Here is a 54,258-nt window from a genome sequence, read left to right on the forward strand (position 1 = left end):
CGCTGACGTGCCTTTCAGGCACGCTGCGCTCCTTACGCCTAGCATCCGGTACAAATCTGGGCCTCCAAATTGATCATTAATTCCTTAACAGACCCTTAGCGCGCGCTTTGGACCAGTTCCGGAATACCGGCTTTTACCGGAATTTGATCGGAGGGAGCGACAAAGCAATTGCGGCAGCGGGCTTCGTATTTTTCCGCGGCTCCCACAACAACGCGCCCGTTGCCGCCGCCGTCCAAGCGCTGCGAATAATGCGCCTTGTCGCTGCCGCACACGCTGCAGATAGCCAGGTTTTTGGTGACGACTTCGGCTCGGGCCAACAGTTGAGCGATGACTTCAAAGGGCATGCCCCGGTAATCCGTGTCCAAACCCGCCACAACCACGCGAATGCCCCGTTCCGCCATTAATTCACAGGTGTCGATGAGGCCTATGTCGAAGAATTGGGCTTCATCGATGCCCACGACCTGGGTGTCCGGGGTCAGCCGCTCCAGGATTTGCGACGAGGAGCGGGCCGGGATGCCTTCGAATTCAAAACCGTCATGGCTGACGATTTGATCGTTTTTATACCGGTCATCCAAATGGGATTTGAAGGCTTGGACTTTTTTTCTGGCCAAGACGCACAGGCGCAAGCGCCGGATCAGCTCCGAGGTCTTGCCGGAGAACATGCTGCCGGTCACGACCTCGACGGCGCCTTTTTTGTTCATATTGAGGGGGGTTTCCGCGACATTTCTGGTTCATTCTACCACAGCCCCGGCTTGCGTAAATTGCACGTTGGAACAGCTAAAATATGGGCAAGCCCTGTGGGGGCTTCATGTATCTGGACCATTAACAAAAATCAAGGAGGACCCTGGACTTATGCCCGCAACCCTTGAACAAAAGGACGTTCATTCTTTGACGAATCCCTGGCAGCAGGCTCTTTTTCAGTTGGATCAAGTCGCCAAAAAAATACGGCTCGAGCAATGGATTTACGAGCGTTTGGCGCATTGCAAGCGCGTGCTTATCGTTTCCATTCCGGTCAAGATGGACGACGGCTCGATTAAGACGTTCGAGGGGTACCGTGTGCATCATAATTTGGACCGGGGCCCGGCCAAGGGCGGCATCCGCTACCATCCCGACGTTAGTTTGGACGAGGTCAAGGCCTTGTCCTTTTGGATGACCATGAAATGCGCGGTGATGAATTTGCCGTTCGGCGGGGCCAAGGGCGGCGTGATCTGCGAGCCGAAGAAATTTTCCTTGGGGGAGCTCGAGCGTTTGACGCGGCGCTTCACCAGCGAGATCGGCTTGTTGTTGGGCCCGGACAAGGATATCCCGGCGCCGGACGTGAACACGGACTCGCAAATCATGGCTTGGATTATGGACACCTACTCCATGAACGTAGGCCATACCGCGCCAGGGGTGGTGACGGGCAAGCCTATTGAAATCGGGGGGTCGGAGGGCCGCCGCGAAGCCACGGGCCGCGGCGTGGTCGTGGTGACCATCGAGGCGGCGAAGACGCTGGGCCTCGACATTAAAAAAATGCGCGTGGCCGTGCAGGGTTTCGGCAATGTTGGCACGAACGCGGCGCGCATTTTCCACAATATGGGCGTCAAGGTCGTGGCTGTGTCGGATAAAGACGGCGGCGTTTACGATCCCAATGGTTTGGATATCGAGGATTTGCGCATCCATAAAAAAGACGCCATTTCCGTTGGCACTTACCCCAAAGCCAAAAAAATCAGCAATGCCGAGTTGTTGGCTTGCGATTGCGATGTGTTGGCGCCTTGCGCTTTGGAAGGCGCCATTACCGGGGAAAATGCCGCTCAAATCAAAGCCAAAATCGTGGTTGAGGGCGCCAACGGCCCGACCACGCCGGAGGCGGATCAGATTTTGAAAGCGAAAGGCGTGACCGTGATCCCGGACATTTTGGCCAACGCTGGCGGCGTCACCGTGTCTTATTTTGAGTGGGTCCAGGATATTCAATCGCTGTTCTGGAAAGCGGAAAACGTCAACGCCCGCCTGACGGAAGTGATGAAGCAGGGTTTTGACGAGGTCTACCGGATCGTTAAGCGGGAGAAAGTCGATTTGCGCATGGCCGCCTACATTTTGGCCGTGGAGCGGGTCGCCCAGGCTTTGCGTATCCGGGGCATTTATCCGTAAGCTGAGCGGACCCTGCGCGCCGGCGCCGGCCGGCGTTGATGCGTTGAGCCCATGAAACCCAGGGTTCTGATCACCCAAAAAATATTTCCTGAAATCAAACAACGCCTAAGCCGCTCTTGTTCCGTCAAGGAAATCCCGGTTACGCTGCCCGTTGGATCGAGGCGTTTGACGCGCGAAGGCCGCAACTGCGAGGGGTTGCTGTCGTTTTTGACCGATGGCATTGATGCGGCATTGCTCAAAAAATTGCCGCGGCTTAGAATCATCGCCAATTTCGCGGTGGGCTACAACAATATCGATATCGCCGCTGCGACCGAGTGCGGCATTATGGTGACGAATACCCCCTCCGTGCTCACGGAAGCGACGGCGGATTTGACCTGGGGGTTGATGTTGTCCGTTGTCCGGCATTTGCCTCAGGCGGATCGTTTTATGCGCGAGGGGCGCTTTAAGGGCTGGCAGCCGGATCTTTTTTTGGGGCGGGATTTATCGGGGAAAACATTAGGCATTATCGGTTTGGGCCGCATCGGCCGGGCCGTGGCCCGGCGCGCCTTGGCTTCGGGCATGCGCATCGCGTATACCGCCAGAAAGCGCGACGATGAAGCGGAAATGGAACTGGGCGCCGCAGCCATGAGTTTGGAGGATTTGCTTAAAACCAGCGATGTGGTCACGATTCACGCGCCGTTGAGCCCGTCCACCGGGCATTTAATCGGGCGGCGGGAATTAAATTTGATGAAGCCCGGTTCTTATTTGATTAATACGGCGCGGGGTCCGATTATCGATGAGAAAGCCTTGGTCGCCGTTCTTAAATCTCGGCGTTTGGCCGGCGCCGCATTGGATGTTTATGAAGACGAACCGCGTTTGGCGCCCGGCTTGGCCAAACTGCCCAATGTCGTGTTAAGCCCGCATTTAGGCAGCGCCACCGTTGAGACGAGACTGAAAATGGCCGAGGCTGCGGCCGGTAATTTGTTGGATTTTTTTGCGCGGCGAACTCCGCCAAATTGCGTCAACCCAGAAATTTTAAAAAACCCCGGCAAGTCCTAGCGGTTTATGCTGCTGTTTTCTTGGCTTGTTTTTTGGGCATCGTTTGGTTTTTCCGAAGAATGTCTGAAAGGCGCGATCCACGTTCATTCCTATCGTTCCCATGACAGCAAAGGCTCCTTTAAGGAGATCGGCCAGGCGCTGCGGACGCAGAATTTTGACTTTGTCATTTTAACGGATCATCAGCCGCCGCCCAAAGGCGTACGTCCGCGTTTGAAAATCAAAGGCGTTCCGGTTCTGCCGGTTGAGGAGAATTTGTTGTGGATTGAGGGAGCTGAAGTCACGATCAAGAAAAAACATCAGGTGCTGGTTTTGGGTTCCCCGGCAGGCAAGGTTTTGTGGCTGCGGGGCCATGAAATGGAAGGGTTGCTGGAGGCCAAAGCAGCGGGGGCTTTTTTGTTTTTGGGGCATACCGCCTATTCGCCCAAATTTCCGTACCCGGATATGCTGGACGGCGTCGAGATTTACAATCCGCACATGGATATTTGGCGGGCTTGGAGGCATTGGCCGCGCTGGCTGCATTTGCTTTTGTCCCACAAGGATGATTTGCGCAAACTTTGGTTGAGTTTTTTGAGGCATCATAAAACGGAGATCAAAATTTGGCATCGCCTGGTCGCCGGTCGGCCCTTGGGTATTATGGGCGGCAATGACGCGCATCAAAACGTCCGGGTGATGGGACGGCTCATTGATCCGTACGACGCCTCCTTCGAGTTTTTGGCCACCTATGTTTGGGCCGAGGGCAAAAGCGAAGAGGCGATCTTAAAAGCCTTAGCCGGGGGCAGAAGCTATGTCGGCTTTCCCGTCATCGAGGACGCGCGAGGCTTTCGTTTTGAGATTTCTTCGCGCACGTTGAGCGCGACGCTTCCTCAAGGAGCGGTCGGCAATATCAAGATTTTTAAGGATAATAAGAAGCTGGGCGAAACAACCGGCGAGAGCCTGTCGTGGCCGGTTGAGGCCCCGGGCTTGTACCGCGTCGAAGCCTGGCGTACGGTGCGTAAGAAAAAAAGGCCATGGATTTATTCCAATATCATTCGGGTCAAGGAAAGCGATCTAAGCGCAACGGCGCCCTGACAAGCGCCGTTTTTCTTTTTTTAGCCCTCGTCCTGCAAAACCCCGTATTTGCCGGCTGGCGCGGCGCCGCCGGAAAAGCGGATATTACCCCGGATTTGTCCCGGCCCGTGTATTTGGCCGGTTACGGCGCGCAAGGCCGCCCGGCTCGCGGCGTGCGCGATCCTTTGTACGCGCGCGCCGCGGCTTTAAGCGACGGCAATAAAACCGTTGTTTTGGTCGGCTTGGATTTCATCGGATTCGCCAGGCCGCAGGTGGAGAAAATTCGCTCCGCCTTTCCCGACGCGTATATTCTTGTCGCTTCCGTGCATACGCATTCCGGCCCGGATACATTGGGCTTGTGGGGGCCTGAACCCGGCATTGGCGGCGTTGATCCCGTTTATATAGAGGACACCGTCACCAAGGTCCAGGCGTTGATCGCGGATTTGCTGAAACGCCTTGAGCCCGTGTCGTTGACCGCAGCCGCGCGCAAAGTGCCGGTGGCCGGGCTGGTTCGAGACCTTCGCGATCCTATGGTGATTGACGATGAGATGGGGGTTTTGGTCATGAAAAGCCGTTCCTCCGGCCGCCGGGTGGCGTCGATTGTTTCCTGGTCTTGCCATCCGGAAGTTCTGGGCCGCGATAATTTTGAAATCACCGGCGATTTCGCGTCTTACCTCACCCGCGAATTGGAGTTGCTAACCGGCGGAACCGCGGTTTTTTTCGCGGGCTCCATCGGCGGATTGATGAGCCCGGACGCCCGAGCCCCGACGTTCGGCGAGGCCGAGCGTATCGGCAAGGAACTTGCCCATCACGCGGTTGACGCCGCGGCCGATGCCCAGCCCGTCGGCCAAGACGCGGCGCTGGCCGTTTCTTCAACAACGGTTCTTCTACCCATCGAAAATATTCTTTATCTGGCTTTCCTGGAGAATGTGCGTCAGGGCCGGCCGATTGTGGATGCCCAGGGCCGGCCATGGAAGGACCGTTACTGGAAACATTGGGGGCGGCACATGAGGCTGTTTTTTTCTTGGCTCGACGCGCGTGTTTTCGGGCGTGTTTTTCCTTATCTTGAAACAGAAGCGGCGTTGGTTCGTTTGGGCGGCGCCGCCAGCTTGCTTGCCGTGCCGGGCGAGATTTTTCCGGAGTTGGTTTTAGGTGGTTATGGCGGCGAGTTTAAATTTCATTACCCGCTGACCAAGCCCGATAACCCCAGGCCGCCTGATGTCAACCGCGCGCCCAAGGGGCCTTATCTTAAGGAGAAAATGCCGGGCCGCGTGCGCATGATTATCGGATTAGCCAATGATGAAATCGGTTATATTGTTCCGGAATACGATTTTCGGATCAATGCCATGAGCCCGGCCATGCACCCCAGGCCCAAGGGGCATCATTACGAGGAGACTAATTCTCTGGGCCGCCGCGCGACCCCGCTGCTGCTTCAGGCCATCGAGCGTTTGATCAACCCGACGACGCCGCAAGGGCAATCCCCAATTGACCCGCCCAATAAAGCGAAAGAGTGACCAGTTCGGCGCGCGGGTAATTGTTTTTGAATTTAGCCCAGGCCAAGTTTGCGTCAGACAAATAAAAGAGCAAAGCTCCGGCCGCCCCGCATAAGGCGGCTTGTTTAGGCAGCGGCCCGGGCACAAGACCAAGGGCAAGGGTCACCATGGTGGTGATGGCCGCGGCATAAACAACAACGGGAATTTTTAATCCGCCCAAGCCCGGCCATAAAATCCTGACGAACAGCAAAGCCGTCAATCCCAAGAAAAGCGATCCCGGCATCATGAAGGAAGCCCATCGCGCTTGGCCCAGGAAGGCGACGATATAGCAGAGGTGGGCCAGCAGAAACAGGGAGAGGCCGATTAAAAAAGGCTTATCCTTGTCGCTCAATAAGGCGATATCGCCGCCTAATGAAAAAAGCAAACCGGCGGCGATCATGCCGTTAAAAAATCCTTCAGGCGGGAAACCGGCGACCCCGATCAACGCCAGCGTGGTCAGCGGTTTGGCTAAGGCCAACAGGCCGGGCCGGCGTTTCTCAACGGCATAAAAAGAAGTCAGGGCCGACCCCATAAAAACAGCGAGGCAGAAGATGTTCATGGCCGTGGGGCGCGTTTGATTCCCGTTGGGCAGACGTTCATTAACGGGCAGGATGCGCACAGAGGATTGGTTCTGATGCAATGTTGTTTGGCCAGTTCAACCAACAGGGCGTGGTATTCCTGTAATAAGCGGGCGTCGGCCGGTAATCGTCGTTCGAAAAAAACGCGGATCTCTTCGTAGGTTTTGTTTTTAAAGGGCCATCCGAGGCGTTCCCCGATGCGCCGTGTGTACGCATCCACGACGAAAACCGGGCGGCCCAGGGCATAGAGCATAATGGAATCCGCGGTTTCCGGCCCAATGCCCCATAAAGCCAGCAGCCGGCTGCGCAGCCAATCCATGGGCTTATTTTTTAATGATGTCAGGTCATCGCCGGTTTCTTGGCCGACGAAGCGGGCCAGAATTTTGAGTTTGCGGGTTTTTTGAGTGAAATACCCGCTTGAGCGGATGAGGGCCGCGAGCTCCGCGCCGCGGGCGGCGCGAATTTTTTGAGGGCTGACGAAGTTGCGTCTGTTCATGGCGTCTAAGACTTTTTCGACATTGGACCAGGCCGTATTCTGGGTCAAAATCGCCCCAACCGCGATTTCAAACGCTTGTTTAGGGTTGATGCCGGGGAAGCGTCCGGGATGATATCGGGGGGCCGTCGAGTTGTTCGGCGTCACCGGCCACCAGCCTTGCGGCCCAAAACGTCGCAGCAACATAGTGTAGATTCGGCGGGGGCGGATGGGTTCAGCCAAACAGCGCAACGCTTGTTGTTCGGTGGGCCTTGGCGCGCCGGATGTAATTTTTGGCGCCGTTGCGGATGGCTGTTTTTTCTTTAGGGCCTGTTTTGCGGAGGATTTTTGCCGGGACGCCTAAAATCAGGCTTCGAGGCGCGATGTTCGCGCCGTCTAAAATCAAAGCGCCCGCGCCGATCAGGGACCAGGATCCGATGCGCGCAGCCATGACAATGGCGCCCATGCCCACCAGCACATGGTCCGCGATACGGCTGCCGTGAATCAGCGCCCGGTGCCCGACCGTAATATGTTTGCCCAGGATCGAAGGCGCGCCCGGATCGCAATGAATGACGGTGCCGTCTTGAACATTGGTTCCTTCCCCGATAATAATGCGATCCGTATCCGCCCTCAATACGCAGCCGGGCCAAATCGAGGCGCGGGCTTTGATTTGGACATCGCCGATGATTTCAGCCGAGGGATGAATGAAGGCGCTGGGATGAACGCTGGGTTTTTTGCCGTTGAAGCTACGCAGCACAGAGCGTTTGCTGTTGGGAATCCGAAGCTTGAGATTTTAAATCCGATATTTTTTTCAGGGTGGACCATTTATGTCGGACATGCGGGGCGATGGCTTCCCAGCCGCCGTTGACATTGGCGATGAACGCCCTGGTTTTTGGGTCCGAAGGGTAGCCGCTGCCGAAATCGCCCAGGGTTTGGCGCAGCCGCGCGATTTCCCGGTCCCGGGTCACCTTGGCCACGATTGAGGCGGCCATGCAAGCCACATACGTCGCGTCCGCCTTGTTTTCGAGAATGATATGCGGGCTTGGGGCTTCTTCGGTCCAGCCGACCACGAAGCGTAAATGACACAGCAGCTTGGGGATGCCTTCCGGCGGCACGGGCGCGTCCCAAATCAGGATTTGAGGCTTAAAGCGCTGGGTTAAGTCGCGCACGCCTAAAAGCTCCAGGCGGTTGATATTTTCCCGGTCGATATCTTTGGGCGTAAAGACGACGCTTTGATAAGAGAATCCGTTCATGGCTTCGTAAATGCGTTCCCGCTCACCGGGCGAAAGCTTTTTGGAGTCATCGACGCCCAATGCTTTGAGGCGTTCCAATTCCTCGCGATCCCTTAAAAAGAACCCGGATAAAACCATGGGCCCCATCAGCGAACCCCGTCCTGCTTCATCAACGCCTAGGGTGAATTTTGCCGGCTGCATGGAAGCTGCTTTTTATCAAATTTTTCTTTATGATAAATCCATGCGCGCAGCGATTGTCGGCGCTTCGGGGTTGTTGGGCCGCGCTTTGCTTGACGTTGCCGGGCAGGCAGGTTTAGATTGGGAAATCGCCGCCTTTTCCAGAAAACAGCCCGGGGCAATGCTTCCGGGTGTTGTTTGGAAACCGCTCGATATCGGAGATTGCGATTTGGTCCGCGCCGCCATCACCCGTCAAAATCCCGACGTGGTGATTCATTTGGCCGCTTTAAGAAGCCCGGATGAATGCGAGAAGAATCCCGAAGAAGCTTATCGCGTCAATTATTTAGGAACGAGGAACGTGGCGTTAGCCTGCGACCGTTTTGATACCGAGCTTTGTTTCGTTTCCAGCGATCAGGTCTTTTACGGTTTGGATGCGCGCTGCGTTCACGGCGAGGACGACCCGCCTAAAGCCGCCAATGTTTATGGAGAAACGAAAATTTTAGCCGAACGTTATATCCAGGCTCATTTGCGCCGTTATTTTATTGTGCGCACCGGGAAAATGTTCGGCGGCCCCAACGACACCTTCAGTTTCATTAACAACGCCTTTGCGGCTCTGCGCGCCGGCTCATCCATGCGCTGCGCCGTTGATTGGGCCGCGCATGCGACGCATGCGGCCTTCGTAGCCCAGGCCATCATCAAGCTCTTGAACCGTAAGACGTACGGAATTTATCATGCGGTGAGCCCGGGCGTTCCCAATTATCTTGAAATCGCCCAATATTTGGCGGACACCATCGGCGCTCCCCGGCATTTAGCCGCGCCCTCGACCAGACAGGAATTGAATTTGTCCGCCGGACGCCCCGAGCGCCTGGAGCTTTCGGATCGCCTGTGGCGCCATGATTTCGGCGGCCCGCTGCCGGATTGGAAAGAAGGGATGCGGCTTTTTTTCCGGGAACGCCTGGCTCAGGCACCCAAGCGGTAACGCTTGGCATTGCTGATCGAGATAACCTCAAAAATCATATTTTTGGCGCCGAGGCGTTTTTTAAATCCTTCCAGCGCGTTTAGGTAATGGCGGCCTTGAAGGCGATGCTCTTGGGCGGACGCGGCTTCTGTTTTGTAATCCGCCACAACAATAAGGCCCGGGGCTTCTTCGTAAATCAAATCCACGCGGCCGACAATCAAAGAGTCGCCGGCAGCATAGGCGACGGGCAGCTCGCGCGCGAGAAGCCGCCGGCCTGATATCTCACGCCATAAGTCCGATTGAAGAAATACGCCGAGGGCCGCAAGCGCTTCTTCTTCGGTGCCCTTTGCCCAGTTTTTTTCGTTTTTTTTCAAATCGGACGCGGCTTGGGTGAACAAACGGTTCAGTTCTTGTTGATCAGCCGGGCCCCAAGGCAGGCGTTCCAGAACCGAATGGATCAGTTGTCCAATGAGGCGCGGGTCGCCTTTGCCCGCGCGTTTTCCGGCCGGATGCTCCTGGTCCGATAATTGTTCTTTTTCCGAAGCGTAAAGCAAGGCGGGCCTGATTTGAGCCGGAACGGCTTCAATGGGATCGCTCTGGCCGGCGGCGATCGGAGGGGCCGGCGGCATTTCGGGAGCGGACTGCTCCCGGGCGCTGCAGAGAGGGCAGTCCCACTCTTGAGCCAGGGTTTTGGCTTTGGTTAAAGGGGTTAAAACTGCGCCCACCGACCGGGAGCGCGTTCTATCGGCGGCGGGCGGCTCAAACACAACAAGCATTTCCTCGCTTCTGGTCAGCGCCACATAAAGAATCCGGGCTTCTTCGGCCAATTCTTTTTGGCGCCGGGCTTCTTTGAGTTCTTTAAATAACGCCGGATCCGATCCCAAAAAATTGTCCTTAGCCGCGCTGTTAAACGCGATGGCGGCGCGGCCGGTGGCCGGGTCCCAAAAAAGTTTTTTGCCTTGAACCTTGAGCTTCCAGTCCGCTAAACCCGCCACCACAACGCAGGGAAATTGAAGTCCTTTGGCCTTGTGAATGGTGGCGATGCGTACGGCATCGCCTTCCCAGGAGGCTTCTTTTCTGTCTTCTTCCTCCTCTTCAAGGCGGGGCTCCAGCCGCGAGCGCAGCGTTTTCAGGAAGGCGGCCGAATCGCCGCCGGAACTCCAGGCCAGAACTTCGGCGATTTCCCAAGCGCGGGTTTCCTCCGGTCCCAGGGCGCGCGCTTGGGCCGATAATCCGAAGCATTGCTTTAAGCCGGTGACGATCAGCCCGGGAGCAGCCGTTTCAAAAAGGCGTTCCCTTAAGCCGGCCACGGGACGGACGATGTCTTGTTCGATGTCGGCGTCGCGCCGGCGCGTGTACTGGAAATAGAAACGCGCATTGGAGTCATCGGGGTTGCCGTAAAGCGTCATCAGCCAAAACAAATCCCGCACCGTCAGAGACATGCGCAGCGCGGCCGTTTCCGAACCTTCGAGAACGGCCGGGACGCCCGCTTTTTTGAGCTCGTCAAAATACACCCAGGCATTGCTCATTTTCCTCAGCAGGATCGCAAAATTTTTCCAAGGCCAGACGCGTTCGCGAGCCAGCCCGGCAATGGCGGCGGCCACATGCCGGGCTTCCCGGCGGCGTTCATCATGATTGTCTCCGGACGATTGGGCGGGCATTTGATGCCAATAGATGACGTCCGCGTTGAAGGATTTTTTTCCGGCCGCGCCCATGGGCTCATAGCCTTCCAAGGCGCCGTGAAAAACTTCGTTGACGAAGCGCAGGATGCCCGGGCCGCTTCTTTTATTGCCGGCCAGCGTGTATTCTTTGACATTCATGCGTTCTTTGGCGCCGAAGATCAGTTCCGGCCGCGCGCCCCGGAAAGCGTAAATCGATTGGAACGGGTCGCCGACCATGAATAAGCGGCCTCCGGGCGCTTCCTTAACGCCGGGGGCCATGCCCGCCAGGCGCGCGATGATCCTTAATTGGACCGGGTCCGTGTCTTGAAGTTCATCGAGGAGGATATACCCGATGCCGGCCTGCACATCCGCGATCATATCCGCCGGGCCTTCGTTTAAAAACCGGTCGAGCCAATACAGGATTAAGTCATAGTCAAGATAACCCTCTTCCTTGCTTTGTTCCAGCGCCCGCTTCACTTTGGCGAGCATGTTCGGCCAGGCCTCTTGAAGCGTTCGGGCGAACGCATGATCGGCGCTGAAGCTCAGCGTTTCGCCCGGCCGTCCCCCCAGCCCTTTTTTAGTTTCCTCCAGCGTTTCCAACAGCAAGGCTTCCAGTTGCGCATAAGAGACGCCGCTTAAGGCGGCGGCTTGATGCACGATTTCATCCCCGGAGAGTTCCCCCAGCAATTCTTTAAGGCCGGCCCCGCTGGCGTCAAAGCGCGTCAACAGGCCGCCCAGGGCTTCCAAGGGGTGATTGTCCAGTATTTTTTTGGCGAAGGAATGGATGGTGCCGATTTCCAGTCCTTGGCGCGCGCTGACGTCCAGGAGCTGCCCGGCTTTTTTGTTGAGATGGCTCCAGAACCGTTCGCCTTTGGGAAAATGGCGCTGGGCTTTAAGCCCATGCTCGATTTCTGCCCAGGGGATGCTGCCGTCGAATGACAGGCTGTCCGGGCTCAAAGCCGTGGCCACGGCTTTTAAGAAATGCAGAACGCGGCTTTTAAGCTCCTGAGCCGCTTTCTCCGTGAATGTGATGGCCACCACGCGGCCGGGTCCTTCCTGGCGCAGCAAGGCCACCAGGCATTTGGCGGCCAAGAGCCTGGTTTTGCCCGAACCGGCGCAGGCGCGAACCATGATATTGTTGGAAAAATCCGCCAGGATTTCAGCCAGGGCCCGCGATTCCAAGTCCGGCTCTTGAAAAAGGCTTTTATTCATCATCGTCGTTTTCAAGCGCAAACGAAGCGCTTAAGGGTTGAGTCAGCTCTTCATGGATGCGCCGCGCCGCGGGCACATCTTTTAAGCACAAGGATTGGTGCGGGCAATAAGAGCAACGCTCTGCGAATTTTTCATGCGGCCAAAAGGGAAATAGGACGGTTTCGGCATCCGCCGCGACTCCGGCCTCGAAAAGATTCAGCCACCGGCTCAGCCGCTCGCGTTGCGGCGCCAAGTTTTCTGCGGTTTTCCAGCCGAACACAAGCGGCGCTTTATTGGCGGCGACTTCCCAATAGGCGTTGATCAACAGCACCTGGCCCGAGGACGGGTTTTTTTCCTGGGCGTGGAGCAGGTAAAAAAGAATTTGAAGGCCGTAGCGCGGCCCTTCCGGGGAGCCGGGGGACATGAGTTTTTCAAGCATGCCCAAGGCTTTGGTCCTCGCGCCCGTTGTATCGCCGAACGCGGAGCGCCGTTTGAGCTTGATTTCGACGAACGTGTCTTCCCCCAGCGCCAGGTCCGCCCGGCATTCGAAGCTCATGACGCGGCCGTTGCCGCCGGTCAGCGCCAGGGTTTTTTCGCGCTCCAGCGTTTTCGCGGGCATGGCCGGCGCCAGCTTCGCCCATTCAGCGTTTAATAATTCTAAAAGGGATTCGATCCGGTTCATTTTATAGCGTTCGGCCGGCGCCAATTGACTGCGGTCGATCGCGCCGAACGCGCGGCCCAGCTCTTCATTCCACAGCAGTTTCCAAGGCGCTTTTTTTGGGCCGCCGAAGGCGTTGTAGAGCGTCCGGGCAAAGGCCTCCCCCAAAAAAACGGCCGGAAAAAATTCCGCCCGCGGCGGCGGAGGGAGGCCGGGGAGGCGTTTAATCTGTTTGAAAGCAAAGGCTTGCGGGCAGGAGAGAAAGTCGGATAAGGCCGTGGGGCTTAGGCGTTTGCGTTTCGACAGCCAATCATTCCAGTCGTTTTTATCCAGACGCACGACAGCGGCGGCTGAGGGCTCGGGGATGGTCGCGGTTTGTTGCCGGGCGGAGCCGTTGCCTGGCGCGGTCGGCAATTTTTTCGGCCCCGGTTCGCCGGGCGGGGCCTGGAGATCAAGATAAGGGGAAGGCAGGGCGGGTTTGCCGTCGGTCATCACCTGAGGGTAGGTGATGACGCAGGCCCGCCCGGCCGACGATTGAAGAAGCTTGAAAATCAGCGCGTCTTCCGCGGTTTCCAGAACGGATTCTTTGAGCCGGCGGGCTTTGAAGCGCCGGTCGCGCTTTGTTTCTTTTAAGCCGAAACCGAGTTCATTTAAGCGCCGGCGCAGGATATCGGGGAGAAAGGGGTTGTCGCGGGGGTCCATGGGGTAGGCCCCGTCGACCGCGCCCAAAATAATCACATTGGGCCAGCAGCCGCCCCTGGCCTGGTTGGCGCTTAATAACCAGACCCCGTTGGCTCGCTCCGGCGTGCGCGCGGAATCGAGGATCACGCCGGCCATGGCTTCTTCCATCAGCTCAACGGCAATCGCGCGCGCATTCAAGAGGGTGGCGGGAAACGCCTCAAGAATTTCGCGGAATTTTTCCAAAGCTTGCTTGAGCGCCGGAGCAGCCGGTTTGACCGCTATTTTATCCAGCCACGCAGCCAGCGCCGCGGGCGTCGCCTGGCGGCTGAGATCGGCCCCCTCCCATAATAATTCGAACCATCGGAGCGTCTCTTGGGCGACTTTGCCTTTGAGTGTTTTTGGGCAGTCCGGTTCCCATTCCACGAGTTGTTCAACGGCGCCCGCAGCTGTTTTTTGCGCGATGAGCAGGCTGCGCTGAGCCGGCGATAATGAGAGCAGTCTGGCGAGCGCCGCCGCGGTATGGGGCCGGAGTTCGGGGGCGATACCGTTCATGGGCCGCTCCAGTATGTCGAGCGCGCGGGAAGCGCCGGGCCTTTCCCAGAAACGAAGCGCGGCTTTTAACACCGCGCCCAGGGGTTTTTGAGCCAAGGTCTCGCGCGGATCTTCGGGCGCCACAAAAGGGATTCCTTCTTCCAACAGAATTTTTTCAAGGATCGGAAAATAAGCGGCGGTGTCCCGGTAAATCACGGCGCAGGAGGCCAGCGCATGTCCCTCTTGAACCCAGCCTTTGATCAGCCGGGCCGCGGTTAGCGCTTCCTCTTGGGGCGAAGCGCAGCGGAGAATGTCCGCATGGCCGGCGGCGTCGCGCGGCCGGGTGTTTTCGGCCGCTTTAAATCCCCACCCGATGAACTCGTCAGCCATCGGCTGTGTGAAGGCATCTTGCGGCAGAAAAACGGTCACGGCGCATAAGCCGCCCGCGGCTTTGAGAAAAAGTTTTTGAACGCCCGTGAATTCATAAAAGCCCCAAATGAACAGAGCGCCCGGCGCGTCGCCCCGGCCGCCGGCCGCGTTTTCACTGATGGCCATTGCCGCTTCAAGCATCATTTGCGGTCCGTCGGTCCAGCCGTTCTCGTTGAGCGTTTGGGTGTAGTCATGATAAAGGCCGAACACATCGCGGCCGCGCGCCCCGGCCCTGGGCGGCAGGTTTTCGTAGGGTTCATTCGTCAGCAGCCACTCGGCTTCTTCAGGCGTCACCCCGGCATCCCTTAATTCGCGGACGACGGAATACAAGGCCGCGCAGGTCGGGTAGGGGTCGCGTTTGGGGTAATGAAACGCGGGCCGCTCTTGGATCAGCTTCCAGCAGCAAGCCAGGTAGCGCTTGTCTTCGGTGACATCAGGCGCGTCGCGCTTAAGCCAGCGGAAACTCTCGATGGCCAGTTGATGGATGGTGATGACATCAACGCCGGCCAAATCATTGTCCAACTGCCGCGCCAGCTCTTTTAAAAGCCAATGCCGCGCGATTTGCGAGGGGACAGCCACGACCAAGCGGTCATTCGCTTGAGCTTCGGTCCGGGCCGCGGCGATGGAGCGCGCCAATTGAGCCGACAAGGCGGCCCAGGAACCGTCGAGAATAAGATGGCAAGGTCGCATGAGAAGAGTGCCGTATCATCATAGAAATTTGGCGGAGGCATGCCTTGCGGGAAGCTTTTTTTGGGGGTAGGCTTTTCATAGGTTCGGACATTCCGGTTCGGATATCGATCCCAAAAAGGAGGCGCGGCATGCGAATCGGCGTCGGTTTTTCCCAGCACAGCGATCCTGCCGCTCTCGCGGCCGAGGCCGGCGATTTGGCCATGGGCAACGCAGGCGCGGTGCGCGCTGATTTTGCGCTGGTCTTTACCACGGCGCATCCCATCGCCGAGTACATGCCTTTGTTGGAAACCGTGCGCAAGGTCACCGGCGCCAAAGAAATTGCGGGCGCCTCAGCCAGCGGCATTGTGGTTCCGGAGGGAGAGTTCGAGGATGGGTCCGGCGCCGCCATCGTTGTTTTTGATTTCGAAGGCGGCGCCGGGCTGATACGCAGCGCTCTTTGGCGCGCCGGATCCAAGCCCTCCTTGCCCGTGCTGGATAAAAAACAAGAACCCGGATCATTGATGGTTTTGGCCGACCCCGCGGCCTTCGATGCCCAGACGTTCAAGGGCTTGGCTCAAGACGGGCGCATTGCCATGTTCGGCGCCGGCGCCAGCGGATTCCTCAAGCAGACCGGCGGCGCCCCTGTTTTGCATCAGGACCAAGGCTACCGCAACGCCGCTGTTTTGATCGGATTTTCCCGGTCCATGGCGCTTTCCTTGAACGTGGCCTATGGCTGCCGCGCCCTTTCATCGCCGTTTCAGGTGACCAAGGTCCGCAATAATTTGGTGTTGGAACTTGCCGGCCGTCCGGCCGCCAAAATTCTCGAAGAAGAGTTGACGCAGACCATCCGGCGCCTGCACCCCAATAAGCATTGGGACAAGCCGCTGCCTTTATTGGCCGGCATTCTGCTTGCGGATTCCGACAACCGGCATCCGCCGCATCCGTCGGAATTCGTGGTGAGGCCCATCTTGGGCGTCGATCCCAATACGGGCGGATTGCTGTTTGAGGAAAAATTGCAGGTCGGGCGCCAGATTACCTTCGTTCTTCGCGAGAAGGAATGGGCGCACCGGGAAATGCTCCACGGCATCGAGTCCCTGGCTTCGCAGCTTCAGGGCCGCCGTCCGAAATTCGGATTTTATTTCAATTGCGCGGGCCGGGGCCGCGATCTCTTCGGAGAGGATGACCACGATTTAAAATTGATCACCGAGCGTTTGGGCGCTTTTCCTTTAGTGGGCATGTTTTCTTCGTTTGAGCTGGTCCCCCAGGGGCCCTCGCTCTCCGTGCACGGGTTCACCGGCATTTTGGCCGTTTTCATTTGACGCCCTTTTCCTAAAATACAGTCTCTCTCAACGCTTTCCCTGTCGTCGATTCTGGAGAGGTGCGTGAGCGGTTTAAACGGCACGCCTGGAAAGCGTGTAGGCTCGAAAGGGCCTCGAGGGTTCGAATCCCTCCCTCTCCGTTGTTATTTAAATCCCTGCGCCGTGACTTCTATGCACATCCGTGTGAAAATCCCCAGAACGCGTATCGTGTGTTTATCCATTTTGACGTCGTAAATCCCGGTTAAATCCGGGTAACGGCTGCGCAGTTTGCCCATCATCTTGACGAAGCTCGAATCTCCGTAAACGCTTGAGATCGATGATGAGCGCGAGGAGGCATAAGGAATCCCCAACGGGATCGAGAGTCCGAATTGGCAGCTTTTTTCTTTGATTTCGCCGATTGGCTCGGCGTCGTGAGGCAAACCGCGATGGGTCAGGGTTGCGTAATTTAAAGGCCCTTTGCTGTCGTAAAAAAGAACAAATAAGCCGCTGGGCCTGAGAATGCCGGGTTTGACCTCATGGGGCAAGCGCTCGGCGTCGGCCAATCCCGTCCAGGCCAAAAGAAAAAAAATGGCGAAGGGTCTCAAGTTCCTTTGGCTTTGCCGACTCTGGCCGTGATCACGGTGCAGGTGCGCGTGTAAAGCCCCAGGAGATAAGCCCTTACTCTGAGGTCCGCGCGCACATCATAGAGAATGGCATTCGTATGCCCGGCCAGGGCTTTTTTGGCGGCGGCCGCGTAACCGGCGTCGCCCCAGGCCACCAGATAAAGAGCCGATTGATTGCAGGCTTCTCCCGTGACCGTTTCATCCGTTTCACTGGCCGCGACATCAGCCGGCGTCGCCGTGTTGTAGCCGTAAGGCGCGCGCACATTGGAATAAATCAAGCCGCAGCCGGTCATGGCGGCGGCCGCCAGCGCGAGGAAACCGGAACGAACAAACAAAAGGGATATTTTTTTGTTCATGGCGTTATTATGCTTTTCTTGGCCGGAGGATGGCGGGGCTATTTTTTGTTCAAGTAGCGGATGAGTTCGACGGCGCCGATGCCGACCAAGGCCCCGGCCCCGCCTAAAATCATCAACGGGGGAGCGACTTCGCCGAAGCGGGCGCCCTTTTCCAGCGCCGCGCCGATGACGCCGGCGCCGACGGAGCTGACGGCCGTTGTCGTCAGCGCGCTCCAGCCCGGCCCGATTTTATCCCGCAACACGCCGTGAATCCCGGCTCCGGCTAAGCCGCCCAAAGCGCCGGCGCGGCCGCCGACTGCGGTTAATCGGATGGCGGGCCCCATATCAACCCCGCGAGAAAGGCGATAAAGAGGGTAGCCTACGGCAAAACCTCCGCTGACGGCGCCTGCCGTGACCTCGCCCGCTCGCTGCCATCCTGAGATACGGACAGGCTCTGTTTTGTTTCGTCGGCAAGGGCAAGCGGACCCGTCGTTCGTTCGTTCAAGATTTTTCCATTCAGCGGCCAAACCGTCGTTCGAAGAGATATTGACCTGGGCGTTGGCCGGACGCATACTTAAAAAGCCGATCATGGAAACGATGCAAACGCCGATGAGCATAAATCAATTAAAGCAGCCGTTGGGTTTTTTCCCCAGAGCCTTTTGGGTATTTTTCCTGGGTCTTTGGGCGCAGGCAAAAAGCGGGACTTTCACCGGAGCGCCGGAGCGCGATCCGGCAAAGGCATCTTTTCATAAAGAATAAATTCGCCTTAGAATAAAGCAAGGGGATTTTTTCGCCTGCGCATATTTTCATCGCTCCAACGCCACCATTGAAAGAGTTCGGGGTTCGGATTTTTGGCTGAGGCGTAATACACCGCGCAGCGCAAAACATAAAGCATGCACCGGTCCACGATTTGCCGTTTTTGCCGGCAGTGACGTTCATAAAGGCGCTGCGGATTTTGCCCGCGCAAATCCCCGGTCTTTTTTATGCCGAGTTTCCAGAGGTCTTCGGCTACGGATTTGCCCACGCCGGGAATTTCTTGCAGGGCTTCCAAGACTCCGGTTTTATTCATACGGCCACCCCCCTTGCTTTTGAGCCTTATTGCTGGTATTTCTAAATTATGGATAAAAGAAGAGCCGCCTGGTGTTTGGCCGTCGTTTTTTTGATTCGTGGCGCGGTTTGGGCAGGGTGCAACGAGATCAGCATCGACGATGAGAACCCGTCGGAAGTCACAAAAGCGGAACTGATTGAAATGGCTGAGCTGGCCAAGGATTTTTGTCATACCGCGGCGCCTCATATGGGCAGCGCGGATGAAAACACAATGCAAAATTGCGTAAAGATTTTAGGGGACGATTGGTCCACGGCGGAGAAGCTCCGTTGCCGGATTGAGCGCAATGACGAGGACGATCCTCATGACGACGAATACGCCGGCCTCCTAGTGTGCCTGTCCAAGAAAGCCCCCTTTGAACCGGCTTCCGTCTGGAGCGAAGGAATGATCGGCTTCGAGAATATGAAAAAGACGCTTTGTCAGTTTCGCTCTAAAAATAGGAGAGAAAAGATCAATTCCGCCACCTTGGTCCACCGCGCCCGAATTTATTTGCCCGAGGCTTTCTTGGGGCTTAAGGATACTTACCAGGCCCTTCTTGCGGCGGAGTCCAAGGCCAAAAGCGATTGAGTTATTTGTTGATGTAGTATTCCGGCGGGAGGTCTTCGATGAAATGCGGCGGCGGGCCGATGTAGCGTTGCCGCAAGAAGGCCAACTCTTCTTCATCCAAAGAAATATCGCTTTGGTGGTAGACGACGTTTTCAAAGGTTTCTTCCATGATCCAAACAATGTCCTCCGGCCGGCAGCGCCGGCGGATGGGGCAACGCCGCTGTTTGTTGGCGGCATAGGCCTTGGAGTTGCGCATCAAATCATAAAGCCGCTCGTATTTGATTCCGGCGCAGATTTCATCGGCGCTTGATTCGCTCCCCAGGGCGCTCATGCATTGCGAATAGAAGAGCCGCCCGAGGCTTTCATCGCCGCCTGCGCAGAGCCGCTCGATGCCGAACACCGCATCGTTTTCTGTTTGTCCGCCCATGAAATTGTGCATGAGTTCACTCGGCACGCCAGCGAGATGCAGAAATTCATGAATAATTGTTTCTCCGACTTTTGTTTTGTGGCAGCCGCGCCGGTCGTTCCCGTAGGCCGCCGGAAAAAGCGTAATTAAGGTGTCGTCGGTTTCGCGCCCTGCCTCGCCGCAAGTGGAAGCGCGATCCTCGCCGGATGGCCGGCAGGCGACGATGATGGTTTTATCCATATGCCGTCTGATTTGATCGTTGAATTGAAGCGAAGGGTAGGTCAGGTGGCAGGCCTGAAGAAGGGCCGCGGCCTGGGGCAAGCGCTCCACGATCGAAGGACCCAGCGTTTCACCCGACGGCATACGCTCGGTCCAGCAGTTGGGTTCGATTTCAAAGCGCATCTTCAACATCTCGACCGTCGTCCGTCCGTCCGTCCGGTTCGCCGGGTTCGCGCGCATGAACGGAAAATGTCAAACAAAGGATCAGCGCCATAAGCAAAACGCGCATATTTAAATGTAGCAGAGATACGCCTCGGCCGCACCCTTAGGGACCCTTAGGCGAAGGCCGCTTTGACGACGATGTTTCGCCTGGGGCAGACGATATAGATGCCGCGCAGTTTTTCAAAGGGCATTTCCTGGAATCGTCGTTCCATCAAACGCGCGATGCGCTTGGGGGTGACCATATACCAGTCCAGGAGCAGCATAAGCCCCGGCGTCTGGCATTTGTGAATTTTGCCCCGGATCACCTTTTTGGCCATTTCGATCAAGGCGTCCGGCCCCCCGCCGCCGACGGCCAGTCCGAATTTGGCGAACTCTTCCTCGGCGCGCGGGTCGTATTTCGTCACTTGGAAACTGATGGCTTGGCCGGTTTTCTTGTTGAGCGCGATCACGTCGACGTCGTCGTCCTCGCGGCTGTTTTTGGCCACCGCCCAATCCCCTGTTTTTTCTCCTAAATTGCGCAAAAACCGCCAAACGCAGAAAAGTTCTTCGCTGCCTTTGTTTTGATCCTTGGCCTTCGGCCGCCGCCGCCAAAGAACGCGGCCGTTTTTCTGATAGCGTTTCAACCGGGCTTTGAACCATTTACGGAATCCACCGTTGGCTGCGTAGCCGATTTCCGCCAAGCCCTCCCCGTCCGCCGCCGGAGCGAGCAGGTTGTCGAGAAAATCAATGATGCGCCGGCATTCCTGAACCAGGGTTAATTTTTCCTGCTTAATCGCCAAGCGGAAGCCTTTTTTTGCTTCGTGAAGCTCGTTTTTGATGAACGCGCGCGACAGACCCATGCGTCCGGCGACCTCCTTATTCTTTTTAAGTATAGTTCCTTGGCGGTTGTCTGCAACGGTTGATTTTACGGAGGATGATGTGAAGAAATTATTTTGGGCATTCGTCGTTTTGATTTCAGGATTGTCTTGGGTTCAGGCGAAAGAGCGAGCGGGCGCTCCGGCGCTGATGGGCGAATTCAAGCCTGCGGTCGGAACCTGGGGCGAATACGAATATTCGGTGGCCAAGGACGGCAAAAAACAGGAGGAGAAGGGGCGTTGGCGTTTGGCCGTGGTCGGCAAGCAGGGGGGTGATTATTGGATCGAGAATAAATTCACCGCGGTGTCGCCCAAACCCAAGAAAGGCGAGAACATGGGCATCATGAAAATGCTGGTCGGCAAGAACGCGGATCAGCCCAAAAAAGTTTTGATGAAATCCCCGGACGGCCGGGTTATGGATATGACCGCCATGATGAAAATGAACAAGCGCGAAGCGCCTCAAAGCGCCATGAAAAAGGCCGGCAAGGAAAAGGTAAGCGTTCCGGCCGGGACGTTCACCGCCGATAAATATACTTATGAATCCGAAGGATCGACCGGCGAGGTTTGGGTCAAGGCGGGCATCGGCCCCAACGGTGTCATCAAACAGACTTCACGCTCCGGAAAATCGGAAACCATGTCCGTTCTCCTGGCTTACGGCAAGGATGCCAAGCCGGAAGTCATGGAAACTGAAGCCGCAAATCCCATGGCCGGTATGCCTCAAATGCCGGAAGGGATGCCCGATATCGGTGAGCTGATGAAAAAAATGGGCGGCAAGAAATCTCCTGACGGCGAATAGGAGGCTCACATGAAACGGAATTTTTTAGGCGTTATTTGGGCGCTGATGATTATTGCTCCGCTGCCTATTGTTGCGGCTCAGGAGGCGCCGGGGGACTCTCCCTGGACGATTCAATTCGAGCTCAAAAAGATGGGGTTGGGTTTTGATTTTATGGGCCAAACTCAAGGGGAACAGAAAACCCGCCGCTTGTCGCCTTCGTTGAAGCTGGAGGACATTTTATCGAGGGATTCCAAGGACAATGAATTGAGCCTGGGCGCCGGCCTTTACTACCGGTACGAGAAGGCGACCGTCAGCGGCCGGGAACAGACGGCTGATGTCTGGGGTTTGAATTTGGCGGAGATTACCTTCAAGAAAATCAGGGGCCGCGGCTTCGGTAGATTAAACCCATATTTGGGGTTTAATCTGGAGCGGACTCAATTGACCATTGCGAGCGCCGAGGTTGAGAGCAAGCCGGACTCTTTTTGGTCCGGGGTCGGCGAAATCGGCGCCAAATATAAGGTTGATCGCCGCTGGCATTTGAAAGCCGGCTGGAAGAGCAATTTTAGGGAAGGCCTAAAACGCTATTCTTATCTTTCCATCGGCTTAATGTATTCTTTTTTGGATGCGACCAAGAAATCAGGCGGTAAGGAGGTTCAATGAGCGAAGCGCGCGAATCCGAATTCAAAGGCAACCCCATGATCGTTTTAGCCAATGGGCCGGATGACAAGTACCCGTTTCAATTCGGCTTGAGGAAAGCCAAGATGATTCTCGACCATGTCGAGGACATCAAAAAATTCGTAGAGAAGCACGCGGGGGACTCCAAGAGCCCTAAGGGTTCCAAGGGCACAGGCGGTGAATCTCTTTCCGACGTCGAGCTTTAAGTTTCGTTCCCGTCGTTTCCCTTGAGCCCGCAGGCGTTTTTGCCTGCCCGCGGGCTGTTGCGCCTGCTAAAATTAAGCCGCACTCCTTATATTAGAGACATGATTTGAGCTCCACCGAATATCGTCGTCCGGATTTGCGCAATATCGCCATTATTGCGCACGTTGACCACGGCAAGACAACGCTGGTGGACGCGATTTTTAAGCAAACAGGCACCTTCACCGTTAAAGCGGACGAGGCGCAGGAGATGGTGATGGATTCCAATGAGCTTGAGCGCGAGCGCGGGATTACGATTTTAGCCAAGAACACCTCCGTCCCCTATAAAGGGGTCACCATCAACATCGCGGACACGCCCGGGCACGCTGATTTCGGCTCGGAAGTGGAGCGCATTTTGAAGATGGTGGACGGGGTTTTGCTTTTGGTTGATGCGGTGGAAGGGCCCATGCCGCAGACGCGTTTTGTTCTGCGCAAAGCCTTATCGTTGGGCCTTCGCCCGATTGTCGTCATCAATAAAATGGACCGGCCCAACACCCGCCCTCAGGAAGCTCTCGAGAGAGTGTTCGGCCTGTTTATCGATTTGGGAGCCTCCGATCCGCAGATGGAATTTCCCGTTCTTTACGCGGCCGGGCGCGAAGGTTGGGCCAGTTTGACGCCTGAGCGCGGCGCGGATTTGACCCCGTTGTTTGAGACGATTCTTGAGGCGGTGCCGGGCCCTTTGGTCAATGAGGGAAAGCCCCTGCAAATGCTGGTCACCATGCTCGATTACGATAATTATCTGGGCAAAATCGGCATCGGAAGAATTCTCAACGGCCGGACGGCCAAATCTCAGATCGCGGCCTTGATCAAACCCAACGGCGATATTATTCGCTCTAAAATTACGATGCTTAAAAAATTTACGGGTTTGGCCAAGCAGGAGATCGAGGAGGCCAGGGCCGGCGATATCGTGGCGGTTGCGGGTTTTGAAACGATCAATGTGGGCGATACAGTGGCTTCGGCGGAGAGCCCCCAGGCCCTGCCGCCTTTGGAAATCGACGAGCCGACGTTATCCATGGAGTTTATGGTTAACAGCAGCCCCTTTGCCGGGCGCGAAGGAAAATTCGTCAACGCCAGGCACTTGCGCGAGCGGTTGCTTAAAGAGCAGCAGACCAATGTGGGATTAAAAATCGAAATCATGCCAGGAGAGGGCCAATTCAAGGTATCCGGGCGCGGAGAATTGCATTTGTCGATCCTCATCGAGACCATGCGTCGCGAGGGCTACGAGCTTTCGGTCTCGCGCCCGGAAGTGATTTTTAAAGAGGCGGACGGGAAAATGTTGGAGCCGATGGAGCATTTGGTGATCGACGCCGCCGGAGCGCATCAGGGAGCGATTTTGGAAAGCCTGGGCCGCCGCGAAGCCCGTTTCGTCAATATGACGCCGGAAGGCTCGTCGCGGACGCGTTTTGAATACACCATCGCCTCGCGCGCCTTAATGGGGTTTAAAACCGAGTTAATGACCATTACCAAGGGCGAGGGCATGATGCATCACAGTTTCCACGGCTACGGACCCAAGGGCAGCGATCCGGCCAAGCGCAGCAACGGGGTTTTAATCGCCATGGAACAGGGCGTGTCCACGGGCTACGCGCTCGACAGCCTGCAGGTGCGCAACACGCTGTTTATCGGCGCGGGCGTGGAGGTTTACGAAGGCATGATCGTGGGCATCAACAGCCGCGACAATGATTTGGTGGTCAATCCCTGCAAAGGAAAGGCGCTCTCGAATATGCGCACCAAGGCCACCGATGACGCGATTGTTTTGACCCCGCCGCTGGCGTTTACGCTGGAGCAGTCGTTGGAATTTATCGATGATACCGAGCTCGTTGAGGTCACGCCCAAGAATATACGCCTGCGTAAAAAAACATTGAACGCCAGCCAACGCAAGCGCCAGCAAAAAGAAGATTAGGATTTGTCCGTCAGCGTTTGATAAACGTTCCTCGATCTAATTCTTCGAAAGCTGTTTTGAGCTCATCCTGAGTGTTCATCACCACGGGCCCGTACCAGGCAATGGGTTCTTTAATGGGTTGTCCGGAAACAAGGAGAAAGCGCGCGGAGCGTTTTGAGCTCGCCGCTAAAATTATGTCCCCGGGCCCGAAAAGAGCCAGGGTGTCTTCGGGGAATGCTTTGGCTTGGGCCGCGTCAATGGGCCCTTCGGGCATTAGGCCTGGGCCCGGATCAAAATAAGCTTCTCCCTCGACGACATAAGCGAACGCCGTGCGCCCGGCTTTCACCGGATGCGTAAACGTTCTGTCCGCGGGCAGGGTCACATCCAAAAATTCGGGATCGATGGCTAATCCTTGCACCGGGCCGCGCGCCCCGGCCGCCTCCCCGCAAATGACCCGCACCATAGCCCCTTCCGGGGTTTTAACCGCCGGAATTTTTCCTTCTTTGATTTCCTGATAGCGTGCCGGCGTCATTTTGTTTTTAGCCGGCAGATTAGCCCAAAGCTGAAACCCCCACATCTGCCCCCGGCGGTCCCCTCTGGGCATTTCCTGATGCAGAATGCCGCCGCCTGCGGTCATCCATTGAACATCGCCCGAGGAAATCACCCCGCCGTTGCCCAAGCTGTCTTGATGCTCGATATCACCATCGAGCACATAAGTGATGGTTTCAATGCCCCGGTGCGGGTGCCACGGGAAACCGTTTTTGTAATCGTCGGGATTTTCGGATTTAAAAGCGTCCAACAGCAGGAAAGGATCGAACTGTCCGGCCTCATGAAACCCGAACGCCCGGCGCAAGTGAACGCCCGCCCCTTCGACCGTGGGCCTGCTTTTCCATGATTTTTGAACGCGGCGGATATTCATCGTCCATAATTAGTTTAAATGTTTTGGACCTTGATGAAAAACGTGGAATTGCAGAAACAAATTTTAGTGGACAGCCATGTCAGCATTCATGCGCTGGAAGAAAGAGACGCGGCGAATTTATTCCGTTTGACGGAGCGCAATCGAGCGCGCCTGAAGCAATGGCTGCCTTGGCTTGATGACACCCGCACGCAAGCGGACACGTTGCGCTTCATCCAAGGAGCGGAAAAAGCCTTTGAATCAAAAACGGGCCTTCACGCGAAAATTCTTTTGCGCGGGCAAATCGCCGGCACCATCGGCCTGCACTACATCGACTGGGTGAATGCCAGAACAAGCATCGGGTATTGGCTGGGCGCGGAATTCGAGGGCCGGGGCATTATGGCGCGTTCTTGCCGGGCCTTGATTGATTACTTGTTTAAAGAATTAAAAATGAACCGCGTGGAAATTTTAATCGCTCCCGGCAACAAAAAAAGCCAAGCCATCCCCAGAAAACTCGGCTTTACTGAGGAGGGAACGCTCAGACAGTACGCCCGGATGTACACTCAATTCGCGGACCATATCGTCTATTCCGTGCTCGCCAAAGAGTGGGATCGGTAGACGCTCCGGAGACTAGGGGTTTTCTTTGGAGGCGGAGATTTCCAATTCGCCGTTTTCTGCCGGGTGGGTGCTAATGACGATGGGCCGGCAACAGACTTGGCAATCTTCAACGTAAGATTGGCCTTCCATGGAGGGATCGATCGCGGTTTCTATTTTTTCCCAACAGTAGGGGCAGGTCAGCTCCGTTTTTTTCAGGCTCATGAGAAACCTTGATGCGCAGCGAGGCGCTATTCGCTTTTTTCGATTTCTTTAACGGCTTTTTTGTACGTTTCCGCCATTAAATCCGCGTTTTTTTCGCCCGCTTCCTCAAGCTCTTTCGCAATCATGTCGCAAATCTGCCGTCTCAATTTTTTTGTTTCCTTGAGCTTTTTGGCGGCTTCTTTCAGCTGTTTTTTTCGCTCCGCGATTTCTTTTTTATTTTTTTTGGACTCTACGGAGAGGTCTTTAATGATTTTTTCGATCTGTTCGACTTCTCCCGAGATCGTTGCCTCTTGAGACAAAAGCGGCGCTAAGCGGCTGTTGGAGCGCTCCAACAGCGTTTTAGTTTCTCTGCCTTTACGGAAAAAGAATTGGGCCACATCGCTGATGGGCATGGCGCAGCCCATGACCTTTCCGGCTTTCGGCGGTTCCGTCGCCGCCGGAGGGCTGACGGTTGTTTCGGTGGAGACCTCCATCGGGGCGGAGCTCGCTGCCGGTTCGGTGGAAGCGGAGACTCCGGTTGAAGCAGTTTCGGCTGCCGGCGCCGGGGTTGCGGACTCGATGGGGGCGGCCGCCGGAGTTTGTTGAGGGGCGGTTCCGGGTTGTTGTTCGGACGCAGGGACGGGCGCGGATTCAACAGGCGTTTGCGGGGAGGTCGTAACAGCCTCTGCGGCGTCGGTTTTTTCCGGAGTTTTTTCTTCCGCAGGTTTTTTAGCGGCCGCGGCCGGCGCCGCTTTTTTCCCTTTTTTCGGCGCGGCTTGGGCCTCGGTTCCCAGGGCGGTTAAAATCAGAACAAAGAGCGTGAAGCGTTTGATTGTTGTCATTGATAATCCCCCATCTTGTTGAAAGCGGTTCAGATTATAGCGCGGGTTTGCCTCAGCGCCTCAAAGAGCGTGATTCCGGCTGCAGTGGAAAGGTTCAGCGAGCGGACCTCCGGACCGATGGGAATCCGGTACATGTGTTCGCCGAAGCGCCGGTGAATGTCCTTGGGCAGGCCTTTTGTTTCGCTGCCGAAAATCAAATAAGACCCCGCCGCGTAAGGCGCCTCCCAAAAAAGTTTTTTGGCCTTGGTTGAGAAAAAGAGCAGCGATGCATTTTCGCCCGCTGCATCCAGGAATTGCTCAAAATCATCATAAAGTTGAAGTTTTAGTCTGGGCCAATAATCCAGCCCCGCGCGGCGCACTTCCTTGTCCTTTAGGCTGAAACCCAATGGCCCAACCAGATGCAACGTGCTCCCCGTGGCCACGCAGGAACGCCCAATATTGCCCGTGTTCCAATGAATTTCCGGCTCGACCAGGACGATGTTCAACGGCATTTTTCCATTTTAAAATTATCCGGCCGCCGGGGCGCGCCATGCTCATGCGCGGGGATCAGCGCGGCGCCCCCGGTATCGGCCGGTGCTTTTAATTGAACGGTTATTTGGCTTCGACGGCTTGGGTTTGTGCTGCGTGATGATTCGCCGAGCATTTGCCGGCTTGATAAAGGCCGAACCCTGCGCCCGCGAGCAGCAGGCCCGCTAAGAGCCCGCACAGGAATTTGCCTTTGCGTCCGCCGCCGCAACAACTGCCGCAGCCGCTGGTTTCTGAGGAGCAGCAGCTCCCGCATGATTCTTCCGATTCCTTCTTTTTTTGTTCTTCCGACATGGAACCTCCTGTTAATTTAGTTTTCCGATTCTTCCGGGACAATGGAAAGCTCTCCGGGTTGGCCCCGGCGTAAAACTTCGATGCCGAAGCGGCTGCCGATGCGCTCATCGGTCAACAGTTTGTGCAGATCGTCGATCCCGTCGATTTTTTCCCCGTCAAAGGCCGTGATCACGTCGCCTTCCTGGATACCCGCGCGTTGGGCCGGGCTGTCGTCTTCGACGCCGATCACCAAAATGCCTTTGAGTTCGGCCAGATGCAGGGAGCGGGCGAATTGTCGCGGGATTAAGCGCGCATCCTGTCCGGCTACGCCGATATAACCCCGTCTGATTTTTCCGTCTTTGATCAGGCGTCCGGCCACGTATTTGGCCGTGTTGATGGGGATGGCAAAGCAAATGCCTTGGGCCGGAAGAATAATCGCGGTGTTGACGCCCACGACCTCGGCCCGGGAATTAACCAGCGGGCCTCCGGAATTTCCGGGATTGAGCGCGGCGTCGGTTTGGATGACGTTGTCGATTAATCGGCCGGAGACCGAGCGCAAGGAGCGCCCCAAAGCGCTGACCACCCCGGCGGTGACCGTGCATTGGAAACCGAAGGGATTGCCGACGGCAAGGACCACATGCCCCGGTTTCAAGGATTCGGAGTCGCCCAGCCTGGCCGCGGTTAACCCTTGGGCCGCGATGCGGATTACGGCCAAGTCCGTGGCGCGGTCATGGCCCACGATTTCCGCCGGGAAATTGCGCCCATCGGCCAGCGTGACCTCGATGCGGGCGGCGCCGTCGATGACGTGGTTGTTGGTGATGATATAGCCGTTGGAGGTGAAGATGAACCCCGATCCCGCGCCATGGCTGCGCGGATCGGAGCCCCGGCGGATTTCGATATTAACCACCGTCGGGCTGATGGTTTGCGCGGCCTGGGAAACCGTGCGCGAGTAGGCATCGAGAAGCCCTTCTTCTTGATCGACGCGATCGTGCGCCGGCATGTTCATGACATTCTCCTTATTTTGACCAATCAGTTGGTAAATATAATTCATAAATTTTTTTAGCCGGTCAGGCTTTATACCCCCTTAAATAGAGAACGACGAATTTTTTGGAATTGTGCAGCGGCGCCACGTCGCGGCTGGCCTTGCAGCAAAGCATGGCCCCTTCGAAGGAGTGGATGATGGCTTGAGCCGAGACTTTGGGCTCGAAATCTTTACGGAAGTAGCCCCGGTTTTTCCAGGACTCCAGGAATTCGGCCAGCGTGTTCGTCCAGCCGCCGAAGCACTCCAGGATTTTGCGCCTCAGTTTTTCGCTTTGATTGGAAATTTCCTGGGCCAAATTGCCGATGAAACATCCGCGTTTGCATCCTTCTTTCTTCATGGATGAGGCCGCGTCGTCGAACATGGCTTCCACCGCTTCGATGGGATCGCGCTCCGGGCTGAAATAGGAGAGATAGGCTTCCTCCTGGCAGCTGGCCCCCTGGCACACGGCCGCCAGGCCCAAATCTTCTTTACTCGGGTAATAGTGGAACAAATTGGCTTTTTTGACCCCGGCCTTGGTCGCGATATCGTCCACGCTCACGCCTTTGAACCCAAATTGGTGGAACAAGGATACGGCCGTGTCGATGATTTTTTGACGCATCTGAGTATTGGGCCTGCGGCTCATTGCATTTTCCTGGGCCTATTAATTATACCAACCACTTGGTAAGTATAATATCCGAAATCATTTTTGTCAATAGGGCGCCGCCATTGTTCTTGCCATTTGAGTAAAATCCTTTTTCTTATGACGCTTGGTGCTAAGACTAAGAAAGAAAAACCGGACGATGCGCCGCGCGTTGCCGCGGCGCCGAAAAAAGCGGGGTTGACCGCCGATGAGATGGGGCTGCAACAGCGGGAAATTTCCGTTTCCGAGTTCTTCACCAAAAACCGCCATCTTCTAGGCTTCGACAATCCGAGAAAAGCGCTTTTGACCACGGTGAAAGAGGCGGTGGACAATGCGTTGGACGCCTCAGAGGAAGCCGGGATTCTTCCGGAAATCACGGTGAAAGTGGAAATGGCCCATGCCGGGCCCACCCCGCCCCCGGTGTCCCAGGCCACGCGCTTTCGCGCGACCGTCATCGATTATGGACCGGGCATTGTGCGCCAGCAAGTGCCGCGCATTTTCGCCAAGCTGCTGTACGGCTCCAAATTCCATCGCCTGAAGATGAGCCGCGGCCAACAGGGCATCGGCATTTCCGCGGCCGGCATGTATGGGCAGTTGACCACCGGCAAGCCGGTCAAAATCATTTCCCGCACATCGGAGAAAACCCCGGCCCATTATTTTGAGGTTCAAATCGATACCAAGAAAAACGAGCCCATTATCTTGGAGAAAAAAGAAATCGATTGGGAGAATCATCGCGGCACCCAGGTGACGATCGAGCTCGAAGGCCGGTATCAGAAAGGCCGGGCTTCGGTGGACGAATACATGGAGTTGACCTCGATCAGCAACCCCCACGCCAAGCTGACGTATATCACCCCGGAAGGCGAAACAAAGATTTTCGAGCGCACGATCGGCGAGTTGCCGGAGACGCCGCGCACCATTAAGCCGCATCCCTACGGCATCGAGCTGGGCATGCTCTTGAAAATGCTCCATGACACCAAATCTCATTGGCTGTCCGGTTTTTTAAGCGCGGATTTTTCCCGCGTGTCTTCGGCTGTGGCGGATCAAATCTGCAAAACAGCGGGCTTAAACCCCAGGATGAAGCCGCGCATGGTGGCGCGCCAAGACGCGGAGGCTCTGCATAAAGCGATTCAGGCGACTAAAATCATGGCGCCCCCTACCAATTGCCTTTCCCCGATCGGCGAAAAAGCGATTCTCTCCGGGCTGTATAAACAAATCAAAGGTTCATTTTACACGGCCGTGTCTCGACCCCCGGCTGTTTATCGCGGCAACCCTTTTATCATCGAGGCGGGGCTGGCTTATGGCTTGGGCCCCGGCCAGGCTGCGCCGGCTCAGCCGCAGGCGCCGTTGGCGGAAGGCGAGTCCCATGAAAGCGATGACAGCGAACTGGCCCGCGTGATCCGTTTTGCCAATCGCGTGCCTTTGGTTTACCAGCAATCCGCCTGTTCCACATTCAAAGCTGTTTTGGAAACCAATTGGAAAAATTATGGCGTGGCTCAATCACGCGGCGCTCCCCCGTCCGGGCCCATGGTTGTTTTCGTGCATATGGCCTCGGTGTGGGTGCCCTTCACCAGCGAATCCAAAGAAGCAATCGCGGATTACGACGAGATCCGCAAAGAAATCACGCTCGCTTTGCGTGAATGCGGGCGAAGGCTGGGTATTTATTTAAAGCGTCGCGAGCGCGCTAAAATCGAACACCGGCGCAGGAATATTTTCGAGCTGTACATCGAAGAGGTGGTGCAAGCCTGCAAGCGTTTGAAAGGCGGGAAGCTCGCGGACGCCAAACTTAAAAATCAACTTTTGGAAATCGCCAAAAAACGTACCGGCGGTGAGAAAACGGACGAGCTATTGGATCAAAAAACCGGGCCCGAAGGCCTGCCGAATTCCATCATCGTGACCGAAGAAGGGGTTGAAGGCGAGGTGGCCGCAACGCCGGTTTTAACAACTGAGCCGGTTCCGGCCCAGGCTCCAACCACGGAACCTGAACAAGAGCCCAAGCAAGCCCGGCCTAAGGCCAAAAAAGCTGCGCCGGCTACGGCCAAGAAGAAAAAGAGAGGCAAAAAATAATGGCCAAAAAAACCGGAGCCATCGAAAAAAGATTGGTGGGGTTGGCTGATACCGTGATCGAGGCGGCCCAGAAAAAGAAAGACCCGGCCATCGAAATTCCGGTGCGCGCCCTTTCCAATGTCAAATTCAATGAGAAGAAAGGCATTATTGAAATGGGCAAAAACACCCAGGAGCGCACGTTCTTCAACGTGGGCATGGCTAAAAAATTCATGCAGACCATGCTGGTGGGCGACGCCTTGGCCGAGCTCCAGCGCGCGGATTTGACCACCAGCTTAAGGGAAATTTATTACCGCACTAAGCACACCATCGCGGATTCTAACGAGAACACCTTCGACACGCAGGATGAGTCGGACCCCATTATCGAGGATTTGGAAGTCGGGCTGGCCGCTTTAAGAGAAGAGCTGCACGTGCGCGCGGAAAACGGCGGCACCGTGATCGGCCCTTTGGTGTTGGAGGACGACGGGGACAGGGTCGACTGCTCGCGCCTGGGCAAAGGCGGCTATTCCGTGCCCTCGATCGTCGAGGATCCTTATGTCAAAATTAAAAAATGCACGGCGGATTTCCTTCTGCTGGTGGAAAAAGGCACCCAGTGGAACCGCTTGGCCGAGGACAAGTTTTGGAAAAAATACAATTGCGTGCTGTTGACCGGAAACGGGCAGCCGCCGCGCGGCGTGCGCCGCTTGGCCCGGCGCCTGCATGAAGAGAAGAAGCTGCCCGTTTATGTGTTGGTCGACAACGACCCCTGGGGCTATTACATTTATTCCGTCGTTAAGCAGGGCTCCATCAACCTGGCCTTCGAAAGCCAGCGCATGGCCATCCCTACCGCCAAATTCGTGGGCCTCTCCAGCGCGGATCCGGAGCACTACGGGCTTCCAAGGAACGTGGGCATCAAGTTAAACGACAAGGACATCACCCGCGCCAAAGAATTGATGAATTACCCCTGGTTCCAGGATAAAAAGTGGCAGGCTGAGATTAAACGCATGTTGGCCTCCGGCCTCAAATATGAGCTCGATGCCCTGGCCAATAAAGATTTCCAATACCTGACTAAAAAATACCTTCCCAAAAAACTCGCCGACAAAGACTGGATCGATTAAAGTCGTTTAAGGCAAATGGGGAAAATTTTAGAGCGCCAGGGCTACCATTTATTGGGGTATCTCCTGTTGGGGAGCATCCTTTACTGGGCTGTTTTGCAGAACCCCGAATCCCACGGCCGGGCCTTGAGCCTGTCCACTTCCGGCTTGGCCGCTTTATCCTGGATTTTGGCCGGTATTTTTCAATTCGGCAGCGCCATTATTTGGCGTCTGGAGCTTCACCGCGGCTACGTCCATCGGACCATGGGCGGCACGGGGTTTCCGTTGTTTCGCTTCTTCTTCGCCGTTATCATCATCACGCGCATGCTGCTCGTGATCCCTATCTCAAAGACTTCGGCGGGGACGTTGCCCATTCCCCCGGCTTTGTTTTGGATTCTTATCCTTGCTCCTCTGCCGTTGATCATTTGGGCCTGCGTTTCCGTTTTGCTTTATTTTGGGTTTATCCGCGCCACGGGCGCCGATCACTTCGACCCCGCCTATAAGAAACGGGGCTTGGAGACCAGAGGAATTTTTAAATACATCAGAAACCCCATGTACGCGGTGATTCTTCTGCTGCTTTATCATCCCGGTTTGTATTTTCAAAGTTTCCTGGGCTTGGTCGCTGCGGCCTGTCACCACGCTTTTGTCTGGTGCCATTATTTTTGCACGGAAAAACCGGACATGAAGAAGATTTACGGAGACAAATTTTAGCCGGCATTCCTAAAAAATGAGTTGAACAAGACTGGATTTTTAATGAATTATATGGTATATATCTATATATACCATGATAATTTTCAAAGTCGCGGACATTTTTGAGAAAAAAAGCTTGGACTATGCCATTGTTGGAGGATTTGCCGTGGCCCTTCACGGCGCCGTTCGGGGAACCGTGGATTTGGATCTGGTTTTAAAACTTTCCCGGGAAAGTTTTATCTTGGCTGAGGAAGCGCTTAACAGCATCGGCCTTGTTTCGCGCCTGCCCGTTAAGGCCGGACAGGTTTTTGATTTCAGGCAGGAATATATTCAAAACAAAAACCTGATTGCCTGGAGTTTCCACAACCCGGATCATCCCGTAGAAATCGTGGATATTATCCTGACGCATGATTTGGCCAAGCTCAAGACCAAAAAAATCAAAACCGGGGGTCGCAGCCTTCCGGTTATTGCCATCGAAGATTTGATCGCCATGAAGGAGCTCTCCGGCAGACCCCAAGACAAATCCGATGCCGAGGCCTTAAGGAAGCTCAACCATGAATAAGGCGGTTCAGTATTTCAGCGATGAGTATTTGGAGCAATGCCGCAAGCTCACGCCTGAGCAAATCCTGGAGTTCCTTGAAGATTTCCGCGCTTTGAACGCGCCCGGCGCCAAAAGCAAAAGCCGCTTAATCAGCATGAAAGTCCCGGAGAATCTTTTAAGCGCCTTCAAGACCAAATCCGCTTTAGCCGGCATTCCCTATCAAGCGCAAATCAAACGCTTGATGCGCCGGTGGGCTCTGGGCGAGCCCTAAAAACCGCCGATGCTTTCTTTTTTTTTCTGGGCTCTTTTTCTATCTGTATTAACTCCTTGGGTTTCCGCGCCCTTCGCTTTATTTTTAGGCATTTGTTTCGCGCTTATTTTTAACCGGCGGCATTCTGCTTCGCTAAAGAGCGCAACGAAAATTTTGCTTCAAGCCAGCGTCGTGGGCCTGGGATTCGGCATGAATTTGGGGCGGCTCATCGAAGCGGGAGTAAGCGGATTTGTTTATACGGCAGGGGGTCTGGTTTTTGCCATGGCCGCCGGCCTTTTTCTGGGACGACGGCTCGGCGTGCCGGGCAAAACCGCGTATTTGATTTCTTCGGGAACCGCGATTTGCGGAGGCAGCGCCATCGCGGCCGTGGGGCCCATCATTGGCGCGGATTCCGAGGAAATGTCGGTTTCCCTAGGCACGGTTTTTATCCTCAATTCCGCGGCGCTTTTTATTTTCCCCCTGGTCGGCGCCGCCTTAAATTTAACGCAGGAGCAATTCGGGCTCTGGGCGGCTTTGGCTATTCACGACACCAGTTCCGTTGTCGGCGCCGTCTCCAAATACGGGGCCGGGGCCTTGGCTGTGGGAACTACGGTTAAATTAGCGCGCGCTTTGTGGATTGTGCCCATGTCTTTGGCCACCGCGGCTTTTTACCGTTCCAAAGCCGTGATTGTCTGGCCCTGGTTTATTCTGTTTTTCGTGATCGCGGCCGTGTTGAACACCTATTTCCCATTGCCGGGCGGCGTTTACGCCGGTATCGCTTTGACCGGGAAAGCCGGGCTTAAAGGCACGCTGTTTTTAATCGGCAGCGGGATGTCCCTGTCCGCCGTCAAAAAAGTGGGCCCACGTCCTTTTCTTCATAGTCTTATCTTATGGGCCGTTGTTTCTTTAATATCGTTGGCGTTGATTATGGGCGGGTCGATCTGAGCAAGTTGATATATTTGTTGCTATGGCAGCGGGCGGATATTTTTTTATGAATTTTGAAGCGCAGGGAATTTGCGTCCATGACTGAACGGCCCGGACATGCTCACGAGGACGGCCCTCTTGAGCACTCCCATCACCCCGATGCGATCCGCGCCCGGTTGTCGGACGGACCACGGCGCAGTTATTTAAAAGATTTCGTCTTCGGGGCTATCGACGGCGCCGTCACCACGTTCGCCGTGGTGGCCGGTGTGCAGGGCGCCGGGTTGTCGGACCGAGTGGTGCTGATTTTAGGCATCGCTAATTTGGCCGCGGACGGATTCAGCATGGCGGTCGGCAATTTTTTGGGCTGCCGTTCCGAACTCCAGCAAATCGAACGCGCGCGGCGGATGGAAGAACGCCATGTCGAAAGGGACCCGGCGGGCGAGCGCGAGGAGATCCGGCAGATTTACGCGGTCAAGGGTTTTGATGGGGACATCCTCGACCGGATCGTGACGCATATCACTGGGACCAAAAAACTTTGGGTTGACACCATGCTGCGCGAGGAATTGGGTTTAGACATTGCGCCGCGCAACCCGGTGCGCGCCGGGGGCTCCACGTTCCTGGCTTTCGTGGGCGTGGGTCTGATCCCTCTCCTTGCGTTTATTGCCCGCTACCTCTGGCCGGATTTGGCGGACAACGCTTTCGCTTGGAGCGCATCGCTCACGGCCGCGGCTTTTTTTTGGGTCGGCGCCCTTAAGGGCCGGATTGTCGACCAATCCTGGTGGGTTTCCGGTTTGGAAACCCTTTTGGTCGGCAGCTTGGCGGCCACGGTCGCTTATTTGGCCGGGTTTTTTCTGCGCGGCTTGGCGTAAGTTGGGCTAAGAACTGTTGCGAAAAATCCTGACCGGCAGACTCAGATGCGTGCATTCGAAAAAATGGCGGGATACCCCCAAATCTTACCCGGAAATACCCTTGACAATACAACTAATTAGTTGTATTAATATACAGGAGACCTGTGTACGAGCTAATTTTTTACACAACGGCTGACGACCAGTCTCCCGTAGACGAATTTTTGGACTCCCTGGTCCGAAAGCCAAGGGCAAAAATTTTCAAATTTATGGAATATCTAAAAGTTCAAGGTCCCGATCTCCCTAGGCCTTATGCCGACACTCTGCGGGGTAAGGTGCGGGAGCTTAGGGTGCCCTATGGCAAATTGCATTACAGGCTTTTGTATTTCTTTCAAGGAAAACGAATCGTATTAACCTCTGGATTCTTAAAGAAGACTTCGGGGGTGCCGGAAGAGGAAATTGTTCGATCCGAAAGGCGGATGGCCGACTGGCTAAGCCGCCATCCGGAAGGAGGCGCGTAAGAATGGCACATAAAATTCGTCGTTTTGAGGATAGGCTCCGAGAGGAGCTAAAAGACCCGGAATTCAAAAAACATTACGAGGCCTATGATCTGCCGGTGCGCCTGGCCATGCAGATTGCCCAAATCAGGCAGCGCAAAAAGATGACCCAAGCCCAATTAGCCAAAAAAATTGGCGTTCGCCAGCAATTCGTGGCGCGTTTAGAAAATTCTTACGAAACCGTGCCCAGCTTGCGCACTCTTCAGAAAGTGGCGGATGCCCTAGATAGGCACCTTTACGTTGATTTTCGGTAGCATGAAAACCAAAACCGTTGCAAAAAAATCAGCCGACAAATCGACCGGCGACATTGTCATTTTTGTTGAAAACGGCGCCGTGGTGGATGTAATCAGCAACAAGGAAGGCCTGCAGGCCATGATCGTTGATCACGATAGCGAAGGATCCGGGCCGCTCCGCTCGCGGTATTTTCAGCAAGTCTCCTATGACCCCAATAGCGTCGCTGACGCTATCTCCGGCGACGAGTAGCGCGGGTTTTCTTTCCTTCTTTTTGACTTACCGCAATATAAGGGTAAAAGGACTGTTCATCGGCAACGCCCTTGCGCTCCACGAGCCAACGCCGGATTAAATCCCTGACCTCTCCGATCATTTCGATATCCCAATCGAGTTTTTGCTGGGACGGATTTATGCCGGGATGTTATATTTTTGGCAGTAAGCCTTAATTTTTTCTATCCATGATTCCGCCATACGCTAATTTCCTTTCAGGGTATCAGTTTTCCGCCAAATCGTCAAAAAGCGAGCGCCGGGCACCGGTAGATAAACATTTACTATGAGGTCGCATACGGCACATTTATTTTTGAAACTTTATCGCCTCTTCTCCATTTCTAAATTCTCGTTGCCAATTATCCCAACGAAAAGAAAAAACAAAATTTCTGAACAGATTTAAGACCCATCGTCTATAATCTCGCATGGCCGAATCATCCACCTTGTCCGGTTTGAATATGGCTTTCATTTCTATATCAATGGTGGACTCAGTAAATTCGCGGATGGCGTTCTTTTTCCAGCCAAGATTCATTGCCAACCTGGGACGCAGTACCGATGTCATCGGAGAAAAAACATTTATTGTTACATCCACGTACTCTGAGCGAAACTCAACGCTCGAATCGCCTATGATTAAAGAAGTGTGAGGTGGCAACGAAATTCCTTCGTTTTCGCCTGGTATGCCATAGTTCGCAAAAGGATTTTTATGAGCTTGAGCAAGAATTTCTCTCAACGAAACTTTTGTAGATTCTTGGATCGTAAAATTATCGGCTACTAAAGACCACCCTAGACCTTCCGGATAAGGAACGATTCTACTTCTCCAGTTGTGGTTATATATCCACGCTAACCAAGTGATAACGCCTCTTTGGATAAGAAAGACCTTGGTGCCCCCGTCCACTTCGAACATATCTGGTCGCTTTTTACCTCTAGAGTTACCTTGAAAATATTGCTGCCAGAGTTCGTTCAAAAAGTAAAGATTGTTTGGGACTATAAAATTGCCGGTTTTCTTGTGTTGTATCAAGAAGGTGGAAAATTTTGCTACAAGAACATTTCTAGCGTAAACTGTATCAACCCCGATATTGGCTGAAGAAAAATTCATTATTGCCTCTATGGTTGCTTGAGATTTGATCAATTTTTTTTGCATCGATTCATTCTGAATGGTCACAACGATTCCCGCCAGCAACATCAATCCTGCAGCCGCCCATGAAATAAAGCGTTTCCAATTTTTCTTTTCTTTTTTCTTGACGTCTGGAAGGATGCCAATAGTATAAAGTGCACCCAAAGCCATAAAAATAAACGCCCAAAACATATATTTAAGTTTGGTCAATACGGTTATTTAAAAATTTCCTCAAAGAAACTTTTCATGGCTTGCCAGGAGCGTTTGTCGGCTTTTTCATTATACGCGGCTCCTTTTGTCGGGTCGTTGCCGGCTTCGGGGACGGTGAAGCTGTGCACGGCTCCTCCATAGGCGGTCAACTGCCAGTCGGCTTTGGCGTTTCGCATTTCGTCTTTGAAGGCTTCGAGGTCTTGATTGACATGTTTGTCGTCAGCGCCGTGAAGGACAAGGACTTTGGCTTTGACCTGGCCGGGTTGGGCGGGCATGGGCGTGTCTAAGGCGCCGTGGAAGCTGGCCACGCCTTTTAAGGGGGCGCCGGCGCGGGCTAATTCCAAAACCGTGGTTCCGCCGAAGCAATAGCCGATGGCCGCGAGATTTGACGTGTCCACGTTTTTTTGTTTTTTGAGCACCTCTAAGCCCGAAAGGGCGCGTTCGCGCATTAATTTGCGGTCGCCTTTGTACATCCCCGCCAGTTTGGCGGCTTCCTGATGGTCCTTGGCAAAGATGCCCTTGCCGTACATGTCGATGGCAAAGGCGACATAGCCTAATTTGGCGAGCATTTCAGCCCTGCGGCGGACATAGTCGCCGTGACCTTTCCATTCGTGGACAACAATGATGCCGGGGAGTTTGCTTTTTTTTGTGTCGTCGTAGGCCAGGTAGCCTTGCAACTCGGTTGTGCCGTGTTTGTAAGCGATCGTTTGGGTTTTGATTTCGGCATGGGCGATGGAAGAGGCGTTAATCATGAGAGCAAGGAAAATTTTAGTCATTTTGCCCCCCCTTTTTTATTTTGAGAATTTTATCTTTTTGGGCAAAAGCGTTGCGGGGCGCGGTCTTGAGCAATTGCTCAGGATTTGGGGCGTCGGGAAAAACTAAAATTATCGGGATGCGTTTGATTTTTGCCGTTTTATTGGCGGCGTTGTCGGCAGGGTCGATTTCTGCTCAGCCGCTTGAGCCGGAACTGACGCCTGTGCCGGTCGACGCTCAGGGCGAGGCGGTTAGCAATAAAATTTTCCAGGAAATCGAGAAGGCCGAGGCCTTGTACGTCAAAGGCGCCAAGAAATTCCAGGAAGGGGATTACAAAAAAGCCAAGAGGGATATTCAGAAGTCCTTTAAAATTCTGTCCTCGCTGATGGTGGAGGAAGGGTTGGTGGGGACGTTGGGTTCGGATGTCGAGGCGTTGATCGGAAAAATAAAAAACGCGGAGATCGGGATGATGACGTCCACGGGCGCGGTTTCGGCCCTGGATGTGTCGCCGGAAGAGCTGGCCGAGGCCAAGCCCTTGGGCGCGAAGCCGGATGGCAACGGCCGGTATACGATTCGCATCGACCCGGAAAATGCGTTGACGCAGAGGTATTTGGCCTTGTACACCAAAAGCAAGAGGCGGCCTTTGGTACTTCAGGCCCTGGAGCGATCGGGCCGGTACAGGGATATGATTTTGAGGGAGCTGCAGAAAGCGGGATTGCCCAAGGAGTTGTTGTGGCTGGTGATGGTGGAGAGCGAATTCAAGGCCAAGGGCTTATCCAGGGTCGGGGCCGGAGGGCTTTGGCAATTGATGCCGGCCACGGGCCGGAAGCTGGGGCTTAAAGTCAATTATTGGATCGATGAGCGTTATGATCCGGAGAAAGCGACCAGGGCCGCGCTGCAGTATTTGAAGGAGCTTTATCATTTGTTCGACGATTGGCATTTGGCGTTGGCCGCGTATAACCGGGGGGAGCATGGGATCGGCAGGGATTTGGCCTTTTCCAAGTCCGTGGAATTCGATCAATTATCCATGCGCTCGGCTTTGCCCAAGGAAACCGAGGATTTTGTGCCGAAATTCATGGCCTGCGTGCTGATGGGCGATAATCCGGGGGATTATGATTTTGATCCCAAGTACGAAAACCCGGAGCCGTTTAATTACCCGGAATTTGAATTGCGCATTCCCCGGGGAACGAAAGAGAAGTTTTTGGAGAAATTGGCCACGGTCAAAGATTGGAACCCCACGCGCGGGTTTGTGCGCTATAAGGTGCGTTCAGGGGATATTTTGGGCGTGATTGCGCGGCGGCACCAAACAACGGTGCAGGCGATTATGAAGGACAATAAGATTAAGAATGTCCGGATGCTGCGCCCGGGGCAGGTTTTAAATATACGGCCGGGGAAAGGGTACTTTTCTAAAGGGAAATAGTTTTTAGTCCCAGCGGACGGAAGCCGGGGCTTTTGTTCTAACCCGGGCCGGCGCAGCCCAATAATCAATGGTGTTGTTTTTGATGGCGTCTTTGGCTTTGGCCGTTTCTTCGGGCGTTAAAGTCCGTTCGATGAGATTCCAGGCGCTGCGGAAACCGCTGATTCTTCCTTCCAGAAGCGCGGCCCACATTTGAGCGATGGAAATGACGGCGCGATCGTTGCCATCCACATGAAAATCAGCCAAATCCCATAGAGCCGCGGCCACGCGCCATTCATTGGTCTCGCCGGTGCAGACATCTGAGGGCACGTTTTCGATTTGAATGGGGGCGCGCCGGGGCACCAGGTATTCGAATTTGGGATCCTCATCCAACAGGGAGAAGCGCGCCGCAGCCGCGAAAAAGGTCGGGAATCCTTCGGACCAGGCCAAGGCCTGGGAATAACATTCGTCGATTTTATGCGAGCCGCCGGCCGGGCTGGAATTGGTGAAGGTGGCGACAATGGCGTGGCCGAGCTCATGCAAATTCACGTCCCAGGCTTCGGCATTGGTCAAATGCACTTTGTGGGCGCCGGGGCGGTAGAAATCCGCTTGAGCGGGCCAGACGATTTTGGTTGTGCGCCACCAGGGATCAAGCTCGATATGGTTGACAGTGAAAAAGTCCATGGCTTGCGAATAGGTCAGGTGAATGAAGCCGATTTGCCCGTTGGCTTGCTGGGGGTTCAGGCGGTAAATGCCGATGCTGACCGTATGCTCAAGGGGAAGGTTGACGGTGGGGCCTTCCCAGGCATAGGATTTTCCATCCGGGCTTTCGTAGGCGAAGCGGTTGTTGTCCAGATGAAAGCGGATGACGCACCGGCCTGAGGCCCGGTCCGAGGGCTCGATGGAAAAAGAGCCGTCGTCGTTAACCGGGACCGCGGTGACGCCGCCGGAAGGGCAGGTCAAGGACACTTTGGCCCGGCGAGCCGGATAATGCTGCAGGTGTTTATCCGTGATGTCGAAGAAACCGGTGATCGCGGGCGCGTCGGATTCCAGGATGCGGCCTAAAGCGATTTGTTCGGCTTGGAAAATATAGGCGCCGTCCTCCAAGCGGCCTTCGCGCTCAAGTTTTGATTTTAAAGGCGGGTAAGGGATCGGAGAGGAGATATCGTTGTCATTGGAGTCATCAGCATGGGTCCAGGCGAAGGAAATCGTTGTCAGCAGCAGAATTGTCAGCAGTTTTTTCATTGGGTTTATGTAAGCAAAATTTATAGGAGGATCAAAGCGGATTAGCCTGGTAGAGTTGATATAGTCCTTTTCTCTTATGACTAGGGTTTACGGAGCGATCGGTACCAGCATTTTGGTTTGGTCGTTGGCTTTTTTGGTGATTCGGACCGCTTTGGCCCAGCTCAAGCCCGCGGAATTGGCGTTGCTGCGATTTATTCCCGTGGCGTTATTGTGCGGCATTTTTGCCGCGATTAAGTTTAGGAAAGAGACGACGCGGATTTTGAGGGAAGACCGGGGCGCGTTGATCATGATGTCCATGCTGCTGATTCCTTTTTATAACTGGTGTTTGTATTTGGGGCAGCAGAAAGTGTCGCCGGGGCTGGCGGCGTTGATGATCGGGTCGTCGCCGGCAGTGACGTATGTGATGGCGTTTTCCATCGGGCAGGAGAAATTTTTGTGGCCCAAGATGGGCGGGATTTTGCTGGCATTTGCGGGGCTCTTGATCGCGATTGTTTTGGGCTCGGAGCGCGGCCTTGAGGCGTCGGGTTGGGCTTATGTGCTGGCGGTGTTCGGGGCCACGATGAGCGCGTCGTCCTACAGCATTATGGCGCGCTCTCTATTGTTCAAATACGATCCGGTGCCGCTCATGTGCTTGGTGATGGTGACCGGCACCGTGCCGTTGTTGATCGCCGGGGGTCCGGAGTTCTGGGGCAAGCTGGTTTTGCTCAGCGGAAAAACATGGGTAAGTATAGGGTATTTGTCTTTAATCGCGACGTTGGGCGGTTTTTATTCCTGGTTTTACGCGTTGAAGAGATTGCCGGCCAGCAATGTGGTGATTTTTGCGAATTTGATTCCGTTTTTAACCATGTTATTCGGGTATGTTTTTTATGGGGAGCATATCACCGCCTGGCTGATTGCGGGCGGGGTGTTGATTGCATTGGGCGTTTATCAAACGACGAGGAAAATAGCGTGATTGTTTTTGAAGACGAGAATATTTTGGTCGCGGATAAGCCCGCCGGGCTGTTGGTGATTCCGGGTCGAGGCCCGGCCAAAAACGAGCAGACGCTAAAAGGCATGCTCAGTGAAGAAGCCGGGCGGTTGTGGGTGGTGCACCGTTTGGACCGGGAGGCCAGCGGCTTGGTCTGTTTTGCCCGCAACGCGCAAACCCACCGGTATTTGTCCATGAAATTTGAGCAGCGCGAGGTCAAAAAAACGTATTTGGTTTTGGTTCAGGGGGTGTTGTCCAGAGAGAGGGACGCGATTCAATCGAAAATCCGGACGTATGGGTCCGGGCGCATGGGCGTTCATCCGGACGGCAAGGAATCGGAAACCAAGTACCGGGTTAAAGAGCGTTTTGTCCAGGCGAGTTTATGCGAGGTTGATTTGATGACCGGGCGCCGCCATCAAATCCGCGTGCATTTTTATTCCATCGGGCATCCGGTGGCGGGCGATCCTTTATATGGGAGCCGCCCGGAGAAATCCTTGCGTTTGATGCTGCATGCCTGGAAATTGGCGTTTCGCGGGCCGGATGGAAAACCGATTGATTTGGAAGTTGCACCGCCGCCGGATTTTTTAAGCGTCGTGGAGAGTCTTAGGACTCGATCCGTTCAACCTTAATCAGGTTGGTTGTTCCGGATTTATTCAGCGGCACGCCTGCGGTCACCACCGCGATATCCCCTTTTTTGGCGCGTCCGTTGACTTTGGCGGCGTGCAGGGAAATTTTGAAGAGATCGTCGAGGGTGTGCGCGCGCGGGATTTCAATGGGCACAATACCCCAATTGAGGTTTAAGAAGCGCAAAATCGAGGGGTTGTGGCTTAAGGCCAGGATATTCTGCCTGGGCCTGAAACGCGAAACGCGCTGAGCCGTTGAGCCGAAGGCCGTGGGCGTGATGATGACTTTGGCGCGCAAATCCTCGGCCATGATGCAGGCCGCCTGGCTGATGGAATCCGAGACCGTGTTGCCCACCGGAGTGTCGTCGAGCAACCGCCGGTGATTCAAGCTTTGCTCCGCGACCTGGATGATAGAGCACATCATGAGCACGGATTCCACCGGGTATTTGCCGACGGCGGTTTCCTCGGAGAGCATAAGCGCGTCCGCGGAATCCAAGACCGCGGTGGTGATGTCCGTGACCTCGGCGCGGGTCGGGCGCGGGCGCGCGACCATGGAGGCCAGCATGTGAGTGGCGACGATCGAGGGCTTGCCCATTTGGCGCGCGTGCGTGATGATTTTCTTTTGGGCCAGCGGCACCTGCTGCAGGGGGATTTCAACGCCCAAATCCCCCCTCGCGACCATAACCCCGTCCGAGACCTGCACAATGGCATCGAGCCGGTCCAAGGCTTCGTGCTTTTCGATTTTGGCGATGATGGGGATTCTGCCTTTGCCGAGATGAGCGAGCAGCGCACGCGCTTGTTTGATGTCCTTGGGATCGCGTACGAACGAGAGCGCCACTATGTCCACGCCGGCTTCAACGCCGAAGGCCATGTCGCGTTTGTCTTTTTCCGTGATCACTTCGGCGTGGAGCGTGCCGTCGGGAAAATTGATGCCCTGATGCGAGGTCAGGCGCCCGCCGTTTAACACGCGGCATTGAATGATGGTCCTGTCCGTGGACAAGACTTCGACTTCGATCAATCCGTCCGCTAAAAACAGGGAATTGCTTTTTTTAACGTCTTTGGGCAGGCCCGCGTAATTGACGGAGATTTGGCGGCGATTGCCCATGATTTTTTTGGTGGTGAGTTTTAACAGGTCCCCGGCCCTCAGTTCCGCAACGCGGCCGGATAATTCCCCGATCCTGATTTTTGGGCCGGAAATATCCTGAAGGATGGCGACGGGAAGCTTTGATTTTTGGGCCACGTCGCGCACGGCTTTGATGCGGCGGGCGTGGTCTTTGGGCGTGCCGTGGGAGAAGTTGAGGCGGAAAACATTGACTCCGCCCTCGATCATTTGTTCCAGGATTCCCGGTCCGTCGCAGGCCGGACCCAGCGTGGCGACGATTTTGGTTTTTTTCATGGCAACAGGGGAACTGCTCCCCCCTCAATATTCTAGCCGCCTGCGCGGCAAATGCCATAATCGATTTGGTTTTGATGATGTTCATTTTAAGCGTGGTTATTTTCCTGCTGGCGGCGGCGGCGAGCCTGTTTTTACTGGCGTTGGGCTTGCCGGGCAATTGGGCGCTATTGGCCGGCACATTATTGGCGATCGCGTTAAGCCCGAAGGCGGCGCTCACATTCGGCGCGGTGTTTATTTTGCTGGGCGTGTGCATTTTCGCCGAGGTTGTGGAGTGGCTGTGCGGGGTGTTCGGAGCGAGGCGCTACGGTGTGTCTAAGGCCGGGGTGCTGGGCGCTTTAATCGGCGGGTTGATCGGCGCTATTTTGTTGGGCTCCGTGATTCCGGTGGTGGGTGCGATCCCGGGCGGGTTTATCGGGACGTTTTTGGGCGCTTTTTTGGCGGAGCTGTCGCGCGGTCAAAATAGGGAACAGGCGCTGCGTCTGGGCTGGGGCGCGTTTACGGCGCGGATGCTGGCGTTGGTGGCGAAATTCGGGGTGACTTTCACCATGGCCGCGATCGGGTTTTTCTTTCTTTTCTAAGGGGTCGCGGAGAAATAATATGTACATTTTGGAGGCCCAGATTTGAGCCGTATGCTAGGCGCGCCGAGCGCAGCGTACCTGGAGGGTACGTTAGCGAAGGCGCAACGACGCAGACGGCCAAATATGGGCCTCCCCGAAGGGCCAGGGCATTTTTGGGCTGCGACTTTGCCGGATTTTTTTTACGTACCTTGCAGGCACGCCGCAAAAAATCCGGCTTCGTCTCGCTCCAAAATTGCTCTGGCAAAATGTACATATTATTTCTCCGCGACCCCTAACAGGGGAACATTTTCCGGACCGTCGTTTCCACGACAAAAAGGCCGGCGTCCGGGCGCTTGTCTTCGCTGGCATACACGGAGGAGCCGGCCATGGCTTGGTGCAGGTAAGGCAGGTAATTGACCAACTCCGATTCCAAAGCCCGGAAAATGATGAAGCGGCTGAACAGGCGTTTCCCTTTCTTAGACTCCATCTCGGCCCAGTATTTTCTGATCACAGGGTCTTCCCCTTTGATTTTTGTGTTGGGGTGGCGGAAGACAGAGCCGGATTTGGGGTAAAACCAACCACCCTTTTTGTTTCGGCGGGCAAGGCCGATTTTTTCCAAGTCGCGCAAGACGGTTTGGGCGTTTTTTGCGGGAAATCCGAGCAGGCCGGCGAGATTGGCCGCATCCCAGGCTTGGCGGTTATTCGACAGAGTTTGATGAATCCAATAATGCAGGGCGGATTTTTTGATGGCTTGTGACTGCTCCAGGTTTAAATTCGTCACGGATTGCTCGCGGGCTTTGCCGATGGCGGTTTCCAGCGGATGGCGGCTTTGAGTTTGCTGGGCGGATAAAAGGGGGACGATTAATTCATCGAAACCGTGCTGCCCGTAGGCGGATTTTAAATGAGCCAGAACAAATTCGCGGATCATGGGCCGGTCCGTGACCGGCCAGAGCAAACGCCTTAAAGCCAGCAGGGTTTTGGCTCCGGGCAAAGAATGCCCATTTTCCAAATTCAGGTATTGGCGGTAGGAGCAGCCGAGAGCGGCGTTCCCCCCGTTCTTGTGATAGAACTCGTAGGCGGTTTTAAAGCCGGCTTTGCGGCGCATTTTGACCAGCGTGGGGCCGAAGGCATTGGCTTTCATCAGTTTCTTCAGGAAGTCTAACCCCGATTTTTAGAGAAATCAAGTTTCCTTAGCCTGGCCTTATCGAGCAAAGGAATTTCCTCAAACTTTAGGGCCTAAGCGGGGCCCGGGGGACACTAGGCGGAGTTGTTGCGGCGCGGCAAAATAATGAGGGGCGGATATCGGCCGCCGAAAATTGTCAACGATAGCGGGGTGTTGCATGGTTCGCATGTTGTTCGTTCCTCTTTTTTTAGTTTCCGTGGCCGTTGCCTCGGCGCAGTCCACCCAAGAAACGCATGAGGAAGCGGCCGCGGTCTTTGATGGCTCCGGGGCAGGCCGGGAAATTCCCATCGGCCGTGGATTGGCGGTGGTGGCCAGTTCGGACAGCGTGGCGTCCAGCCGCATTCGTCCGGCGCATCGCTGGTGTCCGCCGGGTCCGGGCAAGTCGTTTCGCTGCAGGGATATCCCGGACCGGCTTATCGAAGAGCATGAAGTGATAACCACGTACCGGATTTTGGATCGCGCGCGTTACGCCGAAGCGCAAGGCAAGCCCTGGATTTTTCCGGGAGCAGCAGCGGGGTTGGGCCTTGGCTTGACGGCGGGGGCGCTGGCTTTGCTGGCCGCCGGGCCGCTCTCGACGCTGTTGATTTTGACCGGACTCGGCGCCGTCTTCGGCGCGGCCGCGGGTTATGTGACGGCCTGGAATATCGCGGCCAACAGGAGCGAGGTGTTCAGCGAGACCGAGGAATACACGGTGTCGCGCGACTTGCCGCAGTGAAGAAAATTGCGTTGATATTCGTTTTCACTTCGGACGTTATGGCTTGGGCCGATCAAAACGAAACTTTATTGGCTCAAGCGAGGCCGTATTTTGGGGAAACGGCTCAAGCGGCGCCCAGGGCGGCGGTTCATCCTGTTCCTTCAACGGAAATAGGCGCTGCTTTAAGCCGGCCGTTGAGCGCGTCCGAAGAGCCTGCTGACCATGCGTGCCGGGAATCCTATGCGTTTTGCGTGCGTCAGGCGCGATTTTGGCGGCGGCGGGCCGGGCAAGACGAATTTTGGGGAAAAATCGAGCTGATCGCCGGGTTTGTTCAGGGCGCGGCCGGGGCGATTTCGCTGGCCGCGGCCGTTTACGCTTTCTCTTGGATTCCCCTGTTGATGGCGGTGTCCTCGTTGTTGGTTGGGGCGCTGCTTTTTTCAGCAGGAGCCAGGAGATTAAACCGGGCCCGGCGGACCGAAGCCCGCAGCCGGGAAATCGCCAATGATTGCGAACAAGAGAACAGACAATGTCAAGAATCAGGAGGAAACGATGCGTGTTAATACTGTCGTCAAAGCTGTTGCAACGGCGGCTGTCGTCTTTTTATGCGGGCCCTGGCGGCTGACGGCCCAGGCGCTGCCGCAGGGGAGCGAATTTGAGCAGGCCCAGGATGTTTTTGACGGAGCGCGTTGGTCCGGCGGCCCCAGGCGCTTAAGGCGCGATGTGCGGGCAATGAGTGATGCCGAAATCGATGCGGAAATTGATCCTATTGATCAGGATTGCCAGAGAAGTTTGTCTGATTTCATGGAGAATCGCGAGATCGCTTCCGCAGCGCGTCAGCGCGCTTGGGGCGAGCTGGCCGGCGGGGTCGTTTCAGCGGCCGGCGGGTTGACGTTGATGGCGTTGCCGGCTTTTGTGGGCGCCGGGGCGTTGGTTTTGTTTTTCGTTTTAGGCGGCACGCTGTGCTACCTTGCGTCGCGCCTGTTGCAATCCTCGGCGGAGTCTTTTCAGGAAGCCAGGGTGCATCAGTTTTTGGCGGAGCACAAAGCGGATAACGCCAATGCTCTTTGCCGTGAAGGATAAATTCAGTGGAAATTTTGCCCTTGTTTTATTATGCCGGCGGTTTTTTGCTCTTACTCGCTTTATTTCAATGGGTGAGGTGGAATGATTCCCGTAAAAAGGCAAATCAAACGCAGGGTTTCTATAACGAGGTCAAGGCTGATCTTCAAGAGATGAAAGCCTGCGACGCGGAGCCGGCGAGCTAAATCGAATCAAAGCCCGTATAAGGCCGCAGGGCGTCCGGTATGCTGACGCGGCCTTCGGGCGTCTGATAGTTTTCCAGAATCGCGGCCAAGCAGCGGCCTACGGCAACGCCGGAGCCGTTTAAGGTGTGGACGAATTCTTTTTTGCCGTCTGCGCGTTTGATTTTGATATTGGCGCGGCGGGCTTGAAAATCCAGGCAATTGGAACAGGAAGAGATTTCCCGCCATTTGTTTTCCCCGGGCATCCAGACTTCCAAATCATAAGTTTTGGTTGAGGCGAAACCGAGATCAGCGCTGCATAGGGCCAAGACCCGGTGCGGGATGCCCAGGCGCTCCAAAACCACGCAAGCCTGTTTGGTCATGAGTTCCAAGTCTTCCATGGATTTTTCCGGGAAAGCGAAGCGCACCAATTCCACTTTGTTGAATTGATGATTGCGGATGAGGCCGCGGATATCTTTGCCGTAAGAGCCGGCCTCGCTCCTGAAACAGGCGGTGTAGGCCGTATACGCCAAGGGCAGATTTTTTTCATCCAGCATTTCCCCCCGGTGCAGATTGACCAAAGAAACCTCGGAGGTTGGGATTAAATAAAGGTCGGGGCCGGGTTCTTCTTTGTGGATTTGATAAAGCTCTTCTTTGAATTTGGGCAAATGCCCGCTGGCGGTGAGGGTTTCGGCTGAGGCGAAATACGGCGGCCAGAATTCCTGGTACCCGTGCTCTTTGGTGTGAATATTCAGCATAAAGGAAATAAGGGCGCGCTCCAGGGCCGCGCCTTTGCCTTTTAGGAGAGCGAATCGGGAGCCCGCGAGCTTGGCGGCGCGCTCAAAATCAAAAATCCCTAATTTTTCACCGATGGCTTGATGGTCCAGAGCTTTGAAATCGAGTTTTTTAGGTTCGCCCCAGTTGCGCACGACTTTATTGTCCTCAGGGGAAGCGCCTAAAGGCGTGCTTGCGTCCGGGGCATTGGGCAGGCCCAGGGCCAGGGCTTCCATTTGGGTTTGGAGCCCGGCTAATTCCTTTTCTTTGTCCATCAGCGGGCGCTTGATATCCTCGGATTCTTTCATGAGCGAGGGGTCGTCCTTGCCCGAAGCGCGCAAAGCCCCGACTTTTTTAGACAATTCGTTTTTTTTGGACCGGAGGGTTTCTACATCGAGTAGAAGTTTGCGGCAGCGTCCGTCTTTTTCCAGAAGTTCTTCCAGGGCCGGCAAATAGCGCCCGCCCCGGTTTTTATAGGCCTGGCGGAACAAATCAGGTTGTTCGCGGACTTTCTTTAAGTCGATCACTAGGGGATTTTACCAATCGTCAGCAGGATAGGCCCATGAATTGAATGATTTTATTGGGTGAGCGGGCCCCCTTGATGATGCGCAATTTGACGGCAGGAACGCCCAGGCTCTGGGCCAGAAGATTTAGGGCCGCGTTATTGGCCAAGCCGCGCTCAGCCGGAGCCTTGACCCAGGCTTCATAAGCGTCCGGGGCTTTTTGAATAATTTCGGATTTGCGCGCGTCTGGATGGACTTTGAGTTTGATGAGAACCATTCCCCTATTTTGAAAAATTAAAGTTGCTGTTTTCGGGAAGGCGGGGTAAACTTAGCGTGACCGGCAATCAGGAGGCGCCAATATGAACAAAGCTAAATTCCGGGAAGCGGCCCTGTTTCTGTTTTTATTTTTATTGGGGTTGATGTTTTGCGTGGGGGTTCACGCTGAGGGCGGGAAAGCTGGCGGCGGGAAAAAGAAATCATCCGCAACATCAAGAAACGACCGGGAATTAGAGGGTCTTCTGCGTACGGAAAATTTGGATCCGGCGAGCGAGGCGCATGGCCGGATTTTGGAATTGTTGGGCGACCGGGACGGAACCTCTGTGACCGTTTGCTTGCGGGCCGCGCGTTTCGGCGGGGACCGGGTCCGCGCCACGACATCCGTTGGGCAGGCGCGGATGGCGCTTGATTTTATGGAGGCCGTGGCTCATGCGCGTTATGAAGCGCAGAATATTCAGGATTTCACGGCCCGCAACATGATTGAATTTTTAAAAGTGTGCGTAGCCGACAATGAGAGCGGCCGTCCGCGCGCTTGCCGCAATGACATGGGATCGGAAAACGGGATTCCGGCCGTGGCCGATTATTTATTGCGTGAACGCAGGGAACCCGGTCCCGGGGGCAAGGGACATCGAAACGTGGGCGGGCATTTGAACCGGGCCCAAGCCCGGGCTGCGAATGAAGCCAGTGAGGATGTGATTAACGGAGTGATCGAGCTGGCGGAGACAAAAGCTGAGTATGAACCGTATGTTGTTTGGCTTGAATCCATGGGTTTGACCAATTACGCGGAGAAAATAAGGAATGAACGCCTGGATACGGCCAGGCGGGAATTGCTTCGTTAGAAAGGATTCTTTTTACGGTTGGCGGGCAGCCATTTTTTGAAAATTTTCGGCGTCATGGAAAGAAAAACCATGAGCATGGCGGCCAGGAATAAATGCACGAAGGCTTTACCGTTGACGCCCGTTGTTCCGGATAAAATGGAGTCCGCAAAATAGGTGTAGATAAAGGTTCCCGGCAGCATGCCTGCCAGCGAGCCCAGGGCAAAGTCCCGATAGCGAATTTTGGAAATACCGGCCGCGAAATTCAAGCCGTTGAAGGGAACAAAAGGCAGGAGCCTGAGCGTCAGTATCGTTTGGAAGCCGTGTTGAGCGGCTTTGGCGTCTAAAGCCGCCAGTTTGCCATCTTTTAAAAGAGAAGCCACAAAATCCCGGCCCATGAACCGGGCGACCAAAAAGGCCAAAGAGGCGCCGATATTGGCGGAAATCGCGTTGTAAATGGTGCCCCACAGCGTTCCGAAAACCGCGCCTCCCCCCAAAACAAAAGGGATGGCAGGCAAACCCACGGCGCTGGTGCAGGCATAGGCCGCGATGAAGGCGATAGGTCCCCACCAGACATTTCTGAGTATGCGGATAAAAGCGAGCAGGGAGTCTTTGTTGAGGTAAGGGGCCAGGGGGCTGAATCGCGCCAAGAGCGCAATCGCCAGAAGGCCCGCAATCAGCGCCGCAAATTTTCCCGCGCGCGCGTTCATTGGGCGGCCAAGGACCGGATAAAGGGCATGGCGAGAAGTTTGGGCAAGGTGATATCTTGCGGGCGCGGGTATTCCTTCAAACCGATCGCGATATTTTTCTGATCGCCGCGCCAGAGATAAGTGCCGAGGAGCCTGTCCCAGAAAGAAAAAAGATTGGAGTAGTTGGAATTCGTCTCGCCGGGGATATTCGAGTGATGGATGCGGTGCATGTCCGGCGTCACGAATACCCGGCGCAGACGCGTTTCCCAAGGTTCCGGGATGTGGATGTTGGCGTGCTGGAACTGCGCGGCCAAAAGTAGCCCGGCTTCGTGAATCGCTATGGCGATCGCGCTCGGCCCCCAAATAAAACCGATGAACATTTTAAAGGTTGAAGAAAGCAGAATTTCGCCCAAGTGAAAGCGGGACGCGCTGGTGACGTCTAGATCTAAATCGCTGTGATGCACTTTGTGCAGGCGCCACATGAGCGGGATTTCATGATAGGAGCGATGCCAAAGGTAAGTGATGAAATCAAGAAAAACGAATGACAGCGCGATATTGGCCCAGGGCGGCAGATTTGAGGCGTTGAGCAGGCCGATCTTGCGGCTGCCCAGGTAATCGAAATACGCCACGATCATGCTGGAAACGCCGATGTTTAAAACCAAGACATTAAAGCCGCCTAGAAGCAGATTCGTTAAGTAATGTTTGGGCGCGGGCACGACGAGTTTACGGAAGGGCCGGAGTTGTTCCCAACAGCCGAAACCGATCAGCCCGCCGACGGAGAAAATCAGCCGCCAGGCGCCGGTTTCAAGCCCAAGAAACATCAGAGCGAGCGAAAAATCAGGCGGCGTTCGATTTTGCCCCGGGGTTTTCCGTCGGCTTCAACGTATCCATGGCGTTTGTTCATTTTTTCTCTTGAAGCGGGACCATTTTGTTGTTGCTGTTGTAGGTGAAGCGTGGCTTGCCGTTGACTTTGTGAATGACGACTTTATCCATGATCCAGCCGCTCTCTGTTTTCGTGGCGTAAAAGTCCAGGTCCACGGTGTTTTTGTCGCCTTTGAGCGCGGACTTGAAATCCGCGCAAGCGAAAAACGAATCGCCGCCTAAATGGACGATTTTGTTCGTATGGATGCGCACCAGCTTAAGCCGCCATTCCTTGTTGAGTTTGGCGTCTTTGATTTTGAAGGAGCCTTTGGCGGATTTGGTTTTGACATGCGTTTTGACGAAGTCGTTGTATTCCCCGTACATCTGTTTTTTCCAGCCGGTTGATCCGGCCGGGTGCTCGTGCCCCTCCGGATGTTCATGGCTTTCGTGGCTTGCCGGGTGCTCATGCGTTTGGCCGGTCGGGTGTTCCGTGGGGTGTTCCGCGACGGCGAAACCCGTGGTCAAAATCATCGAAACGATCAGGGCGGCTGGTTTTTTGTTCATGGGATCTCCTTTTGTTTTTCGTGGGCGTTATCCGGCGCGGCCAACGAAATATCGTCGAAATAGGCGCTGGCCGTTTCTCCGGTATTGTCCGTGTCCGTCATCAGAGCGATAAAAGCGATATCCGGAGGATCCTCTCCGAAAAGCCGTTTGTAATCATCGTAAATATTGCGTTCTTCGGTTCGCCATTTTCCCACATTCTCCGGACCGCTTTCCACGGCGATCATTTTTGTCCGGTTCGTGTAAGGATTATCCACGGCCGCGCCGATGGGAAGTTTATTGTCCCAGATATAATTTAAGGCGGCGTGGGGCGGGTAATGGCCGTACAGGGATTTAGCGACGCCATATTTGGCCCGCTGCCAGGCGGAGGCGTTTTTGGGGTCGTAGCGAAAAGCCACGTAAATCCGCGCCGCATAATCGTCACCGCTTTTTTTGCGGGCATCGGCTTTCTCCAGGACGCGCTCGATTTTCCAGCGCCAGCGCAACATGGGGTAATCCTTGGGGCTGGCTTGAACTTCCTTTAGAATGGCCGAGGCTGAGAACGAGCTTTGAGCCATGACGAAGTAATCGCCGTTTTCTTCGACAAGCGAGTACGCGGTGCGGCGCGGTATTTTTTTAAATACGAGGGGCTTCCAGTTTTTAGGGAGACCGTCGGGCTCCGTTGCCCCGGAAAATGAATCGATCGACAGGGTGCGGCCGAGCGGTGTCAACGCGAATATTGCTTGAGCGGCCAGAAACACGGCCAAGAGCAAAGCGATGGGCGCGCCCCAGAGTTTTAGGCTTCCTTTGCCCAAAGCCTCGAGTATCGGCCGCGTATGAATCAGGCCGCCGTTATGATGGCGCGCGAAATCCAAGAGGCGCTTTAAATCCTCGGCTGTGTCGATGTCGCCGAGTTTGTTTAAAAGCCCGGGCTCGAGGTTCAAGAAACGCAGGCGCGAGAGGGTTTCTTCAAAAACCCGGGGCGTGGACCAGGGGATGTTTTCAAAAACCTCCGGGACCGGACGGCAAAGGCCGATTAAATAGTAGCCGCCGTCATGAGCCGGGCCTAGAACAATGTCATGCCGGTCCAACAGTTCGAAGGCGTGCGTCAAATGATCGGCGCTGAGGCGAGGCGAGTCCGAGCCGATGATCACGACTTTTGAGGCGCCCGAAGAAAACGCGTGCTGCGCGGCATGGGAGAGGCGTTCGCCTAAATCGGAGCCCTGTTGAGGGAAAAAATCCGGCCGGTCATCGCTCATCCATACGGGTTCAATATGCGGCGGCCAAGGATCATAGGCCACATCAACTTGGGTTAAGGGCACGGAGCGGGCCGCGGACAAAGCGTCTTTGGCCAGGGCTTTATACAAAGCGGCCGCTTCCCGGTTTGACAAGGGCGGACAAAGCCGTGTTTTGACCTGTCCGGGCACCGGGGCTTTGACGAAAATAACGATTTTGTTCATCGGTATATTTTGGCTAAAAGTTCGGGCGGCAGTCCCAGATAATAACAGGCGATGATGGCGTTGTTTTTCAGGCCATTGAGAAGGGGGCCGTTTTTTTCATGGCGGCGTTTGGAGGTGCGGACTTGTTGGGGCAGAACGTGCACGGGCCCGAGATGTTTGAGTTTGCCGACCAGCGCGTATTCTTCCATCAGCGGCATCTCCGGGAATCCTCCGGCCTCGAAATAATGTTCACGGCTGACGGCAATGGCCTGGTCCCCGTGCGGAACGCCGGTCAGGCTCCGGCGCCAGCGCGCCGCAGCCTCGATGAGGCGATACGGCCAGCCTTGCGCGTCGAACCCGATCTCGAAGGCCGTGGCTGAGTGATGATGGC

General features: G+C 55.2%; 63 protein-coding genes and 1 tRNA gene (1 of these 64 only partly in view). 32 read left to right on the forward strand and 32 right to left on the reverse strand.

What is annotated here, in order from left to right; genetic code table 11:
- Positions 1-95: 95 nt before the first annotated feature.
- On the reverse strand, positions 96-701 hold the full coding sequence (locus tag HYT79_08540) for a thymidine kinase (protein MBI2070635.1): 606 nt from the start codon (positions 699-701) through the stop codon (positions 96-98).
- 151 nt (positions 702-852) lie between these two features.
- On the opposite strand from HYT79_08540, the gene HYT79_08545 reads away from it, so the two are divergent.
- Genes HYT79_08545 through HYT79_08560 form a run of 4 tightly spaced genes read left to right on the forward strand, consistent with a single transcriptional unit; the run spans position 853 to position 5,729 of the window.
- A complete protein-coding gene (locus HYT79_08545) occupies positions 853-2,130 on the forward strand; it encodes a Glu/Leu/Phe/Val dehydrogenase (protein ID MBI2070636.1) in 1,278 nt (425 codons plus the stop codon).
- Positions 2,131-2,181: 51 nt separating this feature from the next.
- Complete coding sequence (locus tag HYT79_08550; GenBank protein ID MBI2070637.1) at positions 2,182-3,168, forward strand: D-glycerate dehydrogenase; 987 nt, start codon at positions 2,182-2,184, stop codon at positions 3,166-3,168.
- Positions 3,169-3,174: 6 nt separating this feature from the next.
- On the forward strand, positions 3,175-4,236 hold the full coding sequence (locus HYT79_08555) for a hypothetical protein (GenBank protein ID MBI2070638.1): 1,062 nt from the start codon (positions 3,175-3,177) through the stop codon (positions 4,234-4,236).
- Positions 4,176-5,729: a hypothetical protein gene (locus HYT79_08560; protein ID MBI2070639.1), complete on the forward strand. Its 1,554-nt coding sequence runs from the start codon at positions 4,176-4,178 to the stop codon at positions 5,727-5,729. The genes HYT79_08555 and HYT79_08560 overlap by 61 nt, the downstream gene beginning before the upstream one ends.
- On the opposite strand, the gene HYT79_08565 is transcribed toward HYT79_08560, so the two are convergent.
- From HYT79_08565 to rnhB, 4 genes are read right to left on the reverse strand one after another with little or no spacing between them, the layout of a single operon-like run.
- On the reverse strand, positions 5,668-6,306 hold the full coding sequence (locus HYT79_08565) for a lysoplasmalogenase (GenBank protein ID MBI2070640.1): 639 nt from the start codon (positions 6,304-6,306) through the stop codon (positions 5,668-5,670). The genes HYT79_08560 and HYT79_08565 overlap by 62 nt on opposite strands.
- Positions 6,303-7,004, reverse strand: a complete 702-nt coding sequence (locus HYT79_08570; GenBank protein MBI2070641.1) for a hypothetical protein — start codon at positions 7,002-7,004, stop codon at positions 6,303-6,305. Before HYT79_08570 ends, HYT79_08565 begins: the two co-directional genes overlap by 4 nt.
- 28 nt (positions 7,005-7,032) lie before the next feature.
- The gene (locus tag HYT79_08575) at positions 7,033-7,554 is read right to left on the reverse strand and encodes a gamma carbonic anhydrase family protein (GenBank protein MBI2070642.1); all 522 of its coding nucleotides are present in this window, start codon (positions 7,552-7,554) and stop codon (positions 7,033-7,035) included.
- Positions 7,544-8,230, reverse strand: a complete 687-nt coding sequence (gene rnhB, locus HYT79_08580) for a ribonuclease HII (protein MBI2070643.1) — start codon at positions 8,228-8,230, stop codon at positions 7,544-7,546. Before rnhB ends, HYT79_08575 begins: the two co-directional genes overlap by 11 nt.
- Positions 8,231-8,270: 40 nt before the next feature.
- Between rnhB and HYT79_08585 the strand changes: the two genes are divergently transcribed.
- Complete coding sequence (locus HYT79_08585) at positions 8,271-9,185, forward strand: SDR family oxidoreductase (GenBank protein ID MBI2070644.1); 915 nt, start codon at positions 8,271-8,273, stop codon at positions 9,183-9,185.
- Here HYT79_08585 and HYT79_08590 read toward each other — a convergent pair.
- Both HYT79_08590 and HYT79_08595 read right to left on the reverse strand, forming a co-directional pair.
- Positions 9,167-12,040, reverse strand: a complete 2,874-nt coding sequence (locus HYT79_08590) for a UvrD-helicase domain-containing protein (GenBank protein ID MBI2070645.1) — start codon at positions 12,038-12,040, stop codon at positions 9,167-9,169. The genes HYT79_08585 and HYT79_08590 overlap by 19 nt on opposite strands.
- Complete coding sequence (locus HYT79_08595; GenBank protein ID MBI2070646.1) at positions 12,030-15,005, reverse strand: PD-(D/E)XK nuclease family protein; 2,976 nt, start codon at positions 15,003-15,005, stop codon at positions 12,030-12,032. The genes HYT79_08590 and HYT79_08595 overlap by 11 nt, the downstream gene beginning before the upstream one ends.
- A 128-nt stretch (positions 15,006-15,133) precedes the next feature.
- On the opposite strand from HYT79_08595, the gene HYT79_08600 reads away from it, so the two are divergent.
- Both HYT79_08600 and HYT79_08605 read left to right on the forward strand, forming a co-directional pair.
- On the forward strand, positions 15,134-16,303 hold the full coding sequence (locus tag HYT79_08600; GenBank protein ID MBI2070647.1) for an FIST C-terminal domain-containing protein: 1,170 nt from the start codon (positions 15,134-15,136) through the stop codon (positions 16,301-16,303).
- A 53-nt stretch (positions 16,304-16,356) separates the two neighbouring features.
- Positions 16,357-16,443: transfer RNA gene (locus tag HYT79_08605), tRNA-Ser, on the forward strand.
- A gap of 3 nt (positions 16,444-16,446) precedes the next feature.
- On the opposite strand, the gene HYT79_08610 is transcribed toward HYT79_08605, so the two are convergent.
- The 4 genes from HYT79_08610 to HYT79_08625 form a co-directional block, all read right to left on the reverse strand.
- Positions 16,447-16,887, reverse strand: coding sequence for a hypothetical protein (locus HYT79_08610; GenBank protein MBI2070648.1), 441 nt, complete (start codon positions 16,885-16,887; stop codon positions 16,447-16,449).
- Positions 16,884-17,261, reverse strand: coding sequence for a hypothetical protein (locus HYT79_08615; protein MBI2070649.1), 378 nt, complete (start codon positions 17,259-17,261; stop codon positions 16,884-16,886). The genes HYT79_08610 and HYT79_08615 overlap by 4 nt, the downstream gene beginning before the upstream one ends.
- A gap of 38 nt (positions 17,262-17,299) precedes the next feature.
- Complete coding sequence (locus HYT79_08620; GenBank protein MBI2070650.1) at positions 17,300-17,857, reverse strand: hypothetical protein; 558 nt, start codon at positions 17,855-17,857, stop codon at positions 17,300-17,302.
- A gap of 149 nt (positions 17,858-18,006) precedes the next feature.
- Positions 18,007-18,309: a pathogenicity locus gene (locus HYT79_08625; protein MBI2070651.1), complete on the reverse strand. Its 303-nt coding sequence runs from the start codon at positions 18,307-18,309 to the stop codon at positions 18,007-18,009.
- A 48-nt stretch (positions 18,310-18,357) separates the two neighbouring features.
- Between HYT79_08625 and HYT79_08630 the strand changes: the two genes are divergently transcribed.
- On the forward strand, positions 18,358-18,912 hold the full coding sequence (locus HYT79_08630; protein ID MBI2070652.1) for a hypothetical protein: 555 nt from the start codon (positions 18,358-18,360) through the stop codon (positions 18,910-18,912).
- Between the two features lies 1 nt (position 18,913).
- Here the strand turns inward: HYT79_08630 and HYT79_08635 are convergent, their stop codons facing one another.
- Positions 18,914-19,756, reverse strand: coding sequence for a hypothetical protein (locus tag HYT79_08635; protein ID MBI2070653.1), 843 nt, complete (start codon positions 19,754-19,756; stop codon positions 18,914-18,916).
- Positions 19,757-19,851: 95 nt separating this feature from the next.
- Complete coding sequence (locus HYT79_08640) at positions 19,852-20,577, reverse strand: hypothetical protein (GenBank protein MBI2070654.1); 726 nt, start codon at positions 20,575-20,577, stop codon at positions 19,852-19,854.
- A 79-nt stretch (positions 20,578-20,656) separates the two neighbouring features.
- Here HYT79_08640 and HYT79_08645 point away from each other — a divergent pair, with 79 nt between their 5' ends.
- The 4 genes from HYT79_08645 (at position 20,657) to typA (ending at position 24,182) form a co-directional block, all read left to right on the forward strand.
- Entirely contained in the window at positions 20,657-21,388 is a 732-nt protein-coding gene (locus tag HYT79_08645) for a hypothetical protein (protein MBI2070655.1), read from the forward strand.
- Positions 21,389-21,397: 9 nt separating this feature from the next.
- Complete coding sequence (locus HYT79_08650) at positions 21,398-22,027, forward strand: hypothetical protein (protein ID MBI2070656.1); 630 nt, start codon at positions 21,398-21,400, stop codon at positions 22,025-22,027.
- A complete protein-coding gene (locus HYT79_08655) occupies positions 22,024-22,248 on the forward strand; it encodes a hypothetical protein (protein ID MBI2070657.1) in 225 nt (74 codons plus the stop codon). Before HYT79_08650 ends, HYT79_08655 begins: the two co-directional genes overlap by 4 nt.
- 104 nt (positions 22,249-22,352) lie before the next feature.
- A complete protein-coding gene (typA, locus tag HYT79_08660; protein ID MBI2070658.1) occupies positions 22,353-24,182 on the forward strand; it encodes a translational GTPase TypA in 1,830 nt (609 codons plus the stop codon).
- 10 nt (positions 24,183-24,192) lie between these two features.
- Here typA and HYT79_08665 read toward each other — a convergent pair whose 3' ends face one another.
- The gene (locus HYT79_08665) at positions 24,193-25,080 is read right to left on the reverse strand and encodes a pirin family protein (GenBank protein ID MBI2070659.1); all 888 of its coding nucleotides are present in this window, start codon (positions 25,078-25,080) and stop codon (positions 24,193-24,195) included.
- Between the two features lie 33 nt (positions 25,081-25,113).
- Between HYT79_08665 and HYT79_08670 the strand changes: the two genes are divergently transcribed.
- A complete protein-coding gene (locus tag HYT79_08670) occupies positions 25,114-25,674 on the forward strand; it encodes a GNAT family N-acetyltransferase (protein ID MBI2070660.1) in 561 nt (186 codons plus the stop codon).
- Between the two features lie 12 nt (positions 25,675-25,686).
- Here the strand turns inward: HYT79_08670 and HYT79_08675 are convergent, their stop codons facing one another.
- From HYT79_08675 to HYT79_08700, 6 genes are all read right to left on the reverse strand, one after another.
- Positions 25,687-25,875 carry a CPXCG motif-containing cysteine-rich protein gene (locus HYT79_08675; GenBank protein ID MBI2070661.1) on the reverse strand — a complete coding sequence of 63 codons (189 nt, stop codon included), beginning with the start codon at positions 25,873-25,875 and terminating at the stop codon, positions 25,687-25,689.
- 26 nt (positions 25,876-25,901) lie between these two features.
- Positions 25,902-26,696, reverse strand: a complete 795-nt coding sequence (locus tag HYT79_08680; GenBank protein ID MBI2070662.1) for a hypothetical protein — start codon at positions 26,694-26,696, stop codon at positions 25,902-25,904.
- A gap of 29 nt (positions 26,697-26,725) precedes the next feature.
- Positions 26,726-27,187: a tRNA (cytidine(34)-2'-O)-methyltransferase gene (locus HYT79_08685; GenBank protein MBI2070663.1), complete on the reverse strand. Its 462-nt coding sequence runs from the start codon at positions 27,185-27,187 to the stop codon at positions 26,726-26,728.
- A 100-nt stretch (positions 27,188-27,287) separates the two neighbouring features.
- Positions 27,288-27,515, reverse strand: coding sequence for a hypothetical protein (locus tag HYT79_08690; protein ID MBI2070664.1), 228 nt, complete (start codon positions 27,513-27,515; stop codon positions 27,288-27,290).
- A gap of 16 nt (positions 27,516-27,531) precedes the next feature.
- Positions 27,532-28,545: a trypsin-like peptidase domain-containing protein gene (locus tag HYT79_08695; GenBank protein ID MBI2070665.1), complete on the reverse strand. Its 1,014-nt coding sequence runs from the start codon at positions 28,543-28,545 to the stop codon at positions 27,532-27,534.
- A gap of 16 nt (positions 28,546-28,561) precedes the next feature.
- Positions 28,562-29,134 (reverse strand): TetR family transcriptional regulator C-terminal domain-containing protein, encoded by a 573-nt coding sequence (locus HYT79_08700; GenBank protein ID MBI2070666.1) that lies wholly within the window; start codon positions 29,132-29,134, stop codon positions 28,562-28,564.
- A gap of 219 nt (positions 29,135-29,353) precedes the next feature.
- On the opposite strand from HYT79_08700, the gene HYT79_08705 reads away from it, so the two are divergent.
- From HYT79_08705 to HYT79_08750, 10 genes are all read left to right on the forward strand, one after another.
- Positions 29,354-31,219, forward strand: coding sequence for a DNA topoisomerase VI subunit B (locus HYT79_08705; protein ID MBI2070667.1), 1,866 nt, complete (start codon positions 29,354-29,356; stop codon positions 31,217-31,219).
- Entirely contained in the window at positions 31,219-32,313 is a 1,095-nt protein-coding gene (locus HYT79_08710; protein ID MBI2070668.1) for a DNA topoisomerase IV subunit A, read from the forward strand. The genes HYT79_08705 and HYT79_08710 overlap by 1 nt, the downstream gene beginning before the upstream one ends.
- Positions 32,314-32,328: 15 nt before the next feature.
- The gene (locus HYT79_08715; GenBank protein MBI2070669.1) at positions 32,329-33,000 is read left to right on the forward strand and encodes a hypothetical protein; all 672 of its coding nucleotides are present in this window, start codon (positions 32,329-32,331) and stop codon (positions 32,998-33,000) included.
- Positions 33,001-33,073: 73 nt separating this feature from the next.
- The gene (locus tag HYT79_08720; GenBank protein MBI2070670.1) at positions 33,074-33,541 is read left to right on the forward strand and encodes a hypothetical protein; all 468 of its coding nucleotides are present in this window, start codon (positions 33,074-33,076) and stop codon (positions 33,539-33,541) included.
- On the forward strand, positions 33,534-33,791 hold the full coding sequence (locus HYT79_08725) for a hypothetical protein (protein MBI2070671.1): 258 nt from the start codon (positions 33,534-33,536) through the stop codon (positions 33,789-33,791). The genes HYT79_08720 and HYT79_08725 overlap by 8 nt, the downstream gene beginning before the upstream one ends.
- 9 nt (positions 33,792-33,800) lie before the next feature.
- Positions 33,801-34,715 carry a putative sulfate exporter family transporter gene (locus tag HYT79_08730; protein MBI2070672.1) on the forward strand — a complete coding sequence of 305 codons (915 nt, stop codon included), beginning with the start codon at positions 33,801-33,803 and terminating at the stop codon, positions 34,713-34,715.
- Positions 34,716-34,792: 77 nt separating this feature from the next.
- Positions 34,793-35,563 (forward strand): VIT1/CCC1 transporter family protein, encoded by a 771-nt coding sequence (locus tag HYT79_08735; GenBank protein MBI2070673.1) that lies wholly within the window; start codon positions 34,793-34,795, stop codon positions 35,561-35,563.
- Between the two features lie 143 nt (positions 35,564-35,706).
- Positions 35,707-36,060: a type II toxin-antitoxin system RelE/ParE family toxin gene (locus HYT79_08740; protein ID MBI2070674.1), complete on the forward strand. Its 354-nt coding sequence runs from the start codon at positions 35,707-35,709 to the stop codon at positions 36,058-36,060.
- 107 nt (positions 36,061-36,167) lie between these two features.
- On the forward strand, positions 36,168-36,350 hold the full coding sequence (locus HYT79_08745) for a helix-turn-helix transcriptional regulator (protein MBI2070675.1): 183 nt from the start codon (positions 36,168-36,170) through the stop codon (positions 36,348-36,350).
- A 1-nt stretch (position 36,351) separates the two neighbouring features.
- Positions 36,352-36,579: a hypothetical protein gene (locus tag HYT79_08750; protein MBI2070676.1), complete on the forward strand. Its 228-nt coding sequence runs from the start codon at positions 36,352-36,354 to the stop codon at positions 36,577-36,579.
- Positions 36,580-36,901: 322 nt separating this feature from the next.
- Here HYT79_08750 and HYT79_08755 read toward each other — a convergent pair whose 3' ends face one another.
- On the reverse strand, positions 36,902-37,918 hold the full coding sequence (locus HYT79_08755) for a hypothetical protein (GenBank protein MBI2070677.1): 1,017 nt from the start codon (positions 37,916-37,918) through the stop codon (positions 36,902-36,904).
- Between the two features lie 5 nt (positions 37,919-37,923).
- The gene (locus tag HYT79_08760; GenBank protein MBI2070678.1) at positions 37,924-38,694 is read right to left on the reverse strand and encodes a dienelactone hydrolase family protein; all 771 of its coding nucleotides are present in this window, start codon (positions 38,692-38,694) and stop codon (positions 37,924-37,926) included.
- Positions 38,695-38,810: 116 nt separating this feature from the next.
- Here HYT79_08760 and HYT79_08765 point away from each other — a divergent pair, with 116 nt between their 5' ends.
- The gene (locus HYT79_08765) at positions 38,811-40,091 is read left to right on the forward strand and encodes a transglycosylase SLT domain-containing protein (protein MBI2070679.1); all 1,281 of its coding nucleotides are present in this window, start codon (positions 38,811-38,813) and stop codon (positions 40,089-40,091) included.
- A 3-nt stretch (positions 40,092-40,094) separates the two neighbouring features.
- On the opposite strand, the gene HYT79_08770 is transcribed toward HYT79_08765, so the two are convergent.
- Positions 40,095-41,312 (reverse strand): hypothetical protein, encoded by a 1,218-nt coding sequence (locus tag HYT79_08770; protein MBI2070680.1) that lies wholly within the window; start codon positions 41,310-41,312, stop codon positions 40,095-40,097.
- 76 nt (positions 41,313-41,388) lie between these two features.
- Here HYT79_08770 and HYT79_08775 point away from each other — a divergent pair, with 76 nt between their 5' ends.
- Both HYT79_08775 and HYT79_08780 read left to right on the forward strand, forming a co-directional pair.
- The gene (locus HYT79_08775; GenBank protein ID MBI2070681.1) at positions 41,389-42,264 is read left to right on the forward strand and encodes a DMT family transporter; all 876 of its coding nucleotides are present in this window, start codon (positions 41,389-41,391) and stop codon (positions 42,262-42,264) included.
- Positions 42,261-42,908 (forward strand): RNA pseudouridine synthase, encoded by a 648-nt coding sequence (locus HYT79_08780; protein ID MBI2070682.1) that lies wholly within the window; start codon positions 42,261-42,263, stop codon positions 42,906-42,908. Before HYT79_08775 ends, HYT79_08780 begins: the two co-directional genes overlap by 4 nt.
- Here HYT79_08780 and pyk read toward each other — a convergent pair.
- Positions 42,883-44,298 carry a pyruvate kinase gene (gene pyk / locus HYT79_08785; protein ID MBI2070683.1) on the reverse strand — a complete coding sequence of 472 codons (1,416 nt, stop codon included), beginning with the start codon at positions 44,296-44,298 and terminating at the stop codon, positions 42,883-42,885. The genes HYT79_08780 and pyk overlap by 26 nt on opposite strands.
- Positions 44,299-44,369: 71 nt before the next feature.
- On the opposite strand from pyk, the gene HYT79_08790 reads away from it, so the two are divergent.
- The gene (locus HYT79_08790; GenBank protein ID MBI2070684.1) at positions 44,370-44,876 is read left to right on the forward strand and encodes a DUF456 domain-containing protein; all 507 of its coding nucleotides are present in this window, start codon (positions 44,370-44,372) and stop codon (positions 44,874-44,876) included.
- Positions 44,877-45,147: 271 nt separating this feature from the next.
- Here HYT79_08790 and HYT79_08795 read toward each other — a convergent pair whose 3' ends face one another.
- On the reverse strand, positions 45,148-45,996 hold the full coding sequence (locus tag HYT79_08795) for a hypothetical protein (GenBank protein ID MBI2070685.1): 849 nt from the start codon (positions 45,994-45,996) through the stop codon (positions 45,148-45,150).
- Positions 45,997-46,195: 199 nt separating this feature from the next.
- Here HYT79_08795 and HYT79_08800 point away from each other — a divergent pair, with 199 nt between their 5' ends.
- Genes HYT79_08800 through HYT79_08815 form a run of 4 tightly spaced genes read left to right on the forward strand, consistent with a single transcriptional unit; the run spans position 46,196 to position 47,994 of the window.
- Positions 46,196-46,753 carry a hypothetical protein gene (locus HYT79_08800; GenBank protein ID MBI2070686.1) on the forward strand — a complete coding sequence of 186 codons (558 nt, stop codon included), beginning with the start codon at positions 46,196-46,198 and terminating at the stop codon, positions 46,751-46,753.
- On the forward strand, positions 46,750-47,292 hold the full coding sequence (locus HYT79_08805) for a hypothetical protein (GenBank protein MBI2070687.1): 543 nt from the start codon (positions 46,750-46,752) through the stop codon (positions 47,290-47,292). Before HYT79_08800 ends, HYT79_08805 begins: the two co-directional genes overlap by 4 nt.
- A complete protein-coding gene (locus tag HYT79_08810; protein MBI2070688.1) occupies positions 47,282-47,812 on the forward strand; it encodes a hypothetical protein in 531 nt (176 codons plus the stop codon). Before HYT79_08805 ends, HYT79_08810 begins: the two co-directional genes overlap by 11 nt.
- Before the next feature lie 5 nt (positions 47,813-47,817).
- Positions 47,818-47,994, forward strand: a complete 177-nt coding sequence (locus HYT79_08815) for a hypothetical protein (GenBank protein MBI2070689.1) — start codon at positions 47,818-47,820, stop codon at positions 47,992-47,994.
- Here HYT79_08815 and serS read toward each other — a convergent pair.
- Positions 47,991-49,271: a serine--tRNA ligase gene (gene serS / locus HYT79_08820; GenBank protein MBI2070690.1), complete on the reverse strand. Its 1,281-nt coding sequence runs from the start codon at positions 49,269-49,271 to the stop codon at positions 47,991-47,993. The genes HYT79_08815 and serS overlap by 4 nt on opposite strands.
- A 19-nt stretch (positions 49,272-49,290) precedes the next feature.
- Positions 49,291-49,524, reverse strand: coding sequence for a DUF167 domain-containing protein (locus tag HYT79_08825; protein ID MBI2070691.1), 234 nt, complete (start codon positions 49,522-49,524; stop codon positions 49,291-49,293).
- Between the two features lie 82 nt (positions 49,525-49,606).
- On the opposite strand from HYT79_08825, the gene HYT79_08830 reads away from it, so the two are divergent.
- Positions 49,607-50,362, forward strand: a complete 756-nt coding sequence (locus HYT79_08830) for a hypothetical protein (protein ID MBI2070692.1) — start codon at positions 49,607-49,609, stop codon at positions 50,360-50,362.
- Here the strand turns inward: HYT79_08830 and HYT79_08835 are convergent.
- The 5 genes from HYT79_08835 to HYT79_08855 all read right to left on the reverse strand — a co-directional run.
- A complete protein-coding gene (locus HYT79_08835; protein MBI2070693.1) occupies positions 50,359-51,048 on the reverse strand; it encodes a TVP38/TMEM64 family protein in 690 nt (229 codons plus the stop codon). The two genes, HYT79_08830 and HYT79_08835, sit on opposite strands and share 4 nt — an antisense overlap.
- On the reverse strand, positions 51,045-51,848 hold the full coding sequence (locus HYT79_08840) for a sterol desaturase family protein (GenBank protein MBI2070694.1): 804 nt from the start codon (positions 51,846-51,848) through the stop codon (positions 51,045-51,047). The genes HYT79_08835 and HYT79_08840 overlap by 4 nt, the downstream gene beginning before the upstream one ends.
- A gap of 79 nt (positions 51,849-51,927) precedes the next feature.
- Complete coding sequence (locus HYT79_08845; GenBank protein ID MBI2070695.1) at positions 51,928-52,452, reverse strand: hypothetical protein; 525 nt, start codon at positions 52,450-52,452, stop codon at positions 51,928-51,930.
- A complete protein-coding gene (locus HYT79_08850; protein MBI2070696.1) occupies positions 52,449-53,888 on the reverse strand; it encodes a TIGR04282 family arsenosugar biosynthesis glycosyltransferase in 1,440 nt (479 codons plus the stop codon). Before HYT79_08850 ends, HYT79_08845 begins: the two co-directional genes overlap by 4 nt.
- Positions 53,885-54,258: the 3' portion of a TIGR04283 family arsenosugar biosynthesis glycosyltransferase gene (locus HYT79_08855; GenBank protein ID MBI2070697.1), read on the reverse strand. The gene runs 304 nt beyond the window's last position; only the last 374 of its 678 coding nucleotides appear in the window; its start codon lies off the right edge, out of view; its stop codon occupies positions 53,885-53,887. Before HYT79_08855 ends, HYT79_08850 begins: the two co-directional genes overlap by 4 nt.

The sequence above is a fragment of the Elusimicrobiota bacterium genome (assembly GCA_016180815.1).
GTDB lineage: Bacteria > Elusimicrobiota > Elusimicrobia > JACQPE01 > JACQPE01 > JACPAN01.

Bases quoted from the DNA above. Each gene is read 5' to 3' on its own strand.
- HYT79_08540 (MBI2070635.1), bottom strand. From the start codon at position 701: ATGAACAAAAAAGGCGCCGTCGAGGTCGTGACCGGCAGCATGTTCTCC.
- HYT79_08545 (MBI2070636.1), top strand. From the start codon at position 853: ATGCCCGCAACCCTTGAACAAAAGGACGTTCATTCTTTGACGAATCCC.
- HYT79_08550 (MBI2070637.1), top strand. From the start codon at position 2,182: ATGAAACCCAGGGTTCTGATCACCCAAAAAATATTTCCTGAAATCAAA.
- HYT79_08555 (MBI2070638.1), top strand. From the start codon at position 3,175: ATGCTGCTGTTTTCTTGGCTTGTTTTTTGGGCATCGTTTGGTTTTTCC.
- HYT79_08560 (MBI2070639.1), top strand. From the start codon at position 4,176: ATGGATTTATTCCAATATCATTCGGGTCAAGGAAAGCGATCTAAGCGC.
- HYT79_08565 (MBI2070640.1), bottom strand. From the start codon at position 6,306: ATGAACATCTTCTGCCTCGCTGTTTTTATGGGGTCGGCCCTGACTTCT.
- HYT79_08570 (MBI2070641.1), bottom strand. From the start codon at position 7,004: ATGTTGCTGCGACGTTTTGGGCCGCAAGGCTGGTGGCCGGTGACGCCG.
- rnhB (MBI2070643.1), bottom strand. From the start codon at position 8,230: ATGCAGCCGGCAAAATTCACCCTAGGCGTTGATGAAGCAGGACGGGGT.
- HYT79_08585 (MBI2070644.1), top strand. From the start codon at position 8,271: ATGCGCGCAGCGATTGTCGGCGCTTCGGGGTTGTTGGGCCGCGCTTTG.
- HYT79_08590 (MBI2070645.1), bottom strand. From the start codon at position 12,040: ATGATGAATAAAAGCCTTTTTCAAGAGCCGGACTTGGAATCGCGGGCC.
- HYT79_08595 (MBI2070646.1), bottom strand. From the start codon at position 15,005: ATGCGACCTTGCCATCTTATTCTCGACGGTTCCTGGGCCGCCTTGTCG.
- HYT79_08600 (MBI2070647.1), top strand. From the start codon at position 15,134: ATGCGAATCGGCGTCGGTTTTTCCCAGCACAGCGATCCTGCCGCTCTC.
- HYT79_08615 (MBI2070649.1), bottom strand. From the start codon at position 17,261: ATGAACAAAAAAATATCCCTTTTGTTTGTTCGTTCCGGTTTCCTCGCG.
- HYT79_08620 (MBI2070650.1), bottom strand. From the start codon at position 17,857: ATGCTCATCGGCGTTTGCATCGTTTCCATGATCGGCTTTTTAAGTATG.
- HYT79_08625 (MBI2070651.1), bottom strand. From the start codon at position 18,309: ATGAATAAAACCGGAGTCTTGGAAGCCCTGCAAGAAATTCCCGGCGTG.
- HYT79_08630 (MBI2070652.1), top strand. From the start codon at position 18,358: ATGGATAAAAGAAGAGCCGCCTGGTGTTTGGCCGTCGTTTTTTTGATT.
- HYT79_08635 (MBI2070653.1), bottom strand. From the start codon at position 19,756: ATGCGCGCGAACCCGGCGAACCGGACGGACGGACGGACGACGGTCGAG.
- HYT79_08640 (MBI2070654.1), bottom strand. From the start codon at position 20,577: ATGGGTCTGTCGCGCGCGTTCATCAAAAACGAGCTTCACGAAGCAAAA.
- HYT79_08650 (MBI2070656.1), top strand. From the start codon at position 21,398: ATGAAACGGAATTTTTTAGGCGTTATTTGGGCGCTGATGATTATTGCT.
- HYT79_08655 (MBI2070657.1), top strand. From the start codon at position 22,024: ATGAGCGAAGCGCGCGAATCCGAATTCAAAGGCAACCCCATGATCGTT.
- HYT79_08665 (MBI2070659.1), bottom strand. From the start codon at position 25,080: ATGAATATCCGCCGCGTTCAAAAATCATGGAAAAGCAGGCCCACGGTC.
- HYT79_08670 (MBI2070660.1), top strand. From the start codon at position 25,114: ATGAAAAACGTGGAATTGCAGAAACAAATTTTAGTGGACAGCCATGTC.
- HYT79_08675 (MBI2070661.1), bottom strand. From the start codon at position 25,875: ATGAGCCTGAAAAAAACGGAGCTGACCTGCCCCTACTGTTGGGAAAAA.
- HYT79_08680 (MBI2070662.1), bottom strand. From the start codon at position 26,696: ATGACAACAATCAAACGCTTCACGCTCTTTGTTCTGATTTTAACCGCC.
- HYT79_08685 (MBI2070663.1), bottom strand. From the start codon at position 27,187: ATGCCGTTGAACATCGTCCTGGTCGAGCCGGAAATTCATTGGAACACG.
- HYT79_08690 (MBI2070664.1), bottom strand. From the start codon at position 27,515: ATGTCGGAAGAACAAAAAAAGAAGGAATCGGAAGAATCATGCGGGAGC.
- HYT79_08695 (MBI2070665.1), bottom strand. From the start codon at position 28,545: ATGAATTATATTTACCAACTGATTGGTCAAAATAAGGAGAATGTCATG.
- HYT79_08700 (MBI2070666.1), bottom strand. From the start codon at position 29,134: ATGCGTCAAAAAATCATCGACACGGCCGTATCCTTGTTCCACCAATTT.
- HYT79_08710 (MBI2070668.1), top strand. From the start codon at position 31,219: ATGGCCAAAAAAACCGGAGCCATCGAAAAAAGATTGGTGGGGTTGGCT.
- HYT79_08715 (MBI2070669.1), top strand. From the start codon at position 32,329: ATGGGGAAAATTTTAGAGCGCCAGGGCTACCATTTATTGGGGTATCTC.
- HYT79_08720 (MBI2070670.1), top strand. From the start codon at position 33,074: ATGATAATTTTCAAAGTCGCGGACATTTTTGAGAAAAAAAGCTTGGAC.
- HYT79_08725 (MBI2070671.1), top strand. From the start codon at position 33,534: ATGAATAAGGCGGTTCAGTATTTCAGCGATGAGTATTTGGAGCAATGC.
- HYT79_08730 (MBI2070672.1), top strand. From the start codon at position 33,801: ATGCTTTCTTTTTTTTTCTGGGCTCTTTTTCTATCTGTATTAACTCCT.
- HYT79_08735 (MBI2070673.1), top strand. From the start codon at position 34,793: ATGACTGAACGGCCCGGACATGCTCACGAGGACGGCCCTCTTGAGCAC.
- HYT79_08745 (MBI2070675.1), top strand. From the start codon at position 36,168: ATGCAGATTGCCCAAATCAGGCAGCGCAAAAAGATGACCCAAGCCCAA.
- HYT79_08750 (MBI2070676.1), top strand. From the start codon at position 36,352: ATGAAAACCAAAACCGTTGCAAAAAAATCAGCCGACAAATCGACCGGC.
- HYT79_08760 (MBI2070678.1), bottom strand. From the start codon at position 38,694: ATGACTAAAATTTTCCTTGCTCTCATGATTAACGCCTCTTCCATCGCC.
- HYT79_08765 (MBI2070679.1), top strand. From the start codon at position 38,811: ATGCGTTTGATTTTTGCCGTTTTATTGGCGGCGTTGTCGGCAGGGTCG.
- HYT79_08770 (MBI2070680.1), bottom strand. From the start codon at position 41,312: ATGAAAAAACTGCTGACAATTCTGCTGCTGACAACGATTTCCTTCGCC.
- HYT79_08775 (MBI2070681.1), top strand. From the start codon at position 41,389: ATGACTAGGGTTTACGGAGCGATCGGTACCAGCATTTTGGTTTGGTCG.
- pyk (MBI2070683.1), bottom strand. From the start codon at position 44,298: ATGAAAAAAACCAAAATCGTCGCCACGCTGGGTCCGGCCTGCGACGGA.
- HYT79_08795 (MBI2070685.1), bottom strand. From the start codon at position 45,996: ATGAAAGCCAATGCCTTCGGCCCCACGCTGGTCAAAATGCGCCGCAAA.
- HYT79_08800 (MBI2070686.1), top strand. From the start codon at position 46,196: ATGGTTCGCATGTTGTTCGTTCCTCTTTTTTTAGTTTCCGTGGCCGTT.
- HYT79_08810 (MBI2070688.1), top strand. From the start codon at position 47,282: ATGCGTGTTAATACTGTCGTCAAAGCTGTTGCAACGGCGGCTGTCGTC.
- HYT79_08825 (MBI2070691.1), bottom strand. From the start codon at position 49,524: ATGGTTCTCATCAAACTCAAAGTCCATCCAGACGCGCGCAAATCCGAA.
- HYT79_08830 (MBI2070692.1), top strand. From the start codon at position 49,607: ATGAACAAAGCTAAATTCCGGGAAGCGGCCCTGTTTCTGTTTTTATTT.
- HYT79_08835 (MBI2070693.1), bottom strand. From the start codon at position 51,048: ATGAACGCGCGCGCGGGAAAATTTGCGGCGCTGATTGCGGGCCTTCTG.
- HYT79_08840 (MBI2070694.1), bottom strand. From the start codon at position 51,848: ATGTTTCTTGGGCTTGAAACCGGCGCCTGGCGGCTGATTTTCTCCGTC.
- HYT79_08845 (MBI2070695.1), bottom strand. From the start codon at position 52,452: ATGAACAAAAAACCAGCCGCCCTGATCGTTTCGATGATTTTGACCACG.
- HYT79_08850 (MBI2070696.1), bottom strand. From the start codon at position 53,888: ATGAACAAAATCGTTATTTTCGTCAAAGCCCCGGTGCCCGGACAGGTC.